44 protein-coding genes and 1 pseudogene are annotated in these 47,457 nt (G+C 66.7%); 30 read left to right on the top strand and 15 right to left on the bottom strand.

Translation table 11 applies throughout. The annotated features are described in order from the left end of the window. Nucleotides 1-56: 56 nt before the first annotated feature. From AO501_RS22115 to AO501_RS22105, 3 genes are read right to left on the bottom strand one after another with little or no spacing between them, the layout of a single operon-like run. Nucleotides 57-1,151: a quinone-dependent dihydroorotate dehydrogenase gene (locus tag AO501_RS22115; protein WP_156452732.1), complete on the bottom strand. Its 1,095-nt coding sequence runs from the start codon at nt 1,149-1,151 to the stop codon at nt 57-59. After that, entirely contained in the window at nt 1,148-1,354 is a 207-nt protein-coding gene (locus AO501_RS22110; RefSeq protein ID WP_055579753.1) for a DUF5703 family protein, read from the bottom strand. The genes AO501_RS22115 and AO501_RS22110 overlap by 4 nt, the downstream gene beginning before the upstream one ends. Before the next feature lie 53 nt (nt 1,355-1,407). Then, entirely contained in the window at nt 1,408-2,442 is a 1,035-nt protein-coding gene (locus AO501_RS22105; RefSeq protein ID WP_055579752.1) for a YncE family protein, read from the bottom strand. A gap of 110 nt (nt 2,443-2,552) precedes the next feature. On the opposite strand from AO501_RS22105, the gene AO501_RS22100 reads away from it, so the two are divergent. The 9 genes from AO501_RS22100 (at nt 2,553) to AO501_RS22060 (ending at nt 10,258) form a co-directional block, all read left to right on the top strand. Then, nucleotides 2,553-2,855, top strand: coding sequence for a hypothetical protein (locus tag AO501_RS22100; RefSeq protein WP_055579751.1), 303 nt, complete (start codon nt 2,553-2,555; stop codon nt 2,853-2,855). 60 nt (nt 2,856-2,915) lie between these two features. Further along, nucleotides 2,916-3,746, top strand: a complete 831-nt coding sequence (locus AO501_RS22095) for an undecaprenyl-diphosphate phosphatase (RefSeq protein ID WP_055579750.1) — start codon at nt 2,916-2,918, stop codon at nt 3,744-3,746. Beyond that, nucleotides 3,743-4,447: a histidine phosphatase family protein gene (locus tag AO501_RS22090; RefSeq protein WP_055579749.1), complete on the top strand. Its 705-nt coding sequence runs from the start codon at nt 3,743-3,745 to the stop codon at nt 4,445-4,447. Before AO501_RS22095 ends, AO501_RS22090 begins: the two co-directional genes overlap by 4 nt. A 132-nt stretch (nt 4,448-4,579) precedes the next feature. Beyond that, the gene (locus AO501_RS22085; protein WP_055579748.1) at nt 4,580-5,167 is read left to right on the top strand and encodes a DUF3090 domain-containing protein; all 588 of its coding nucleotides are present in this window, start codon (nt 4,580-4,582) and stop codon (nt 5,165-5,167) included. Continuing rightward, a complete protein-coding gene (locus AO501_RS22080; RefSeq protein ID WP_055579747.1) occupies nt 5,151-5,966 on the top strand; it encodes an SCO1664 family protein in 816 nt (271 codons plus the stop codon). Before AO501_RS22085 ends, AO501_RS22080 begins: the two co-directional genes overlap by 17 nt. Before the next feature lie 31 nt (nt 5,967-5,997). Then, entirely contained in the window at nt 5,998-6,786 is a 789-nt protein-coding gene (locus AO501_RS22075; protein ID WP_055579746.1) for a 3'(2'),5'-bisphosphate nucleotidase CysQ, read from the top strand. A gap of 125 nt (nt 6,787-6,911) precedes the next feature. Next, entirely contained in the window at nt 6,912-8,147 is a 1,236-nt protein-coding gene (mshC, locus tag AO501_RS22070; protein WP_055579745.1) for a cysteine--1-D-myo-inosityl 2-amino-2-deoxy-alpha-D-glucopyranoside ligase, read from the top strand. A gap of 24 nt (nt 8,148-8,171) precedes the next feature. Further along, a complete protein-coding gene (locus AO501_RS22065; RefSeq protein ID WP_055579744.1) occupies nt 8,172-9,050 on the top strand; it encodes an SDR family oxidoreductase in 879 nt (292 codons plus the stop codon). 8 nt (nt 9,051-9,058) lie between these two features. Beyond that, nucleotides 9,059-10,258 carry an FAD-dependent monooxygenase gene (locus AO501_RS22060; protein WP_055579743.1) on the top strand — a complete coding sequence of 400 codons (1,200 nt, stop codon included), beginning with the start codon at nt 9,059-9,061 and terminating at the stop codon, nt 10,256-10,258. Nucleotides 10,259-10,306: 48 nt separating this feature from the next. On the opposite strand, the gene AO501_RS22055 is transcribed toward AO501_RS22060, so the two are convergent. Next, nucleotides 10,307-11,161 carry a PAC2 family protein gene (locus tag AO501_RS22055; RefSeq protein ID WP_055579759.1) on the bottom strand — a complete coding sequence of 285 codons (855 nt, stop codon included), beginning with the start codon at nt 11,159-11,161 and terminating at the stop codon, nt 10,307-10,309. A 55-nt stretch (nt 11,162-11,216) separates the two neighbouring features. On the opposite strand from AO501_RS22055, the gene AO501_RS37370 reads away from it, so the two are divergent. The 6 genes from AO501_RS37370 (at nt 11,217) to AO501_RS22030 (ending at nt 18,502) form a co-directional block, all read left to right on the top strand. Further along, nucleotides 11,217-11,354 (top strand): hypothetical protein, encoded by a 138-nt coding sequence (locus tag AO501_RS37370; RefSeq protein WP_156452730.1) that lies wholly within the window; start codon nt 11,217-11,219, stop codon nt 11,352-11,354. Between the two features lie 261 nt (nt 11,355-11,615). Next, complete coding sequence (gene metH / locus AO501_RS22050) at nt 11,616-15,377, top strand: methionine synthase (RefSeq protein ID WP_055579742.1); 3,762 nt, start codon at nt 11,616-11,618, stop codon at nt 15,375-15,377. Nucleotides 15,378-15,406: 29 nt separating this feature from the next. Continuing rightward, on the top strand, nt 15,407-15,688 hold the full coding sequence (locus AO501_RS22045; protein WP_055579758.1) for a phosphoribosyl-ATP diphosphatase: 282 nt from the start codon (nt 15,407-15,409) through the stop codon (nt 15,686-15,688). 2 nt (nt 15,689-15,690) lie between these two features. Next, nucleotides 15,691-16,536: an ATP phosphoribosyltransferase gene (gene hisG, locus AO501_RS22040; protein ID WP_055579741.1), complete on the top strand. Its 846-nt coding sequence runs from the start codon at nt 15,691-15,693 to the stop codon at nt 16,534-16,536. Nucleotides 16,537-16,646: 110 nt separating this feature from the next. Next, entirely contained in the window at nt 16,647-17,129 is a 483-nt protein-coding gene (locus AO501_RS22035; protein ID WP_055579740.1) for a hypothetical protein, read from the top strand. Continuing rightward, the gene (locus tag AO501_RS22030; RefSeq protein WP_055579739.1) at nt 17,126-18,502 is read left to right on the top strand and encodes an FAD-containing oxidoreductase; all 1,377 of its coding nucleotides are present in this window, start codon (nt 17,126-17,128) and stop codon (nt 18,500-18,502) included. The genes AO501_RS22035 and AO501_RS22030 overlap by 4 nt, the downstream gene beginning before the upstream one ends. A 78-nt stretch (nt 18,503-18,580) precedes the next feature. On the opposite strand, the gene AO501_RS22025 is transcribed toward AO501_RS22030, so the two are convergent. Next, on the bottom strand, nt 18,581-19,456 hold the full coding sequence (locus AO501_RS22025; protein WP_055579738.1) for a RecB family exonuclease: 876 nt from the start codon (nt 19,454-19,456) through the stop codon (nt 18,581-18,583). Between the two features lie 84 nt (nt 19,457-19,540). Between AO501_RS22025 and trmI the strand changes: the two genes are divergently transcribed. After that, complete coding sequence (gene trmI, locus AO501_RS22020; RefSeq protein ID WP_055579737.1) at nt 19,541-20,383, top strand: tRNA (adenine(58)-N(1))-methyltransferase TrmI; 843 nt, start codon at nt 19,541-19,543, stop codon at nt 20,381-20,383. Here trmI and AO501_RS22015 read toward each other — a convergent pair whose 3' ends face one another. Then, the gene (locus AO501_RS22015; RefSeq protein ID WP_055579736.1) at nt 20,384-20,677 is read right to left on the bottom strand and encodes a DUF503 domain-containing protein; all 294 of its coding nucleotides are present in this window, start codon (nt 20,675-20,677) and stop codon (nt 20,384-20,386) included. A 4-nt stretch (nt 20,678-20,681) separates the two neighbouring features. Further along, nucleotides 20,682-21,305 (bottom strand): hypothetical protein, encoded by a 624-nt coding sequence (locus tag AO501_RS22010; protein WP_055579735.1) that lies wholly within the window; start codon nt 21,303-21,305, stop codon nt 20,682-20,684. A 274-nt stretch (nt 21,306-21,579) separates the two neighbouring features. Between AO501_RS22010 and arc the strand changes: the two genes are divergently transcribed. Together arc and AO501_RS22000 are read left to right on the top strand one after the other, a co-directional pair. Further along, entirely contained in the window at nt 21,580-23,409 is a 1,830-nt protein-coding gene (gene arc / locus AO501_RS22005; RefSeq protein WP_055579734.1) for a proteasome ATPase, read from the top strand. Between the two features lie 247 nt (nt 23,410-23,656). Next, nucleotides 23,657-25,306 carry a PPE family protein gene (locus AO501_RS22000; protein WP_055579733.1) on the top strand — a complete coding sequence of 550 codons (1,650 nt, stop codon included), beginning with the start codon at nt 23,657-23,659 and terminating at the stop codon, nt 25,304-25,306. 31 nt (nt 25,307-25,337) lie between these two features. Here AO501_RS22000 and AO501_RS21995 read toward each other — a convergent pair whose 3' ends face one another. Together AO501_RS21995 and AO501_RS21990 are read right to left on the bottom strand one after the other, a co-directional pair. Beyond that, the gene (locus AO501_RS21995) at nt 25,338-25,982 is read right to left on the bottom strand and encodes a hypothetical protein (RefSeq protein ID WP_055579732.1); all 645 of its coding nucleotides are present in this window, start codon (nt 25,980-25,982) and stop codon (nt 25,338-25,340) included. Between the two features lie 10 nt (nt 25,983-25,992). Further along, on the bottom strand, nt 25,993-27,186 hold the full coding sequence (locus tag AO501_RS21990; RefSeq protein WP_197419919.1) for a hypothetical protein: 1,194 nt from the start codon (nt 27,184-27,186) through the stop codon (nt 25,993-25,995). Nucleotides 27,187-27,280: 94 nt separating this feature from the next. Between AO501_RS21990 and dop the strand changes: the two genes are divergently transcribed. The 4 genes from dop (at nt 27,281) to prcA (ending at nt 30,728) form a co-directional block, all read left to right on the top strand. Beyond that, the gene (gene dop / locus AO501_RS21985; protein WP_055579731.1) at nt 27,281-28,777 is read left to right on the top strand and encodes a pup deamidase/depupylase; all 1,497 of its coding nucleotides are present in this window, start codon (nt 27,281-27,283) and stop codon (nt 28,775-28,777) included. A 93-nt stretch (nt 28,778-28,870) separates the two neighbouring features. Continuing rightward, nucleotides 28,871-29,065 (top strand): ubiquitin-like protein Pup, encoded by a 195-nt coding sequence (locus tag AO501_RS21980; protein ID WP_055579756.1) that lies wholly within the window; start codon nt 28,871-28,873, stop codon nt 29,063-29,065. Further along, a complete protein-coding gene (prcB, locus tag AO501_RS21975) occupies nt 29,062-29,922 on the top strand; it encodes a proteasome subunit beta (protein ID WP_055579730.1) in 861 nt (286 codons plus the stop codon). Before AO501_RS21980 ends, prcB begins: the two co-directional genes overlap by 4 nt. Beyond that, a complete protein-coding gene (gene prcA, locus AO501_RS21970; RefSeq protein ID WP_055579729.1) occupies nt 29,919-30,728 on the top strand; it encodes a proteasome subunit alpha in 810 nt (269 codons plus the stop codon). The genes prcB and prcA overlap by 4 nt, the downstream gene beginning before the upstream one ends. Before the next feature lie 6 nt (nt 30,729-30,734). Here prcA and AO501_RS21965 read toward each other — a convergent pair whose 3' ends face one another. Beyond that, entirely contained in the window at nt 30,735-32,357 is a 1,623-nt protein-coding gene (locus AO501_RS21965; RefSeq protein WP_055579728.1) for a PPE family protein, read from the bottom strand. 84 nt (nt 32,358-32,441) lie between these two features. After that, nucleotides 32,442-33,770 (bottom strand): PP2C family protein-serine/threonine phosphatase, encoded by a 1,329-nt coding sequence (locus tag AO501_RS21960; protein ID WP_055579755.1) that lies wholly within the window; start codon nt 33,768-33,770, stop codon nt 32,442-32,444. 220 nt (nt 33,771-33,990) lie between these two features. Here AO501_RS21960 and pafA point away from each other — a divergent pair, with 220 nt between their 5' ends. The 7 genes from pafA to AO501_RS21925 all read left to right on the top strand — a co-directional run bounded on the left by pafA (nt 33,991) and on the right by AO501_RS21925 (nt 42,221). Next, nucleotides 33,991-35,349: a Pup--protein ligase gene (gene pafA / locus AO501_RS21955; protein WP_120793091.1), complete on the top strand. Its 1,359-nt coding sequence runs from the start codon at nt 33,991-33,993 to the stop codon at nt 35,347-35,349. A gap of 17 nt (nt 35,350-35,366) precedes the next feature. Next, nucleotides 35,367-36,365 (top strand): helix-turn-helix transcriptional regulator, encoded by a 999-nt coding sequence (locus AO501_RS21950; RefSeq protein ID WP_055579726.1) that lies wholly within the window; start codon nt 35,367-35,369, stop codon nt 36,363-36,365. Further along, entirely contained in the window at nt 36,362-37,342 is a 981-nt protein-coding gene (locus tag AO501_RS21945; protein ID WP_055579725.1) for a helix-turn-helix transcriptional regulator, read from the top strand. The genes AO501_RS21950 and AO501_RS21945 overlap by 4 nt, the downstream gene beginning before the upstream one ends. Before the next feature lie 100 nt (nt 37,343-37,442). Beyond that, nucleotides 37,443-37,706, top strand: a complete 264-nt coding sequence (gene tatA / locus AO501_RS21940; protein ID WP_055579724.1) for a Sec-independent protein translocase subunit TatA — start codon at nt 37,443-37,445, stop codon at nt 37,704-37,706. Between the two features lie 26 nt (nt 37,707-37,732). Further along, on the top strand, nt 37,733-38,686 hold the full coding sequence (tatC, locus tag AO501_RS21935) for a twin-arginine translocase subunit TatC (protein ID WP_156452729.1): 954 nt from the start codon (nt 37,733-37,735) through the stop codon (nt 38,684-38,686). Then, entirely contained in the window at nt 38,670-41,417 is a 2,748-nt protein-coding gene (locus AO501_RS21930) for a DEAD/DEAH box helicase (protein WP_055579722.1), read from the top strand. The genes tatC and AO501_RS21930 overlap by 17 nt, the downstream gene beginning before the upstream one ends. A 90-nt stretch (nt 41,418-41,507) precedes the next feature. Continuing rightward, nucleotides 41,508-42,221: a DUF4333 domain-containing protein gene (locus tag AO501_RS21925; protein WP_055579721.1), complete on the top strand. Its 714-nt coding sequence runs from the start codon at nt 41,508-41,510 to the stop codon at nt 42,219-42,221. Between the two features lies 1 nt (nt 42,222). Here the strand turns inward: AO501_RS21925 and AO501_RS21920 are convergent, their stop codons facing one another. Next, the gene (locus tag AO501_RS21920; protein WP_055579720.1) at nt 42,223-43,173 is read right to left on the bottom strand and encodes a 5'-3' exonuclease; all 951 of its coding nucleotides are present in this window, start codon (nt 43,171-43,173) and stop codon (nt 42,223-42,225) included. A 40-nt stretch (nt 43,174-43,213) separates the two neighbouring features. On the opposite strand from AO501_RS21920, the gene AO501_RS21915 reads away from it, so the two are divergent. After that, on the top strand, nt 43,214-44,338 hold the full coding sequence (locus AO501_RS21915) for a M24 family metallopeptidase (RefSeq protein WP_055579719.1): 1,125 nt from the start codon (nt 43,214-43,216) through the stop codon (nt 44,336-44,338). 71 nt (nt 44,339-44,409) lie between these two features. On the opposite strand, the gene AO501_RS40310 is transcribed toward AO501_RS21915, so the two are convergent. The 3 genes and pseudogenes from AO501_RS40310 to AO501_RS38360 all read right to left on the bottom strand — a co-directional run. After that, a complete protein-coding gene (locus AO501_RS40310) occupies nt 44,410-45,540 on the bottom strand; it encodes a DUF5632 domain-containing protein (RefSeq protein WP_269435185.1) in 1,131 nt (376 codons plus the stop codon). Nucleotides 45,541-46,604: 1,064 nt separating this feature from the next. Continuing rightward, nucleotides 46,605-47,201 (bottom strand): hypothetical protein, encoded by a 597-nt coding sequence (locus AO501_RS21905; protein ID WP_156452727.1) that lies wholly within the window; start codon nt 47,199-47,201, stop codon nt 46,605-46,607. Nucleotides 47,202-47,268: 67 nt separating this feature from the next. Beyond that, a pseudogene (locus tag AO501_RS38360) lies at nt 47,269-47,457 on the bottom strand (hypothetical protein); the annotation flags it as partial.

Here is a 47,457-nt window from a genome sequence, read left to right as displayed (position 1 = left end):
CTGCCGCCGGAGCCGCGGGTCCGGCCGGCGGCGGTGGGGGCGCCCCCGCCGGTTAGTCAGCCCGGGGGCGTCTCCCGGTTGCCCACCGCGGACCCGACGGCCTCGCCGAGCGACGCGAACCCGCCTTCGTGCAACCGGCGGGCGATTCCGTCGTGAATCTCCTTGGCCCACAGGCCTCCGCCGTAAATGAAGCCGGTGTAGCCCTGCAGCAGCGAGGCGCCCGCGGTGATGCGCTCCCAGGCGTCGTCTGCGGTCTCGATGCCGCCCACGCTGATCAACACCAGGCGATCGCCGACCCGGTCGTGAAGCCGGCGCAGAATCTGCACGGCGCGACGGGCCACCGGTGGTCCGGAGATTCCGCCGGCGCCCAGCGCGTCGACGCCGGGAGTCCGCAGGCCGTCGCGCGAGACGGTGGTATTGGTCGCCACGATGCCCGCCAGGCCCAGTTCGACGGCCAGGTCGGCGATCTCGTCGACGTCCGAGTCGGTTAGATCCGGGGCGATCTTGACCAGCACCGGTGTGCCGGACGCTTCGGCCAGGACGCCGGACAGGATCGGCCGCAGCGACTCGACTGCCTGCAGGTCGCGCAGTCCGGGAGTGTTCGGCGAACTGACGTTCACCACCAAGTACGACGCCAGCGGCGCCAATAGCCTTGCGCTCCAACGATAATCGTTGACCGCGTCCTCCGGTGGGGTCTTCTTGGTCTTGCCGATGTTGACGCCCAGGGGGATGTCGGGGACGTGTTGTGCGAGCCGTGCCGCCAGGGCGCCCGCGCCGTGATTGTTGAAGCCCATCCGGTTCAGCAACGCCCGGTCCTCGGGCAGCCGGAACAAGCGCGGCGCCGGATTTCCCGGTTGCGCGTAGGCGGTCACGGTGCCGATCTCGGCGTACCCGAAACCCATTGCGCCCCAAACGGACAAGCCGGTTCCGTCTTTGTCGAAGCCGGCGGCCAGCCCCAGTGGTCCGGGGAAGTGGACGCCGAACACCGTGCTGGCCAGCGCCGGGTCGGTCGGTCCCAGCCACCGGCCCATCCGTCGGCGCACCGGCCCCGCCGCCGTGGCGCCGCGCAACCCCGCGAAGACCAGGGTGTGGGCGCGCTCAGCCGGCACCGCGAACAGCAGGCTGCGCAGCAGCCCGTAGGGCGACGTCACGATCCCGGCTGCTCAGACAACCGGTTCTCCATACGAGTCTTCTTGCGGCGCAGCAATACTCGCCTGCTTCCATCGGTATAGAGCCGGACCCTGGTCAACTCCCAGCCGCGGTACTCGGCCTCGATGGACAGCCGGGTGGACGCGCTGAGCCGGGTGACGTCCGGCGGTAGCCGCAACGGCACCCACTCGTACTCGTCGGACATGTCGGCTTCCCAGCCCGCCGGTAGCCGGCTCCACCGTGGCGCGGGCCCCGGGTTCACGGCCTGCCTCCCGCATGCTCGATGGTCTGCACCCCCGCACCCGACCCCGACACCACGTACAAGGTGTCCGACGCCTCGTCGAAGGCCAGGGAGTTCGGTTGCTGCACGGTTGGGTAACGCACCTTTTCCACGGGTATTCCGGTGCTCAGATCGTAACCAATGACGGTGTTGGTTGCCGTTTGGGACACCCAGGCCAGTTCGCGGGACCCCGCCAGGCCGTAGGGCGCCTGCCGTACCGGGAAGGCCTGGCGCAGGATCAGAGGGTCGACCCCGTACACCAGCAGTTGGCCCCCACGGGTGTCGGCGACCAGAACCCGGCCCTGACGGTCGGCGGCCAGGGTGGTGGCGCCTTCGCCGGCCCGCAACGACTGCGCGGCGCGGCCGTCGGCGCCGATAGTGGTCACCGAGGTCTGCCCGCGATCCAGCACCACTGTTGTGTTCCCTTGAGCCGCAAGGGCATCGACGCGCGCAAAGATCTTGTTGCGGTTGGCCACCGTCCCGTCGGGGGCCAGCGAGTACACCGCCCCGTCCGCGCTGCCCAAAACCAGCCTGCCGTCGGCGCGGCGCGCGATGGCGGTGAAGTCCTGACCGCCGGAGACCGTCGTCCCGGCGCACTGGCCGGTGGCCAGGTTGACCGTGACGTAGCCGCCGCGCCCCGCCACGTAGACCGTGCCCTGCCCGTCGCCGGTCACCGCGGTGGCAGGCCCCGGCAAGGTGATCACCCGCGCCGCGCCCTGCGCACCCAGCACGGTGATGCTGGCCGGTCCCGCCGCGTCGACGGCAGGGGACAGGACCACCAGTTGCCGGGAGCCGGCGTCGAACAATGCGCCCTGCGGGCGACCCCCCAGCGGCCGCACCATGCCCGCGGGGTTCTGGGCGGGAGGCGAGACCGCCGGCTGGGCGGGTTCGATTGTGGGCGGTGCGGACTCGAGCGGGTTCGATGAACACCCCGAGACGGGCGCTGCCAGGGCGAGCAAACTCACAACTACGACAAGGCGCTTGTGAAGCGCAGTCAGGCGTGCTGTCAGCAACTCTTTTCTCCCGTATCTTGCAGACGCATATCAAACTCTAAGGAACGTTATCGCGCTCAATTTCGCCATGTTCGCCGTGTAAACCGGTGCAGCGGAGGTATTCTCACCGCATGACCGTCACCGATGACCGGCCTACCGCAGACCAGGAGTTTGCTGTCGAGGACATGACTCCCGGCATTTTCGCCAGCGGTTATGGACACGTCGGAGATGGGCGCACTTTTTCCTTTCACATCGAACACCGGTCACTCGTCGTAGAAATTTACCGGCCGCGCCTGGTGGCGCCGGTTCCCCAGGCCGAAGACGTCGTCGCACGCGCTGTTCGCGGCGTTCGCGACATCGACCTCACCGATGAGCGCAGCCTAGCCGCTGCGGTGCGCGACGCGGTGGCCCGCGCGGTGCCCGTCTCGCGCTAGCGCACGCGCAGCCCGGCAGCCCGAACGGGTACGGTCGTCGTCGTGTCTGCGGTAGCACCGATGTCCTGGGGGCAAGTCGTCGTCTTGTCCGTGGTGCAGGGTCTGACCGAGTTTCTGCCGGTCTCCTCCTCCGGGCACCTGAACATCGTGTCGCGGGTCTTCTTCAGCGCCGACGCCGGCGCGTCGTTCACCGCGGTGAGCCAGCTCGGCACCGAGGCCGCGGTCCTGGTCTACTTCGCCCGCGACATCGTGCGCATTCTGCGCGCCTGGTTCAACGGCCTGTTCGTCAAGTCGCACCGCGACGCCGACTACCGGCTCGGCTGGTACGTCATCATCGGCACCATTCCAATCTGTGTGCTCGGGCTGCTCTTCAAGGAGGTCATCCGTTCCGAGGTGCGCAACCTGTGGGTGGTCGCCACCGCGATGGTGGTGTTCTCGGCGGTGATCGCGCTCGCCGAGTACGTCGGGCGCCGCAACCGCGACATCGAGCAGCTGAACTGGCGCGACGCCGTCGTCGTCGGCAGCGCCCAGTGCCTGGCACTGGTGCCGGGGGTGTCGCGTTCGGGTTCGACGATCAGCGCGGGACTGTTTCTCGGACTGGAACGCGAACTGGCCGCTCGCTTCGGTTTCCTGCTGGCCATCCCGGCGGTGTTCGCCTCGGGGTTTTTCTCCCTGCCGGACGCGTTCAAGCCGGTCACCGAAGGGATGAGCGCCACCGGCCCGCAACTGCTGGTATCCATCCTGATCGCGTTCGTCATCGGCTTGGCGGCGGTGACGTGGTTCCTGCGTTTCCTGGTCCGGCACAACATGTTCTGGTTCGTCGGGTACCGCGTCATCGTCGGCAGCGCGGTACTGATCCTGCTGGCGACGGGGACGGTCGCGGCGACATGACTGTCCTGCTGTTGCGGCACGGCCGGTCCACCTCCAATACCGCGGGCACATTGGCCGGCCGGTCGGAGGGCGTCGACCTCGATGACAAGGGCCGCGAGCAGGCGGCCGGCCTGATCGACCGGATCGGTGACCTGCCCATCCGCGCGGTGGTGTCCTCGCCGCTGTTGCGGTGCCGTCGCACCGTCGAACCCCTGGCGCAGGCGCTGTGTGTCGAGCCCGTAATCGAGGATCAGCTCGCCGAGGTCGACTACGGCGAATGGACCGGCCGCAAGCTCAGCGAGTTGGTCAACGAACCGTTGTGGCGGGTGGTGCAGGCACACCCGAGCGCCGCGGTGTTTCCCGGCGGTGAGGGCCTGGCGCAGGTTCAGGCCCGCGCCGTGGCGGTGGTGCGCGAGCACGATCGGCGACTGAGCGAGGAGTTCGGCGGCGACGTGCTGTGGGTGGCCTGCACCCACGGCGACGTGATCAAGTCGTTGATCGCCGATGCGTACGGCATGCACCTGGACAGCTTCCAGCGAGTCAACGCCGATCCCGCCTCGGTGAGTGTGATCCGTTACACCCCATTGCGACCATTTGTGCTGCACGTCAACCACACCGGTTCGCGTCTGTCGGCCGGCCTGCGTGCCGCACCCGCACCCGCGCCGGCCGAGGCCAAGGAGCAGCCGTCCGGCGACGCAGTGGTCGGCGGGTCAACCGACTGAGCCTTTCGGCGCGAACGTGCACTCCGGCACGCCGACACGCCGAAGATTCCGTACAACCGCGCACCTTCGCGGGGCGGCCAACGGAGTACGAGTAGTACGCCGGGGTCAGCTGCACGGTATTTTGGAAGTGCCATGGCCCGCGCAATCCACGTATTCCGTACACCCGACCGCTTCGTGGCCGGGACCGTCGGGCAGCCCGGAAACCGCACGTTCTACATCCAGGCGGTGCACGACGCCCGGGTCGTCTCGGTGGTCCTGGAGAAGCAGCAGGTCGCGGTCCTGGCCGAACGTATCGGCGCGCTGCTGCTCGAAGTGAACCGCCGATTCGGCACCCCCGTGCCGCCGGAGCCCACCGAGGTCGATGACCTCAGTCCGCTGATCATGCCCGTCGACGCCGAATTCCGGGTCGGGACAATGGGGCTCGGCTGGGATTCGGAGGCCCAGACGGTGGTCGTGGAACTCCTGGCCGTCACCGATGCGGAGTTCGACGCCTCGGTGGTGCTCGACGACACCGACGAGGGCCCCGACGCGGTGCGGGTGTTCCTGACTCCGGAGTCGGCACGACAGTTCGCCACCCGGTCCAACCGCGTCATCTCGGCCGGCCGCCCGCCCTGCCCGTTGTGCGAGGAACCGCTGGATCCCGAAGGGCACATCTGCGCACGCACCAACGGCTATCGGCGCGAGGCGCTCTTCGGGTCCAGCGATGACGTCGAGGAATGACCGACACGAGGCGCTGCGCGACGGCGAGCTGACTGTCCTGGGGCGGATCCGTTCGGCGAGCAACGCCACCTTCCTGTGCGAGGCAGCGCTGGGCTCCCAGAGCGTGCACTGCGTCTACAAACCCGTCTCCGGCGAGCAACCACTGTGGGACTTTCCCGACGGTACGCTGGCCGGCCGTGAACTCGCGGCGTATCTGGTGTCCCGGCAACTTGGCTGGAACATAGTGCCGCACACCATCATTCGCGACGGACCGGCGGGTCCGGGCATGTTGCAGCTGTGGGTGCAGCAACCGGGTGACGCCGCGGACTCCGATCCGCGGCCGGGTCCCGACCTGGTCGATCTGTTCCCGACCGGCAAACCCCAGCCCGGCTACCTGCCGGTGCTGCGCGCCTACGACTACGCCGGCGACGAGGTCGTCCTGATGCACGCCGACGACGGCCGGCTGCGCCGGATGGCGGTGTTCGACATCCTCGTCAACAACGCCGACCGTAAGGGTGGACACATCCTCGACGGTCTCGACGGCAACGTCTATGGCGTCGACCACGGGGTCAGCCTGCACGTCCAGGACAAATTGCGCACCGTGCTGTGGGGGTGGGCGGGCAAGCCCATCGACGACTCCACCATGGAGCCCGTGGCCGAGCTGGCCGCCGCCCTGCGCGGCCCGTTGGCCGCCGAGCTCAGAGGCCTGATCACGAGCGCTGAGATCGCGGCGCTGATCCGTCGTACCCAGGCGTTGCTCGAGGACCCGGTGATGCCCGGACCCAACCGCAGCCGCCCCATTCCCTGGCCGGCGTTCTGAGCCGGCGTCCGCCGTCGGCGATACTGGGGCGGTGAACCCGGCCGCGCGTGACCTGACCGATGCCGCGCTGGCCGCCGACCTCGCCGCCGAGGCGGGGGAGTTGCTGCTCAAAGTGCGCGACGAGGTCGGCTTCGACTACCCGTGGGAACTCGGCGACGCCGGAGACCGCCTGGCGAACGCCCTGATCCTGCGCCGACTGCAGGCCGAGCGGCCCGGAGACGCGGTGCTCAGCGAGGAGGCGCACGACGATCTGGTCCGGCTCAAGTCCGACCGGGTGTGGATCGTCGACCCGCTGGACGGCACCCGCGAGTTCTCCACCCGCGGGCGCGACGACTGGGCGGTACATATCGCGCTGTGGCAGCGTCCCGGCAATGGCCGGCGGCAGATCACCGACGCCGCGGTCTCGCTGCCGGCCCGCGGCAACATCGTCTACCGCAGCGACACCGTCACCGCGAGCGCTGCACCCGTCGGCGTCCCCGGCGTCATCCGGATCGCGGTCAGCGCCACCCGGCCGCCGGCGATCCTCTACCGCATCCGGCAGATCCTCGACATCGAACTGGTGCGCATCGGCTCGGCAGGCGCGAAGGCCATGGCGATCATCGACGGGGTCGCCGACGCCTACCTGCACGCCGGGGGCCAGTGGGAATGGGATTCGGCCGCGCCGGCGGGCGTGGTGCAGGCCGCGGGGATGCACGTGTCGCGTCTGGACGGGTCGCCGATGATGTACAACCAGCTCGACCCGTACCTGCCCGACTTCGTGATGTGCCGCGCCGAACTGGCGCCGATTCTGCTGGACGCCATCCGGGAGTCATGGTGGTGATCGGGGACATCGGGTGTGCGCCCACGGCGGAAAATCCGCTCGATTCCCGCGGCACACGCACCCGCGAAGCAGTGGGCGCACACCCATTGCGCGGGGCGCATCGTCACCGGGCCTAAAGTCGACGCATGCGGTCGTGGTCTTCTCCGCCGGTCCCGGCGTTGCCCGGACGCGGCCCCGAATTGCGGCTCTACGACACCGCCGACCGGCAGATCCGTCCCGTTACCCCCGGCCGCAAGGCCACGATGTACGTCTGCGGCATCACACCGTACGACGCAACGCATCTCGGCCACGCCGCCACTTACCTGACCTTCGACCTCATCCACCGCCTGTGGCTGGATCTCGGCCATGACGTGCAATACGTGCAGAACGTCACCGACGTCGACGATCCGCTGTTCGAACGTGCCGACCGCGACGGAGTCGACTGGCGCGAACTGGCCGACCGGGAGGTCGCGCTGTTCCGCGAGGACATGACGGCGCTGCGGGTGCTGCCGCCGCACGAGTACGTCGGTGCCACCGAGGCGATCCCGGAAATGGTGGAGCTCGTCGAAAAGATGGTCGCCTCCGGGGCGGCCTACGTCGTCGACGGCGAATATCCGGACGTCTACTACCGGGCCGACGCCACCGTGCAGTTCGGCTACGAATCGGGCTACGACCGCGAAACCATGCTGGACCTGTTCGAACAGCGTGGTGGTGATCCGCACCGCCCCGGCAAGACCGACGGACTCGACGCGCTGCTGTGGCGCGTCAACCGGCCCGGGGAGCCCAGCTGGCCGTCCCCGTTCGGAGCCGGTCGCCCGGGCTGGCACGTCGAATGCGCTGCCATCGCGCTCAGCCGGATCGGCAGCGAAGTCGACATCCAGGGCGGCGGCAGCGACCTGATCTTCCCGCACCACGAGTTCACCGCCGCCCATGCCGAATGTGTCAGTGGAGAGCGCAGATTCGCCCGCCACTACGTGCACGCCGGGATGATCGGCTGGGAAGGGCACAAGATGTCCAAGAGCCGGGGCAACCTGGTGCTGGTGTCGCAATTGCGCTCCCAGGGCGTCGACCCGTCGGCGGTGCGGCTGGGTCTGCTCGCCGGGCATTACCGGGCCGACCGGTCCTGGAGCCGGCAGGTGCTCGACGAGGCGCACACCCGCCTGGACCGCTGGCGTACCGCGACCTCGCTGCCCGCCGCACCCGACGCCACCGACGTGCTGGCCCGGGTCCGCCGCTACCTGGCCGACGACCTCGACACACCGAAAGCGATTGCGGCGCTTGATGGTTGGACGACGGACGCGCTGGAATACGGCGGCCACGACGAGATGGCCCCCGGGTTGGTGGCCACCGCCGTCGACGCGCTGCTGGGAATCGGCCTGTAAGCCTGCGGTGGTACCTTTTGCGCCATGACATCGGTGCAGGACAAGGTCGTTTTCATCACCGGCGCCGGGCGCGGTATCGGCGCCGAGGTCGCCCGCAGGCTGCATAACAAGGGTGCCAAGCTCGTCCTGACCGACCTCGGCGAAGCCGAGCTCAAGTCGATCGCAGCCGAACTCGGCGGAGACGGACGCGTGCTGACCGTCGTCGCCGACGTGCGTGACCTGAAAGCCATGCAGGCCGCCGCGGACCAGGCCGTCGAGAAGTTCGGCGGCATCGACGTGGTGGTCGCCAACGCCGGCATCGCCAGCTACGGCTCGGTGCTCACCGTCGATCCCGAGGCGGCCAAGCGGGTCATCGATGTCAACTTGATGGGCGTCTTCTATACCGTGCGCGCCACGCTGCCCTCGATCATCGACCGCCGCGGCTACGTGCTGATCGTCTCGTCGCTGGCCGCCTACGCCGCCGCTCCGGGGATGGTGCCCTACGACATGTCCAAGGCGGGCAACGAACATCTGGCCAACGCGCTGCGGCTGGAGGTGGCCCATCTGGGCGTCAGCGTCGGGTCGGCCCACATGGCCTGGATCGACACCGCCCTGGTGCGCGACACCAAGAGCGACCTGCCGGCCTTCACCGAGCTGCTCTCCAAACTGCCTCCGCCGCTGAACCGGACCACCTCGGTCAACAAGTGCGCGGCGGCGTTCGTCAAGGGCATCGAGGGACGCAAGACGCGGGTGTACTGCCCAGGTTGGGTGGCGGTGATGCGCTGGATCAAGCCGGTCCTGTCGACCAGGCTTGGCGAGTCCGCGGTGCTCGAGACCGCGGCCGAGATCATGCCCAAGATGGACGCCCAGGTTCTCGCGCTCGGCCGCTCCACCAGCGCGTACACCCAGGAGCTGGAGAAGTAGCAGCCGGCGTGAAAGTCGTCGTTTGCGGCGCGGGCATCGCCGGGCTGGCCACCGCGGAACGTATGTCCTCCCTCGGCGCCGAGGTGGTGCTACTGGAACGCGCATCTGGTCCCCGCGCCCACGGCTACCTGATCGACTTCTTCGGTGCCGGCTTTGACGCGGCCGAGGCGATCGGCGTGCTGCCGGCCATCCGGGATGCCGGCTACAACTTCGACGAGGCCGGCCTGGTCGACGACCAGGGCCGCCGCCGCGCCGCCGTGTCATACGTCAAGATCGACCGGGCGCTGCGCGGCCGCCTGGTCAGCGTGATGCGCCCCGACCTGGAAAAGATCCTCGTCGACAACCTGCCCGACGGCGTCGAGTTGCGATACGGAGCAACGGTCACCGGCATCGAGGATCACGGCGACGGCGTGACCGTGACACTGGACGGCGGGGAAACGCTGGATGCCGATCTGCTGATAGGCGCCGACGGAATCCACTCGACCGTGCGTTCTCTGGTGTTCGGCGACGAAGCGGACTACGTCCGCTACCTCGGATTCCACACCGCCGCTTTCGTTTTCGACGCTCCCGCCATCCGCGAGGCGGCCGGCGACGACGTCGCCCTGACTGACACCATGGATCGGCAGATCGGCTTCTTCGCGTTGCGCAACGGGAAGGTGGCCGTTTTCGCCGTGCACCGCGCGCCGGATCGGCAACTGCCCGCGGACACCCGGGCGGCAATACGGGACACCTACGCGGACATGGGCTGGGTGGTGCCCGAGGCATTGCAGCGCTGCCCACCCCCAAAAGAGATCTACTACGACGAGGTCGCCCAGGTCGTCATGCCGCGGTGGCGCAAGAACCGGGTGGTGCTGATCGGTGACGCCTGCTCAGCGGTGTCGCTGTTGGCCGGTCAGGGCGCCTCGCTGGCCGTAGGCGCCGCCTACGTGCTGGCCGAGCAGTTCCGCCGCACGTCATCGGTGGACCGGGCGCTGGATTTCTACGAACAGCTGTGGCGCCCGGAGATCGAGTACACGCAGAAAGCGGCGCGCGACGCGGCCAACCGATACCTGCCGTCGTCGCCTTTTCAGCTGTGGAAACGCCGCACCATGTTGCGGCTGGGATGGCTTCGATCGGTTAACCGGCGGATCACCGCAGCCATGGTCGGCCCGCCGTCACCCGTGGTCGCCATGTTGCGCACCGGCTCGGAGGAGCTTCCTCCACCCTGAACGTCCGCAAAACGCCGCGTATACCGGTCGCCCGGCCGGGTGCCTGGGTCAGAGCCCGAACCCGGGCCGGCGGCGCCGCAGATAACGCTCGAACTCCGCGGCCAACGCGTCGCCGTCGATCTTGCCGAGCGCCTCGTTGACGTCCACCGCGGCGTCGCCGTGCTGCTCGAGGGACTGCACGTACTCGGCCAGCTCCTCGTCGTCGGCGGCCATTTCGGTGATCTCCTGCTCCCACGCCTCGGCCTGGGTCGGCAGATCGCCCAGCGGCACTTCCACATCGAGCACTTCCTCGACGCGCCGCAACAGCGCCACGGTCGCCTTCGGGTTGGGCGGGTGCGAGACGTAGTGCGGCACCGCGGCCCAGAACGTCACGGCGGGGATGCCGGCGGCCACGCAGGCGTACTGGAACACCCCGGCGATGCCCGTCGGGCCCTCATACCGGGTCTCTTCCAGGCCGAACATGCGCGCCGAGTCCGAGGAGTAGGCCGCGCCGGAGACCGGCACCGGCCGGGTGTGCGGCGTGTCGGCCAGCAGCGCCCCGAGTATGACGACGGTGTCGACGTTGAGCTTGTCGATGACCGCCAGCAGCTCGTCGCAGAAGGTACGCCAGCGCATGTTCGGCTCCACGCCGTGCATCAACACCACATCGCGGTCGCTGTCCGGCGGTCGGCAGTGCGAGATACGCATCGCCGGCCACTCCAGCTCCCGGGTGACGCCGTCGACCTGACGGATGACCGGGCGATTGACCTGGTAGTCGTAGTACGCCTCGTCGTCGATCTCGACAATCGGCAGCGCGTCCCAGATCGCGGCCAGGTGGGTCACCGCGTCACTGGCCGCGTCGCCGGCGTCATTCCAGCCCTCGAAAGCCGCGACGACGACGGTGTTGTGCAGCTGGGGCAGCATGTCGTCGTCACCCGGCCCGCGATCCGGCAAAGTCACCCAGTAAGCCTACGGCGTGGTGAAGCGGCGCCAATGCGGGTGTGGCAGTGCCGGAAGCGTCACCATCGTCGACATCGCCGTGGCGGTCGTGCCTGAAGTCCTGCTGGCAACCGTGGTGGCAATCTCGCTGGGCTGCCCGAAACCCGCAGATCCATAGCCCGCCTAAATTTTTTGTGTGACGGCGGCCGGATGTGAAATAGGTCTGGTTGGAATCTCGTTTACCGTGGTAACTACGAGATTGCCGACTAGATTCGCTGGCTGGCGCCCAAGGATGCCGCGTTCGGCGAGCGGGTCGAGTCGATCTGGGCGTCCAGGCGTCGGGTGACGACGTAGACTTTTCTGGTCGAGAGGCGTTGCAACGGATATCCGGTTAACCCGGCATCCGCCACGCTCGGCAGAGTTAAGGACGCCTTCCGCTATGGAAGGAACGTATGTGAGTGCCTCTGACACCGACACCTTCGTGCCGAACATCCGCCCCGACTGCACCGATGAGCTGACGGCCGCGCTAAATCAGCGGATCGTGGTGATCGACGGCGCGATGGGCACGGCGATCCAGCGGGACCGCCCGGACGAGGCCGGCTATCGCGGTGAGCGGTTCAAGGACTGGCCGAGCGATCTGGTCGGAAACAACGACCTGCTCAGCCTGACGCAGCCGCACATCATCGAGGGGATCCACCGCGAGTACCTCGAGGCGGGCGCCGACATTCTGGAGACCAACACGTTCAACGCGAACGCGGTCTCACTCGCCGACTACGACATGCAGGAACTGAGCTACGAGCTCAACTACACCGGCGCCGCGCTGGCCCGCAAGGCCGCCGATGAGTACAGCACTCCGGAGAAGCCCCGCTACGTCGCCGGCGCGCTCGGACCGACGACGCGGACCGCATCGATCTCCCCGGACGTCAACGACCCCGGGGCCCGCAACGTCTCCTACGACCAACTGGTCGCCGCGTACCTCGAAGCCGCCAACGGCCTGGTCGACGGTGGCGCCGACATCATCATCATCGAGACGATCTTCGACTCGCTCAACGCCAAGGCGGCGGTGTTCGCCGTCGAGACCTTGTTCGAGGACCGCGGACGGCGCTGGCCGATCATCATCTCCGGCACCATTACGGACGCGTCCGGACGGACATTGTCCGGTCAGGTCACCGAGGCGTTCTGGAACTCGATCAGGCACGCAAAGCCGCTCGCGGTAGGCCTGAACTGCGCCCTGGGGGCGCCGGAGATGAGGCCCTACATCGCCGAGGTGGCACGAATCGCGGACACCTTCGTCTCCTGCTACCCGAACGCCGGCCTGCCCAACGCCTTCGGTGAGTACGACGAGTCCCCGGAGCGTCAAGCCGGTTACATCGCCGATTTCGCCGAAGCCGGCCTGGTGAACCTGGTCGGTGGTTGCTGCGGCACGACGCCCGCGCACATCGCCGAGATCGCGAAGGTCGTCGAGGGCAAGCCGCAGCGCAAGTTGCCGGAGATCCCGGTGGCCACCCGGCTCTCGGGCCTCGAGCCGCTCAACATCACCGACGACTCCCTGTTCGTGAACATCGGAGAGCGCACCAACATCACCGGTTCGGCCCGGTTCCGCAACCTGATCAAGGCCGAGGACTACGACACCGCCCTGTCGGTCGCCCTGCAGCAGGTCGAGGTCGGTGCACAGGTCATCGACATCAACATGGACGAGGGCATGATCGACGGCGTCGCCGCGATGGACCGGTTCACCAAGCTGATCGCGGCCGAGCCCGACATCAGCCGCGTCCCGGTGATGATCGACTCCTCCAAGTGGGAGGTCATCGAGGCGGGCCTGAAGAACGTGCAAGGCAAGCCGATCGTCAACTCGATCTCCATGAAGGAGGGCGAGGAGAAGTTCATCCGCGAGGCGCGGCTGTGCCGCAAATACGGCGCCGCCGTCGTCGTGATGGCCTTCGACGAGCAGGGGCAGGCGGACAACCTGGAGCGCCGCAAGGAGATCTGCGGGCGCGCCTACCGGATCCTGACCGAAGAAGTCGGTTTCCCACCCGAGGACATCATCTTCGACCCGAACTGCTTCGCGCTGGCGACGGGCATCGAGGAGCATGCGACCTACGGGATCGACTTCATCGAGGCCTGCGCCTGGATCAAGGAGAACCTGCCCGGGGTGCACATCTCCGGCGGTATCTCGAACGTGTCGTTCTCGTTCCGGGGCAACAACCCGGTCCGCGAGGCGATCCATGCGGTGTTCCTGTTCCACGCCATCAAGGCCGGCTTGGACATGGGCATCGTCAACGCGGGTGCGCTGGTGCCCTACGACTCGATCGACCCGGAACTGCGGGAGCGGATCGAGGACGTCGTCCTGAACCGTCGCGAGGACGCGGCCGAGCGTCTGCTGGAGATCGCCGAACGGTTCAACAGCAAGGAGACGACCGATGACGCGGTCGTCCAGGAATGGCGCAACCTCCCGGTCCGCGAGCGGATCACCCACGCCCTGGTCAAGGGCATCGACGCCCACGTTGACGCCGACACCGAGGAACTGCGCGCCGAGATCGCCGGCGCGGGCGGCCGCCCGATCGAGGTGATCGAGGGCCCGCTGATGGACGGCATGAACGTCGTCGGTGACCTCTTCGGCTCCGGCAAGATGTTCCTGCCCCAGGTCGTGAAGTCGGCCCGGGTGATGAAAAAGGCTGTCGCCTACCTGCTGCCGTTCATCGAGGCGGAGAAGGAAGAATCCAACGTCACCACGAAGGACACCAACGGCACGATCGTGATGGCGACGGTGAAGGGCGACGTCCACGACATCGGCAAGAACATCGTCGGGGTCGTCCTGCAGTGCAACAACTACGAAGTGATCGACCTCGGGGTGATGGTGCCCGCGAGCAAGATCCTGGACGCGGCGAAGGAGCACAACGCCGACATCATCGGGCTGTCCGGCCTGATCACCCCGTCCCTGGACGAGATGGTCAACTTCGCCGTCGAAATGGAACGCGAGGGCCTGGAGATCCCGCTGCTGATCGGTGGCGCGACCACCTCGCGGGCCCACACGGCGGTCAAGGTGGCGCCGCGTCGTAGCGGTCCGGTGGTCTGGGTCAAAGACGCTTCCCGCTCGGTGCCGGTCGCCGCCGCGCTGCTCGACGACAAGCAGCGTCCAGCCCTACTGGAGGCCACCGAGAAGGACTACGCATCGCTTCGCGAGCGGCACGCCCAGAAGAACGAGCGGCCGATGTTGCCGGTCGGGAAGGCCCGCGCGAATCGGACGCCGATCGAATGGGACGGCTACACGCCGCCGGTGCCCGCTCAGGGGCTCGGCGTTCGGGAGTTTCACGACTACGACCTGGCCGAGTTGCGCGAGTACATCGACTGGCAGCCGTTCTTCAACGCCTGGGAGATGAAGGGCCGGTTCCCCGACATCCTCAACAACCCGGCCACCGGCGAGGCTGCCCGCAAGCTGTACGACGACGCCCAGGAGATGCTCGACACCCTGATCAAGGAGAAGTGGCTGACCGCCAACGGGGTGATCGGGTTCTTCCCCGCGAACGCGGTCGGTGACGACATCGAGGTCTACACCGACGACACCCGCACCGAGGTGCTGACCACGTTGCACAACCTGCGCCAGCAGGGTGAGCACCGCGAGGGCATCCCGAACCGGTCGCTGGGCGACTTCATCGCACCGAAAGACACCGGCCTGGCCGACTACGTCGGCGCCTTCGCCGTCACCTCGGGCCTCGGCAGCCAGGAGAAGATCGCGGAGTTCAAGGCAGCCATCGACGACTACAACGCGATTCTGCTGGAGTCGATCGCCGACCGGCTGGCAGAGGCGTTCGCCGAACGGATGCACCAACGGGTCCGCAAGGAGTTCTGGGGATTCCAGCCGGACGAGGAGTTGGACAACGAGGCGCTGATCGGTGAGAAGTACCGGGGGATCCGCCCTGCCCCCGGCTACCCGGCCTGCCCGGAGCACACCGAGAAGGCGACGCTGTGGAAGTTGATGGACGTCCAGGAGCGGACCGGTATCGAGCTGACGGAGTCGATGGCGATGTGGCCCGGTGCCGCCGTCAGCGGCTGGTACTTCTCGCACCCGCAGTCGCAGTACTTCGTGGTCGGCAGGATCGCGCAGGACCAGGTCGCCGATTACGCGAAGCGCAAGGGCTGGACCATGCAGGAAGCCGAGCGCTGGCTCGCCCCCAACCTCGGCTACAACCCGGAGGACTGAGCCCTACCCGCGGCCGGTTGCGCCGACGTCTGAAACAATCGCTGGTCGTGAAGACCTTCGAGGAGCTGTTCGCCCAACTCGGTGAACGTGCCCGGACCCGGCCGGCCGGCAGCGCCACCGTCGCCGCGTTGGACGCGGGCGTGCACACACTGGGCAAGAAGATCCTGGAGGAGGCCGGCGAGGTGTGGCTGGCCGCCGAGCACGAACCCGACGAGGCGTTGGCCGAGGAGATCAGCCAGTTGCTGTACTGGACGCAGGTGCTGATGATCTCCCGCGGGCTGTCACTCGACGACATCTACCGGAAGCTGTGAGCATGTTGCGCATCGCGGTGCCCAACAAGGGCGCGCTGAGCGAACCGGCCAGCGAGATCCTCTCCGAGGCCGGCTACCGCCGTCGCACCGATCCCAAAGACCTCACCGTCATCGACCCGCTCAACAACGTCGAGTTCTTCTTCCTCCGGCCCAAAGACATCGCCATCTATGTCGGGTCCGGGGAACTCGACTTCGGGATCACCGGACGGGATCTGGCGCTGGATTCCGATGCGCCGGTTCGCGAGCGGCTGGCGTTGGGCTTCGGGTCCTCCAAATTCCGTTACGCCGGACCGGCCGGGCGGGACTGGACTGTCGGCGACCTGGCGGGCAAACGGATCGCCACCGCCTATCCCAATTTGGTACGAAAAGACCTGGCCGCTAAAGGGATTGACGCCACAGTGATCAGGCTCGACGGCGCGGTGGAGATTTCGGTGCAACTCGGGGTCGCCGACGCCATCGCCGATGTCGTGGGATCGGGCCGCACGCTGAGCCTGCACGATCTGGTTGCCTTCGGGGAGCCGCTGTGTGATTCGGAGGCGGTGTTGATCGAACGCGCGCAGGACCACACCAGCGCGGCCCGCGACCAATTGGTGGCCCGGGTGCAGGGCGTCGTTTTCGGCCAGCAGTACCTGATGCTCGACTACGACTGCCCGCGTTCGGCGCTGGACCAGGCCACGTCGATCACGCCGGGACTCGAGTCGCCGACGATCGCGCCGCTGGCCGACCCGGACTGGGTTGCCGTGCGCGCGCTGGTGCCGCGCCGCGGCGTCAACGGCATCATGGACGAACTCGCCGCCATCGGAGCCAAAGCGATCCTGGCATCCGACATCAGGTTCTGCCGTTTCTGACCCTGTGCCTCAGCCGTAGCTGTGTTAGCGTCCCGCTGGGACAGCTGTGATGGGTAAGGGCTTTCCCGTTATCGTCGCCAGGCTGTACGTCTGTCCCAGGAGGGATCGCTGTGACGCAGGTTCTCGTTCTTCTTCTCGCTCTGTTGATCGGTGTCGTCGCCGGGTTGCGGTCGCTGACCGCTCCGGCCGCGGTCTCCTGGGCGGTCTTCCTCAGCTGGCTCAATCTGCACGGCACCTGGGCGTCCTGGGTGGGAAACCTGGTGACGGTGGTGATCCTGAGCCTGCTTGCGGTCGCGGAACTGGTGAACGACAAGCTGCCCAAGACGCCGCCGCGCACCGCCCCGCCGGTCTTCGCCGTCCGCCTCATCATGGGTGGGTTCGCCGCGGCGGTCATCGGCACCGCCTGGGGACACAAGTGGGCTGCGCTGGGCGCCGGAATCGTCGGCGCGGTGCTCGGCACGATAGGAGGATTCCAGGCTCGCCGCGCGCTGGTCGCCAAGAACGGCGGCCATGACCTGCCGATCGCGCTGCTGGAGGACGCCGTCGCGGTGCTGGGCGCGTTCGCCATCGTCGCTGCGGCAGCCGCACTGTGACAGAAACCCGGCGATTCGACGCAATCGTCGTCGGGGCCGGTCAGGCTGGACCGCCGCTCGCAGGCCGGCTCAGCGCTGCAGGGCAGCGGGTCGCGGTCATCGAGCGCCAGCACGTCGGCGGCACCTGCGTCAACTACGGCTGCATCCCGACCAAGACGCTGGTCGCCAGTGCGCACGCCGCACACCTGGCACGTCGGGGCGCCGAGTACGGCGTCGGGACCGGGCCGGTCACCGTCGACATGGCGAAAGTCAAGGCCCGCAAAGACGACATCATGCTCAAGGACCGCCACGGCGTCGAAAAATGGTTGGACGGCATGGACGGCACCACCTTCTTTCGCGGGCACGCCCGCTTCGAGGACCCGCACACCATCAGGGTCGGTGACGAGCTGCTCCGGGCCGACCGGATCTTCCTCAACGTCGGCGGCCGGGCGGTCATACCGAGCATTCCCGGCCTCGACGAGGTCGACTACCTGACCAACGTGACGATCATGGATCTCGACACGGTGCCCGAGCATCTCGTCGTGGTGGGCGGAAGCTACATCGCGCTGGAGTTCGCCCAGATGTACCGCAGGTTCGGTGCGCGCGTCACCGTCGTCGAGCGGGGGCCCCGCCTCGCCTCACGGGAGGACGAGGACGTCTCGGCCACCATCCGGGAGATCCTGGAGGGTGAAGGTATCGACGTCGTCACCGGTGCTGACGATGTGCGGATTGCCAAGACCGATAAGGGTTTTGAGCTCACACCGGCTTCCGGGGTGGAGCCCGTCGCGGGCAGCCACCTGCTGCTGGCGGTGGGGCGACAGCCGAACACCGACGACCTGGGCCTGGCGGCGGCCGGCGTGGAAACTGACGCCCGGGGCTACATCGTGGTCGACGATCAGCTCAAGACCAACGTCGACCACATCTGGGCACTCGGTGACTGCAACGGCAAAGGCGCCTTCACCCACACCTCCTACAACGATTTCGAGATCGTCGCGGCCAATCTGCTCGATGACGATCCGCGCCGGGTCAGTGACCGCATCACCACCTATGCGCTCTACATCGACCCGCCGCTGGGGCGGGCGGGCATGACCGTCGAGCAGGCCCGTGCCGCCGGCCACAAGGTGCTGGTAGGCAAGCGGCCGATGACACGTGTCGGGCGAGCGGTCGAAAAGGGTGAAACGCAAGGGTTTATGAAGGTCGTCGTCGACGCCGACACCGACGAGATCCTGGGTGCCGCCATTTTCGGCGTAGGTGGCGACGAGGCCGTGCACTGCGTACTGGACGTGATGTCGGCGAAGGCGCCCTACACGACGCTGTCGCGCACCATGCACATCCATCCCACGGTCAGTGAGCTGATTCCCACGGTGCTGCAGGAGATGTCACCGCTCGACTGATTCTCCATCGTTTGATGGACATCGCCTCACGCAAACGAAGTGCTTTGCCCGGCAATCAAATCGGGAACGGCTGTCGGCTCACGCCGCCGGCTCGGTCGACCGCCGGGTCGGCTGAGGCGTGAACTGCGGCCAACCCGGGTAGGGCGGGGGCGTTCCGCCGAAGGCCGGGCAGTGCGCCTGGTGTGGGCACCAGTCACACAATCGCGACGGGCTGGGCCGGAAGTCACCGGTCTGTCCGGCGGTTTGAATCGCACGCCAGATCGCCATCAGCGTCTTCTCGAAGCGCAGCAGTTCGTCGTGGTCGGGAGCGTAATCAAGCACCTGGCCGTCGGCCAGATAGATCAGGCGCAGCCGGGCGGGCAGCACGCCCCGGGAACGAAGTAGGGCCACCGCGTAGAACTTCATCTGGAACATCGCCTTGAACTCGGCCCTGGAATCGAACCCAGCCCGTGCGGCCGGCGGCGCTTTGCCGGTCTTATAGTCCACCACGCGCAGTTCGCCGGTGACCGCGACATCGATCCGGTCGATGTAGCCGCGAAGCAGCGTTCCGTCGGCGAGTTCCACCTCCACCCGCTGTTCACAACATTGCGGCTCGAACCGCGTCGGGTCTTCCAACCGGTAGTAGCCCGACAGCAGGGCACGAGCCTCGCTCAGCAGCTCGGCGCGCAGCTCAGGGGGCAGGTCGGCCGCCAGCTCCGGCTGGCCGGAGACCACCCGCTCCCATGCGCCGTCGAGCAGCGCATAGGCGGTGTCCGGGCCGCGTTGCGGCGCGGGCAGCCCGTACAGCTGCTCGAGGGCGGCGTGGACGACCGAGCCGCGCACCTGTGCCGTCGACGGCGCTTCCGGCAACCGGTCGATCGCCCGGAACCGGTACAGCAGCGGGCACTGCTTGAAGTCGGCGGCCCGCGACGGCGACAGCGCCGGCCTGGCGCGTGTCTCCGGTTGGTCCGTCATATTCGCAGCCTAGGACTGGGCTACGACAAATCTCGGTCAACCCCGACCACTGGCTTCGGTGCGTCGGCTGGCACGCTGTACGCCGTGTCAGCAACCGGTCCGTTCACCGTCGGAGAGCGCGTCCAGCTCACCGACGCCAAGGGGCGTCACTACACGATCACCCTGACGGCGGGCGCCGAGTTCCACACCCACCGCGGCCGGATCGCACACGACGTCCTGATCGGCCTAGAGCAGGGCAGTGTCGTCAAATCCAGCAACGGCGCCCACTTTCTCGTGCTGCGGCCGCTGCTGGTCGACTACGTCATGTCGATGCCGCGCGGACCGCAGGTGATCTACCCCAAGGACGCCGCCCAGATCATTCACGAGGGAGACATCTTCCCCGGCGCCCGGGTGCTCGAGGCCGGCGCCGGATCCGGTGCGCTGACCCTCTCCCTGCTGCGGGCGGTCGGGCCAAAGGGCGAGGTGGTCTCGTACGAAGCACGCGCGGACCATGCCGAACACGCGCGGCGCAACGTCTCGAATTTTTACGGTCAGGCGCCGGAGAACTGGCAGCTGATCATCAGCGACGTCGCCGATTCAGAATTTCCCGACGCCTCTTTCGACCGGGCGGTGCTGGACATGTTGGCGCCGTGGGAGGTGCTGGACGCGGTGTCGCGGTTGGTGGTCGCCGGCGGCGTGTTGTTGATCTACGTCGCCACCGTCACGCAGCTCTCGAAAGTGGTCGAAGCGGTGCGGGCCCAGCAGTGCTGGACCGAGCCGCGGTCCTGGGAGACGATGCAGCGCGGGTGGAACGTCGTCGGTCTGGCCGTGCGGCCTCAGCACACGATGCGCGGCCACACCGCATTTCTGGTGGCCACCCGCCGGTTGGCCCCGGGTGCGGTCGCGCCGGCGCCGCTGGGCCGCAAGCGCGAGGGACGGGACGGCTAGTCAGTCATCGCTTCGGTTCAGCCCCCGCCGCACCGACAGCAACTCAAACTCCGGATGCGCCGCGACCAACCTCTCTGCCGCGTCGAGGACGTCCACCGCGTGGGCCCGGTCCCGCGACACCATGGCGACGCCGATGCCGGCGCGCCGGTGCAGCTCGTGCGCATCGGTCTCTGCCGCCGAGACGCTGAACTTGCGCTGCAACTCGGCGACGACCGGCCGGATCACCGACCGCTTCTGTTTGAGGGAGTGCACGTCGCCCAAGAGCACGTCGAATTCGAGCCAACCGATCCACATGCGCTCAGGGCGTCGGCGACGGCGTCAGTGTTGGCCCGGCCGCCGGGCTGGGGGACGCAGGAGAACTCGGTGACGGGACGGGCGGTGGGGCCGGAGCCGACGACGAGGCCGTCGAACTGCGGGAGTTCTGCAGAGCCAGCAGCATCTCCGCGGTCTTGCGGGACAGCTGCCAATTTCCCTGGCTGGGGACGAACTCCATCGGGAAGGTGAATTCCCGGCGGTCGGGATTCGCGGTCGTGACGACGACGGTGGCCATGACGCACGACGGATCGGTGGCCGACCATGCGACGTTGTTCGCGGTAAATGTCATGGGCAGGTAGCCGCCGTCGCGCGCGGCATTGGTGAACCTGTCCAGCGCCGCGGCCGCCTCCGGGGTCGAACCTTGCACGAGGTTTAGTTTGTTGCTCCCCGGGACGGCCGGGTCGGCGAGGCGGACCAGCACATCGGTAAGGGCTTCGGGCGCCGGCAGGGGAGCGCTCGGTGGAGCCGCAACGGTGATCGAGGACGGTGGTGGCCCCGGCGTCTGGGACGAGTCCAGCTGCCGCGCCGTGTTGTGCGAGCAGGCGGTCGCCAGCACCACCACCGCCGTGACGGCGGTGCGCAGCGTTACGCAGAAGTTGCCGGACATCCGGGACAGGCTCAATCGCAGGCTGTGGAGCCGACTGCGGTGCAATTCACATCGGGGCCCACCACGGGGTCCAACGTGGCGGTCAGAACGGCTGTGGCTAGGGATTTCGTGGTCACAGAAGTCCTTTCGCTCGGCCCGAATAGAAGCCGAGATTACCAGCGTGACCCAACTTGTAACTTTCAAACGGCATTTGACTGCGCACATCGATCGTGGTTGACCGGTAGCGTTGGGGGTATCCGCCACACCTATTCCTGGTGCGGGAAAGGAGCGCAACATGGGTGACTCAGAGCGTTCTGAAGCATTCAAGACCCCTCGCGATATCCCCCTGTCCAGCGACGACGCTGCCGAACTCGAACAGCTGCGGCGTGAGGCCGCGGCCCTGCGCGAGCAACTCGATAACGCGGTCGGCCACCAGAGCCCCGCGCGTTCGGCGCGCGACGTGCACCAGCTCGAAGCCCGAATCGACTCGCTCGCGGCTCGCAATTCCAAGTTGATGGAAACTCTGAAAGAGGCCCGCCAGCAGCTACTGGCGCTGCGGGAGGAAGTCGATCGGCTCGGACAGCCGCCGAGCGGCTACGGGGTGCTGTTGGGGACTCACGACGACGAAACCGTCGACGTGTTCACCTCGGGCCGCAAGATGCGGCTGACGTGCTCACCCAACATCGACACCTCCCTCTTGAGGAAGGGCCAGACGGTCCGGCTCAACGAGGCGCTGACGGTGGTCGAGGCCGGGACGTACGAGTCGGTTGGCGAGATCTCCACGCTGCGTGAGTTGCTGGCCGACGGTCACCGTGCGTTGGTAGTCGGCCACGCCGACGAGGAGCGCATTGTGTGGCTGGCCGAGCCGCTGGTCGCCGAAGATCTCCCCGAAGGCCACCCCGACGCGCTCAACGACGACACCCGGCCGCGCCGGCTGCGTCCGGGCGACTCACTGCTGGTCGACACCAAGGCCGGCTACGCCTTCGAGCGCATTCCCAAGGCCGAGGTCGAGGACCTGGTGCTGGAGGAGGTGCCCGACGTCAGCTACGAGGACATCGGTGGTCTAACCCGCCAGATCGAGCAGATCCGCGATGCCGTCGAGTTGCCGTTCCTGCACAAGGAGCTCTACCGCGAGTACGCGTTGCGTCCGCCCAAAGGTGTGCTGCTCTACGGCCCGCCCGGGTGCGGCAAGACGCTGATCGCCAAGGCCGTCGCCAACTCCCTGGCCAAGAAGATGGCCGACCTGCGCGGCGACGACGCCCGCGAGGCGAAGTCGTACTTCCTCAACATCAAGGGCCCTGAGCTGCTCAACAAGTTCGTCGGCGAGACCGAGCGGCACATCCGGCTGATTTTCCAGCGGGCCCGCGAGAAGGCCTCCGAGGGCACCCCGGTCATCGTGTTCTTCGACGAGATGGACTCGATCTTCCGCACCCGCGGCACCGGCGTCTCCTCCGACGTCGAGACGACCGTCGTTCCGCAGCTGCTCTCGGAGATCGACGGGGTGGAGGGGCTCGAGAACGTCATCGTGATCGGCGCCTCCAACCGTGAGGACATGATCGACCCCGCCATCCTGCGGCCCGGCCGTCTGGACGTGAAGATCAAGATCGAGCGACCGGACGCCGAAGCCGCACAGGACATCTTCTCGAAGTACCTGGTCGAGACGCTGCCGGTGCACGCTGATGACCTGGCCGAGTTCAACGGTGACCGCGGTGCCTGCATCAGGGCGATGATCGAGAAGGTCGTCGAGCGCATGTACGCCGAGATCGACGACAACCGGTTCCTGGAGGTCACCTACGCCAACGGTGACAAGGAAGTCATGTACTTCAAGGACTTCAACTCCGGGGCGATGATTCAGAACGTGGTCGACCGCGCGAAAAAGAACGCGATCAAGTCGGTGTTGGAAACGGGCCAGCCCGGTCTGCGCATCCAGCATCTGCTCGACTCGATTGTCGACGAGTTCGCCGAGAACGAGGACCTGCCCAACACCACCAACCCCGACGACTGGGCGCGGATCTCGGGCAAGAAGGGCGAGCGGATCGTCTACATCCGCACCCTGGTCACCGGCAAGTCGTCGAGTGCGTCGCGGGCCATCGACACCGAGTCGAACCTGGGGCAGTACCTGTAATTGGCGGTCGCTGTCGGCTGGCCGCGACGAGCACGAAGAACGTTTAACGGCGATCGCATCGGACTGCGATTCCGCGATTTTCGAGCTGGCGAGAATAGCTGACGATGAACTCGGCGATTTTTAACGCGAACGATAATTTCGGGCGTACATGTGCTTGGCCAAAACGATGCGTCAGTACTGCCATGGTCGTAATATCAGGTGCGCTTCGGCGAGGAATTAGCCAGGGAAGACCGACGGGAGAACGACGATGGCCAATTTCGCGATCTTGCCACCGGAGATCAATTCTCTGCGAATGTATGTCGGTGCGGGTTCGGCGCCGATGCTAGAGGCCGCGGCCGCCTGGAACGGGTTGGCGGCGGAATTGGGTTCGGCCGCGTCGTCGTTTTCATCGGTTACCTCGGGACTGGTAAGTCAGGCGTGGCAAGGCCCGGCGGCGGCGGCAATGGCGGCTGCGGCGGCACCGTATGCGGGATTCTTGAGCGCCGCCTCCGGCCAAGCTCAGGGGGCCGCCGCGCAGGCCGAGACGGTCGCCAGCGTGTTTGAGACGGCACGCGCTGCAATGGTTCACCCACTGGAGGTGGCGGCCAACCGCAGCGCGTTTGTACAGCTGGTCCGATCGAATTGGCTGGGTCTCAGCACACCGGCGATCATGGCAGTCGAGGGCCTATACGAAGAAATGTGGGCTGCCGACGTGACGGCGATGACGGGCTATCACGCCGGGGCGTCGATGGCAGCCGCTCAACTCTTCCCGATACCGGCCAGTCTGCAGCAATTCCTCAACACCCTGCCCAACTTGGGCCTGGGCAACATCGGTAACGCCAACCTAGGCGGCGGCAACACCGGAAGCGGCAACGTCGGTGACGGCAACACCGGCAGCTCCAACCTGGGCGGCGGCAACCTCGGCAACAACAACATCGGCAGCGGAAACTACGGCAGCGACAACTTCGGCTCCGGAAACCGTGGCAACGCGAACGTCGGTTTCGGCAATTTCGGTCTCGGCTCGGATCCCGGCCGCAACGTGGGCCTGGGCAACCGTGGCAATAACAACGTCGGCTTCGGCAACGCCGGCAATTTCAATCAGGGCGGCGGTAACGCCGGCAACGGCAACACTGGTGCGGGCAACACCGGCAACAACAACTTCGGCTTCGGAAACACCGGTAACGGAAACATCGGAATCGGACTCACCGGCGACAATCAGGTGGGCATCAACCTCGCCGGCTTGCTGAACTCGGGCAGCGGCAACATCGGCTTCGGAAACTCGGGCACCAACAATATCGGCTTCTTCAACTCCGGCAGCGGCAACATCGGTATTTTCAATACCGGCGCATTCGTCGGTGAGCCCGCCCCCAACAATATTGGCTTCGGAAATTCCTCCGTTGACAACTTCGGCATCGGGAATTCGGGAGGTGCAAACTTCGGCTTCGGAAACGCAGGAGAGCTGAACACCGGTTTCGGTAATGCGGGCGTGCTGAACACGGGTGCGGGGAATGCCGCCAGCTACAACACGGGCTTCTGGAACTCCGGCTTCACAAATACGGGGATTGGAAACTCCGGCATCGTCAACACGGGCATGTGGAACTCGGGCGACGTGAACACGGGTTTTGGTGCGATCACCGACACCGGCCTGACCCGCTCGGGCTTCAATAACGTCGGAACCTCGGTATCGGGCTTCTTCAACACGGCCAGCGGCGGCAGCGGCACGAACGGCATCATCTCGGGCATTGGCAACACGGCCAGCGGCGGAACAGTTCTTAACGGACAGATGTCGGGCTTCTTCAACAATGCTTTCCCGGGGAGCATCAGCCCGTTGTTCAGCGGGTCGCTTTCCGGTTTGGCCAATATGGGCACCGGATTAGCAGGCTTCTTCAGCCTCGGTCGGCTGTGGCAATCCGCCTAGGTCGCGCATCCAGCTAACTCGGCGACGCGGCTCAGGCCGAGATCAGCGAGTAGCTATTGGTCAGGTCGTCCTGCAGCACCTCGGCGGCCTGCGTGGTGGTGTCCACGCGCAGTGTCTCGGGAAGCACCCGCGAGTGGTAGGTCCATCCCGCCGGCAGGTTGAGCCGGTCGCCCAGCTTGGGGAGGTCGGCCCGCGACAGCGTGGGGTCGACGACCTGACTCCAGGTCTGCATGACCCACTGCCGCCCGTGCGGGTCCTGAAGTTCGTAGATCTCCTGGCCGGCGTCGAACACGAACACCGTGTTGCGGCTGACCTGATTGACGCTGTAGGGCGTCGGATTCATAGAGGCCAGCAGCACCGTGGCCTGCAGAATCATGTCGATGCCGCCGAAGTTCTTGATGATCTGCGGGCCCTGCTGAGTCTTTTCGATGCTGTTCATCAGCCAGTAGCGCGGGCCGTTGAGCAATGCCGTGGCGGCACCGTGCTCGGTCGCGATGGCGTGGGCATCCAGCGCCGACCACAGCTCGGCAGGGCAGTCGTTGAGCGGAAAACTGTTGTAGACGGTGGCTTGGGGGCCTGCCTCGCCAGGCGTTACGAGAAGCACTTCGCCGTAACGTTTTCCGGAAAGGTCGCCCGAATCTTGGTGGGCTGCTGAGGGAGATTGAGGGGCTGACACCAGGGTGAACCTAATCACCCAGGTCAGCGGCGTCAACACTGGTCACCGGCGGGTTTGCCACCCTGTTGCGGTAGCGGTTGCGGGCGGTCAGCGTCGCGTGCAGATCGTCGATCAGCGGGTCGACGAAATTCGAGCGGTAATCGTCGTCGCCGGCCGCACGGGCACTGATGTACATGAATGTCAGCGCGCCCAGGAACAGGCACAGGTGGATCAGCGAACCGGGCACCGGCACCGTCAGGCCCAGCATGGTCGCGTCGTAGTCGGTGGTGTGCGCCCACTCTTTGAGCAGGGCGGGCGTCAGCACGATCAGGCCGAGCAGCACATAGATGCCAGCGGTAAGCACCGCGACCACAGCGATCTGTGCCAGCTGCGACGCAGCAAGTACGAAGATCACATTGACGCGCTCGGCCCGGGTCAGCGGGGGGCGGCCGGGCGGGTCAGCCATTGACTCGAAGGGCGTACCGGCAAGGCGCTCAGCGTCTTTGGGTGCCACCGCCGACGACCGAAGCATCGGTCTCACCCGCTCCGCGGTCGCGGAGACGACGAACGCGGCGGCGATGCCGACGAGGAAGAGCACCGCCAAGGCCAGACGGTCGCCGCTGATCGTCGCCGACATCAACCAGACGTTTCCGTTGAAGAACACCAGCGTCGTCAACAACACCACGGGCAGGGCGCGGACCGCGAGGCTGCCGATTGAGGCAAGGTGCGACAGCGTCATCCGTGTCGTCCAGCCGACTACGGAACCGACGCCGCAGCCGGTCAACACCATGAAGACGACCGCGGTGATCACCGTGTCCGGAAGATGGGCCGCGCCGGATTCGATGACGACGACGATGCCCACGACGGTGACTGCCGCCGTCGCCGCCAGCGCACGGTACCGGCGATCGGCGATGCGGGACACCGACCACCCGGCAGCGGCCATCGCCACGGGTGCCAGTCCGATGAGCCCGAGTAGCGCCCACTCATGGGCTGACGGAGTCCCCTCGATGACGATCTCCTGCTTGCCGTCGGTGAGGAAAAACATTGGCAGGCTCCAGCAGTGCAGGCCCGCATAGGCCGCCAGGACGGGCGCCGACCGCGACCACAGCCGCCGCCACCTGCCTCGCGTCGTCAGGACCGAGGGCAGACCGCGCTGCAGAAACCAACTCTCAGCGTCGTCGGTGACCGTCGCCCGGCGTGTCCGCGAGCGCAGTGAAGGGCTCATGGCGGCTCAGATTAACCGGGTATGGCCGGGTCGATTTCGGTGCGAGGCACCCACTGCTGATCGGGGGCCGTAGCGGGACCGTAGTCTTTAACTCATGCAACGGATTATCGGGACGGAGGTCGAGTACGGCATCTCCTCGCCGTCGGACCCGACGGCCAACCCGATCCTCACTTCGACACAAGCAGTGCTCGCGTACGCGGCCGCCGCGGGCATCCAGCGCGCCAAGCGGACCCGCTGGGACTACGAGGTCGAGTCGCCGCTGCGCGACGCCCGCGGCTTCGATCTGAGCCGCTCGGCCGGGCCGCCCCCGGTCGTCGACGCCGACGAGGTCGGCGCGGCGAACATGATCCTCACCAACGGCGCGCGACTGTACGTCGACCACGCGCACCCGGAGTATTCCGCGCCCGAGTGCACGGACCCGATGGATGCGGTGATCTGGGACAAAGCCGGCGAGCGCGTGATGGAGGCCGCTGCCCGGCACGTGGCCAGCGTCCCCGGCGCGGCGAAGCTGCAGCTCTACAAGAACAACGTCGACGGCAAGGGCGCGTCCTACGGGTCGCACGAGAACTACCTGATGTCGCGGCAGACGCCGTTCTCGTCCATCATCGCCGGGCTCACCCCTTTCCTGGTATCCCGGCAGGTGGTGACCGGCTCCGGGCGGGTAGGCATCGGCGCATCGGGGGACGAGGCCGGCTTCCAGCTCTCACAGCGCTCGGACTACATCGAGGTCGAGGTCGGCCTGGAGACCACTCTCAAGCGCGGCATCATCAACACCCGTGACGAACCGCACGCCGACGCCGACAGGTACCGCCGGCTGCATGTCATCATCGGCGACGCCAACCTGGCCGAGACGTCGACCTACCTCAAGCTGGGCACCACGGCGCTGGTTCTCGACCTGATCGAAGAAGGCATCGATCTGGCCGACCTGGCGCTGGCGCGCCCGGTGCATGCGGTGCACGCGATCAGCCGCGACCCGTCGCTGCGTCAGACCGTGGCGCTGGCCGACGGCCGGGAACTGACCGGGCTTGCGCTGCAACGGATCTACCTCGATCGGGTGGCCAAGCTGGTCGACAGCCGGGACCCGGACCCGCGCGCGTCACACGTGGTGGAGACCTGGGCCGAGGTGCTCGACCTGCTCGAACGTGACCCGATGGAGTGCGCCGAGTTGCTGGACTGGCCGGCCAAGCTGCGGCTGCTCGAAGGTTTCCGGCAGCGGGAGAACCTGAACTGGTCTGCCCCCCGCCTGCACCTGGTGGACCTGCAGTACTCCGACGTCCGGCTGGACAAGGGCCTGTACAACCGGCTGGTCGCGCGCGGCTCGATGAAGCGGCTGGTTACCGAGCCTCAGGTGCTGGCCGCGGTCGACAATCCGCCGACCGACACCCGGGCGTACTTCCGGGGCGAATGTCTGCGCCGGTTCGGGGCCGACATTGCAGCGGCGAGCTGGGACTCGGTGATTTTCGATCTCGGTGGCGACTCGCTGGTGCGGATCCCGACGCTCGAGCCGCTGCGGGGCAGCAAGGCGCACGTCGGCGCGCTGCTCGATTCGGTGGACAGCGCGGTCGAACTGGTCGAACAACTGACCAGCTGAGCCGGGAAACGTCGGTGCTGACCGGTAGGGTAGAGAAAAGCCATCGGGCGAATGGACACACGCCCGCGGCGCACGACGAAGCAGGAGGCGGCGATGGCGCAGGAGCAGACTAAACGCGGTGGCGGTGGCGGCGACGACGACGACATCACCGGTGCGACGGCAGCAGGCCAGGAGCGTCGAGAGAAGCTGACCGAGGAGACCGACGATCTGCTCGACGAGATTGACGATGTCCTGGAAGAGAACGCCGAGGACTTTGTGCGCGCTTACGTCCAAAAGGGCGGCCAGTGACCTGGTCGTTTCCCGATCGCCTGTCCCTCAATTCAGCTCAACCCGGATCCGTAGACCTGTCGTCGTTCGCTGACTTCTTGCGTCGCCAGGCCCCTGATCTGCTGCCCGCGAGCCTCAGCAGCGCAACCGTGGGTGACCAGTTGCCGCATGGCACCACAATTGTGGCGCTGAAGTATCCCGGTGGTGTCCTGATCGCCGGCGACCGCCGCTCGACGCAGGGCAACATGATCGCCGGCCGTGATGTCCGCAAGGTCTACATCACCGACGACTACACCGCCACGGGCATCGCCGGCACCGCGGCGATCGCAGTCGAATTCGCCCGGCTCTACGCCGTCGAACTCGAACACTACGAAAAGCTCGAAGGCGTACCCCTGACCTTCGCCGGCAAGGTGAACCGCCTGGCCATCATGGTCCGCGGCAATCTGCCGGCCGCGATGCAGGGCCTGGTGGCGCTGCCGTTGCTGGTCGGGTACGACATCCACGCCGCCGATGCCGAATCAGCCGGGCGCATCGTCTCCTTCGACGCCGCAGGCGGCTGGAACATCGAGGAAGAGGGATATCAGTCGGTGGGGTCGGGGTCGATTTTCGCGAAGTCGTCGATCAAGAAGCTGTATTCCCAAGTGTCCGACGCGGATTCGGCACTCCGTGTGGCGGTGGAGGCGCTCTATGACGCCGCCGACGACGACTCCGCCACCGGCGGACCGGACCTGGTTCGCGGTATCTACCCGACCGCGGTCACCATCGACGCCGACGGGGCGATGGAGATCCCGGAGCGGCGCATTGCCGAGCTGGCCCGGGGCGTCATCGAAACTCGTTCGCGCGCAGACACTTTCGGCCCTGACGGCGGTGAGAAGTGAGCTTCCCGTATTTCATCTCGCCTGAGCAGGCGATGCGCGAGCGCAGCGAGCTCGCGCGGAAAGGCATCGCCCGCGGCCGCAGCGTCGTCGTCCTGGCCTACTCCGGCGGCGTGCTGTTCGTGGCGGAGAACCCGTCGCGGTCGCTGCAGAAGATCAGCGAACTCTACGACCGGGTGGGGTTCGCGGCGGCCGGCAAATTCAACGAGTTCGACAACTTGCGTCGCGGTGGAATCCAATTCGCCGACACCCGCGGCTACGCCTATGACCGCCGCGATGTCACGGGGCGCCAGCTGGCCAACGTTTACGCGCAGACGCTGGGCAGCATCTTCACCGAACAGGCCAAACCGTACGAGGTCGAGTTGTGCGTGGCCGAGGTGGCGCACTACGGCGAGACGAAAGCCCCTGAGCTCTACCGGATCACCTACGACGGGTCGATCGCCGACGAGCCGCATTACGTGGTGATGGGTGGTACGACCGAACCGATCATCAACGCGCTCAAGGAGTCCTACACCGAGAACGCCGACCTGGGCGATGCGTTGAAGGTGGCGGTCAACGCGTTGCGGGCCAACAGCAGCGACAACGCAACCAACGGCCAGCCCTCTCTGGACGTGGCCAGTCTGGAAGTCGCGATCCTGGACGCCAACCGTCCGCGGCGGGCATTCCGCCGGATCAACCGGGCGACCCTGGAATCGCTGCTGCAGGACGGGGAGTCCGGCAAGGCGGCCGCCGAGGAGTCCTCAGAGGGTGCGGAGCAGCCGGAAACCCCGGAGAAACAAGCCGAGCCGAACGGCGACTCGTCGGCTTAGCCTCCGTTACCGCCAGCTGCTCGGCAGCATCGGCGTAGTCGGGCCATCACCGAATTCGCTGTGGCTCAGCCTCGCCAAGCCGGCAGCCTCGGTCGCTGTATCCCGGCTGACTGTGCCGGCCAATCCGAACCGCTCAGCACCGTGATGTGACGCCGTCGAGACGACGCTGCCGGGCGGTTCGTCCCAGTCCGGGTCGACGTCGACGCCCATATCCATATACTCGTCGCCGGGTTGACGCTGGGTGGTGCGCGCGCGTTGCCGCGCCCGTGCCCGACGGCGTTCTGCGGCCCGGGCCTCATCCGCGGCCGGAGCTTGCTCCGGCTCGGACGCCTTTTTCCTGGCACTTGCGCCGGCGCTCGCCGCCATACCGGAACCGAATCCGAGACCAGGAGGTGCGACCGCATAGGGAGGCGCGAAGCCGGCTCCCGGCGCGGGCGGAGTGGGGGCCGCCGTGCCGACGGGTGCGGGACTGTTTGTCGGGGCAGGAGTGGGCGCCGGTGCACTCGTCGGTGCGGCACCCACAGCGGGTGGCGGGGCACTCATCCCGGCCGCGGGCCAGGCGCTGGGCGCAGCAGGCCCAGGCAGCGTGACTAGAGCGGAAGCCGATGGAGGTGCCGCGGTCAACCCGGCCAACCCGGCCAACCCCCCGGCCGACGCGGCCGGCACCAGCATTGCGCCGCCCGCCGCGGCCAGCAGTAGCGGGGATTGGCTGATTGCGGTGCCCAACTGCGCTATGTGAGTGGGCCAGTCGAAGATGGCGAGCGCCACCATGTACTGCAGCGCCTGCGCCGGGTTCTGCGACATCTGCATGGAGTCCCCGATCAGTTCGAGGCCTCGAGCGAGGTACCACATCGGTTGTGTGGCGTCGGCGTAGTACTCGTAATCGAGTCCGTTCAGCATTCCGGCGGCGGGGTCCCAGTACACGCCGAAGTACTCCAGAATGTCCGCGATGAACGAGGTGACGACGTTGGAGACCAACGGATTGCGAATCAGCGGGTTGATGCCGAAGCTGTTCAGGACCGGTTCGAGCGCGTTGAGCGCAACCCGCACCGGATCGAGCGATGCTGCGGGTTGAGCTTGCGCCGCCCCGGCAGAACGCAGGATTTGCGGGGCAGGGACCGCAAGTGGGGTCGACGCGACCGACGCGGCCGAATCGGCTTCGTAGACGGTCATCGTGGTCGCGGCCTGGATCCACATCCGGACGTAGTCGGCTTCATTGAGCGCGATCGGGATCGCGTTGATCCCGAAGAAGTTGGTCGTGACCAAGGCGGCATGCATCAAGTGGTTGGCGGCCAGTTCCGGCAGGGTCGGCATGGCGGCCAAGGCGGCCGAGTACGCCACCGCGACCATCTCGTGCTGCGCGGCGCGCGCGACGCTGTCCGCGCTGGCCTGCAGTAACCACGCCGCAAAAGGCGCGTGGGCCTCCGTCCATGCTGCGGCGCCGGAACCCTCCCACCAGCCCGGCCGCGTGGCCATCAGTTCACCGACCTCGTCAGCCGCGGCGGCGTATTCGGTGCTCAGGGACCGCCACGCCGCCGCGGCCGCCAATATAGGCCCTGGCCCCGGCCCCTGGCTCAACAGCGCGGAGTGCACCTCGGGTGGGAGGGCCATCCAGACAGCCGCCGTCATTCAGCCAGGCCTCCGAAGACTCGGTAAAAGTTTCGGACAGCCTAACTTTTAGATTCGTCCTGGCGATACCAGGGTGTGCGGTTTCTAGTGGGCGCTGATAGCCAGCAGGGCGATGTCGTCCTGCGGACCCAGCTTGGGGATCAGGGTGGCCAGTTCGTCGATGAGGCTTGAAGCATCCGGTCCGGCGTGCTCGGCGGCGAAGGCAGCGAGGCTGCCCTCATTGAACGGCTTCGCGCCGCGGCGGGCCTCGACGATGCCGTCGGTATAGAACAGCAGCGTCTGGCCCGGGTGCAGGATGACGTCACAGGTGTGGAACTTCGCGTCCGCTCGCAGCCCGACCAGGGTTCCCTCGTCGGAGCGCACCTCGGCCGCCGTGCCGCTCGTAGGGTCGAGCAACAGTGCCGGCGGGTGACCGCCGGTGGCGATGGTGATCGAGAAGCCCCGGTCGTCTGGGCGCCGCTGCAAGGTCCCGAACAGGACCGTACAGAAGCGCCGTGGATCCAGCTCACGCAGCAGCACCGCGTTGAGTTCCACCAGCCCGTCAATCGGGTCGCTGTAATGCAGAGCGGCAGACCGCAACGTATACCGGATCAGCGATGTCACCACCGCGGCGTCCACCCCGTGGCCTTCGACATCGCCGATGAAGAAGGCCCACCGGTCGTCGCCGAGGGCGAACACATCGTAGAAATCTCCGCCGACCCGGCGCGGGGACGCCGGGTGATAGTGGGCGGCCAGGGAAGCGCCCTCGACGGTCGGCAGCATCGGCGGCAGCAAGGTTTGCTGCAGCACCGCAGCGTATTCCTCCGTCAGGTCGCGGTCATACTCCGCGGTGTTGCGGTCGCGGATAGCGACATCGCGATCCTGCCGGGCGTCATCGCGCTCGCGCTGTGCAACGTCCCGCGCCTCCTGGGCCCGGTACCGCTGGAACCGGGCGTCGTCGCGGGCGTCTTCGGCGGCACTGCGCAGACCGCGTTCCATCCCGAGTGCGTCCAGCGACGCCAGCCGCAAGTCGAGTTGCTCCATCACGATCGCCGCCAGGTCCTGCAATACCGACAGCTTTTCGTCCGAGACCGTGCGGACATCGGTATCCATCACGGCGACCGTGCCGAGGCTGAATCCGTCGAAGGTCACGATGGGAGCGCACGCGTAAAACCTGACTCGGTGAGCGCGAACAAACCGGTTTTCGGCGGTGCGGGGATCAGAGGCCGCGTCGTGCACAACGTAAGGCACGCTGTTCGTCACAGCTGACGCGCACAACCCCTCCTCCCGCGGTATGTGCCCGACGGCCGGTGGGCCGTGCGTGGCGATGAGGAAGATGTCGTCCTCGGCGACGATTGACACCGCCGCCATTGGCATGCCGAGGGACCGGGCCGCTAATCCGGGTATCCGCGCCACCAGCCGATCTGGCGGCATGTCGAGCACGCGATAGCGCTGGAGCGCTTCTAAGCGCAGGTTCTCTGAAATGGTTCGTCACATTCCACACCGGAGGATCATCTGACGCCCCGATTGCCCGAGGGGGCATGCCAATCATATCCAATGCCCACCCCGGCAGCTGCCGGTCTCAGCGACCAGTCACCACCCACGGGCGTGGCTTGCGCACCGCTGCAATTCGACAACAAGTACCCTCGATTACGTGCAGCGACGAATTATGGGCATCGAGACTGAGTTCGGTGTCACCTGCACCTTTCACGGGCATCGCCGACTGTCTCCGGACGAGGTGGCCCGCTACCTTTTCCGGCGGGTGGTGTCGTGGGGTCGCAGCTCAAATGTTTTCCTGCGGAATGGCGCACGCTTGTATCTCGACGTGGGCAGCCACCCCGAGTACGCGACCGCCGAATGCGACAGCCTGGTCCAGCTGGTCACCCATGACCGCGCCGGGGAGTGGGTCCTCGAAGACCTGCTGATCGACGCCGAGCAGCGCCTCGCCGATGAGGGCATCGGCGGCGACATCTACCTGTTCAAGAACAACACCGACTCGGCGGGCAACTCCTACGGCTGCCACGAGAACTATCTGATCGTGCGGGCCGGCGAGTTCTCCCGCATCTCCGATGTGCTGTTGCCGTTCCTGGTCACCCGTCAGCTCATCTGCGGGGCGGGCAAGGTGTTGCAGACTCCCAAGGCCGCCACGTTCTGTTTGTCGCAACGCGCCGAACATATTTGGGAAGGCGTCTCGAGCGCTACCACCCGCAGCCGGCCGATCATCAACACCCGCGACGAGCCGCACGCCGACGCCGAGAAGTACCGACGGTTGCACGTCATCGTCGGCGACTCCAACATGTGCGAAACCACCACCATGCTCAAGGTGGGCACCGCGGCGCTGGTGCTCGAGATGATCGAAGCCGGGGTCGCATTCCGCGACTTCTCCCTGGACAACCCGATCCGCGCCATCCGCGAGGTCAGCCACGACACCACCGGTCGCAGACCGGTCCGCCTGGCCGGCGGTCGTCAGGCCAGCGCCCTGGACATCCAGCGCGAGTACTACAGCCGCGCCGTCGAGCATCTGCAGACCCGCGAACCCAACGCGCAGATCGAGCAGGTGGTCGACCTGTGGGGTCGCCAGCTCGACGCCGTCGAGAGCCAGGATTTCGCGAAGGTGGACACCGAGATCGACTGGGTGATCAAGCGCAAGCTGTTCCAGCGTTATCAGGACCGATACAACATGGAGCTCTCGGACGCCAAGATCGCTCAGTTGGACCTCGCGTACCACGACATCAAGCGGGGCCGCGGCGTGTTCGACCTGCTGCAGCGCAAGGGCCTGGCGGCCCGGGTGACCACCGACGAGGAAATCGCCGACGCCGTCGACCGTCCGCCGCAGACCACCCGTGCCAGGTTGCGTGGCGAGTTCATCAGCGCCGCGCAGGCTGCCGGGCGTGACTTCACCGTCGACTGGGTGCACCTCAAGCTCAACGACCAGGCGCAACGCACCGTGCTGTGCAAGGACCCGTTCCGGGCCGTCGACGAGCGGGTCAAGCGACTGATCGCGAGCATGTAGCCCTTAACCTGAACCAGATGCCAATCAACAAAGTCGAGCGACTGGTCAACCTGGTCATCGCCCTGCTGTCCACCCGGGGCTACATCACCGCCGACAAGATCAGGTCAAGCGTCGCGGGATACGCCGACAGCCCGTCGGCGGAGGCGTTTTCGCGGATGTTCGAACGCGACAAGAACGAGTTGCGTGACCTGGGCATCCCGCTGGAAGTCGGCAAGGTCTCCAACCTGAATCCCGCCGAGGGTTACCGCATCAACCGCGACGCCTACGCTTTACCGCCCGTCGACCTCACTCGGGAGGAGGCGGCCGCGGTCGCGGTAGCCACCCAACTGTGGAAGTCGCCCGAGTTGATCACGGCCACCCAGGGGGCGCTGCTCAAACTGCGTGCGGCCGGCGTGGATGTCGACCCCGTCGATACCGGGGCGTCGGTGTCGATCGCGTCGCCGACCGGCGTGCCGGGGTTGCGCGAATCCGAGGAGGTCCTCGGAATCCTGTTGTCCGCCATCAATTCTCGGCAGGCCGTACAGTTCCCGCATCGGCCGTCGCGCTCGGCGCCCTACGCCACGCGCACCGTCGAACCGTGGGGCGTCATCACCGACAAGGGACGCTGGTACCTGGTTGGCCATGACCGCGACCGCGACGCCACCCGGACCTTCCGGCTCTCCCGCATCGGCGCCGACGTAACACCAATCGGCGACCCCGGCGCGGTCACCGTCCCTGACGACGTCGACCTGCATCAGGTCGTCGCCGACGCGGTCGCCGAGGGGCCGACCGGAGCGCTGGCCACGGTGTGGGTTGCCGAGGGTCGTGCCACAGCACTACGCCGCGCGGGACGATCCATCGGGCCCCGGCAGTTGGCCGGCCGCGACGGTGAGGTGCTCGAACTGGACATCGGATTCAACGACCGGCTGGCCCGCGAGATCGCGGCCTACGGAGCCGACGCGATCGTGCTGGAGCCGGCGTCGTTGCGTGAGGACGTGCTGACCAGGCTGCGGGGAGCGGCAGGGGAGCGCTCGTGACACCCGTCTCCGACCGACTGGTCCGGCTGCTCAACATGGTTCCGTACCTGCAGGCCAACCCCCGGATCACCAAGGCCGAGGCGGCCGCTGAACTCGGCGTCTCCGAAGACCAGCTGCAAAAAGACCTCGAACAGCTCTGGATGTGCGGCCTGCCCGGCTACGACCCCGGCGATCTCATCGACTTCGAGTTCTCCGGTGACACGGTCAAGGTCACGTTCTCCGCCGGCATCGACCGGCCGCTCAAGCTGACGTCTCCGGAGGCCACCGGACTGCTCGTTGCGCTGCGGGCGTTGGCGGACATTCCCGGCGTGGTCGACCCGGAAGCGGCGCGCAGTGCGATCGCCAAGATCGCGGCGGCGGCCGGTGCCGCCGGGCACGACGACGCCGCGTCTGCCGTCGACGAACCGGCCCCGCTGGAGAGCCGAGCGATCGCGACCGTGCGGGCCGCCGTGCGCGGCAAGCGAGCCCTGACCATTGACTACTACGCCGCCTCGCACGATTCGCTCACCAGCCGCGTCGTCGACCCCATCCGCGTCCTGCTGGTCGGTGACCACAGCTACCTGGAGGCCTGGTCACGCGAGGCGGAGGGGGTCCGTCTTTTCCGCTTCGACCGGATCGTCGACGCCGCCGAACTGGGCGAGCCGGCCGCGCCCCCGGAACCGGTGCTGCAGTCGCCACCCGATACGTCGTTGTTCGACGGCGACCCCGCGCTGCCGGCGGCGACGTTGCGACTGGCCCCGTCGGCGTCGTGGATGTTCGAGTACTACCCGCTGCGGGATGCCGGGGAGCTGCCCGATGGATCGTGCGATGTCACCATGACCTACGCCTCCGAGGACTGGATGACCCGGCTGATTCTCGGTCTCGGTTCGGCCGTGCAGGTCCTGGCGCCGGAGTCGCTCGCGCAGCGGGTGCGCGCGGCCGCGGTAGCGGGCGTCGAGGCCTATCAAGCTGTGCAAAACAGCTCTGAACAGGCCTGACGGCGCGGGCCGAGCGGCGCGCGGCGCTGCAACCGTTCGCACGTCCCGGACAGGCCCTCGTGCTGCGGTAGCATCGGGTGAACGTCTGGAGGTAATCAAAGTGGGCAGTCTTCAACCGTGGCACTGGCTGATCCTCGCTGTCGTGGTGATCGTTCTGTTCGGTGCCAAGCGGCTTCCCGATGCGGCGCGCTCGCTGGGCAAGTCGCTGCGCATCTTCAAGTCCGAGGTCCGTGAGCTGCAGAGCGAGAACAAAACCGACTCCTCGATCGAGACCCCTGCTGCGGCCCCCACCCCGGTGCAGTCTCAGCGTGTCGAGCCGCCAGCCCCTGCCGAGCAGGGCCACACCGAGGCGCGGCCGGCGTAGTCCGTCCCCACTTCTGACCGAATGTCGTGAAAGGTCCCAGGGTTTCAGCGCGCGCTTTTGGTCCTCTCAAACGCCTCAACCCGCGCAATCGGCGCAGCCGGGTCAACCCTGACGGGACGATGTCGCTGGTCGACCATCTGACCGAACTGCGCACCCGGTTGTTGATTTCGATGGCCGCGATCGTGGTCACGACGGCGTTCGGCTTCATCTGGTACTCGCACCCGGTCTTCGGAATGGAGAGCCTGGGCGAGTGGCTGCGGCACCCCTACTGCGCGCTGCCGCAGTCGGCGCGGGCGAGTATCAGCGCGGACGGCCAGTGCCGGCTGCTGGCCACCGCGCCGTTCGACCAGTTCATGCTGCGGCTCAAGGTCGGGATGACGGCCGGGGTCGTCTTGGCGTGCCCGGTGTGGTTCTACGAATTGTGGGCGTTCATCACCCCCGGCCTCTACAAGAAGGAGCGCCGCTTCGCGGTGGCGTTCGTGATCCCGGCGGTTTTGCTGTTCGTCGCGGGCGCCGTCCTCGCCTACCTGGTGCTGGCCAAGGCTCTGGGCTTCTTGCTGACCGTCGGCAGCGACGTGCAGGTGACCGCGCTGTCGGGCGACCGGTACTTCGGCTTCCTGATCAATCTGCTGGTGGTGTTCGGAGTCAGCTTCGAATTTCCCTTGTTGATCGTGATGCTCAACGTCGCCGGCATGCTGACCTACGAGCGGCTCAAGGCCTGGCGCCGCGGGCTGATCTTCGCGATGTTCCTGTTCGCCGCGGTGTTCACGCCGGGGTCCGACCCGTTCTCGATGACCGCGCTCGGTCTGGCCCTGACCGTGCTGCTGGAATTCGCCATCCAGATCGCCCGGATACACGACAAGCGGAAGGCCAAGCGGGAAGCCGCCGCAATCCCCGATGACGAGGCATCGGTCATCGAACCACCTTCGCCGATACCGGCGCCGTCGGTGATCGGCGGAACGCATGACGACGTCACCTGAGATCGGCCTGCCCGAGCTGGCCCGGTTCGCGGCCGAGCTGGCGTTCCCCCTTGACGACTTCCAGCGGCGGGCCTGCGCCGCCCTGGAAGGCGGTCACGGGGTGCTGGTCTGCGCCCCGACCGGTGCGGGTAAGACGGTCGTCGGTGAATTCGCCGTGCACCTGGCGCTGGCGGGTGGCGGCAAATGTTTCTACACCACGCCGCTGAAGGCGTTGAGCAACCAGAAGCACACCGATCTGACGGTGCGTTACGGCAAGTACAAGATCGGGCTGCTGACCGGTGACCTGTCCGTCAATGCCGACGCCCCGGTGGTGGTCATGACCACCGAGGTGCTGCGTAACATGCTCTACGCGGATTCGGCTGCACTGCAAGGTCTTTCGCACGTGGTGATGGATGAGGTGCATTTCCTGGCCGACCGGATGCGCGGTCCGGTGTGGGAGGAAGTCATCCTGCACCTGCCCGAAGAGGTGCGTCTGGTCAGCCTGTCGGCGACGGTGAGCAACGCCGAGGAGTTCGGCGGCTGGATACAGACGGTGCGCGGCGACACCACGGTGGTTGTCGACGAGCACCGACCGGTGCCGTTGTGGCAACACGTCCTGGTCGGCAAGCGGATGTTCGACCTGTTCGACTATCGCTCCGACGGCGCCGCCAAGGACAAGCCGCACGTCAACCCCGAACTCCTGCGCCACATCGCAAACCGCCGTGAGGCCGACCGGATGTCGGACTGGCAGCCGCGCCGGCGCAATCCCGGACGCCCCGCCCGGCCGCGCTTCTACCGGCCGCCGGCGCGTCCGGACGTCATCGCAGCCCTGGACTCGGCCGGGTTGCTGCCTGCCATCACCTTCGTCTTCTCCCGGGCCGGCTGCGACGCCGCGGTGCAGCAGTGCCTGCGCTCGCCGCTGAAGCTGACCACCGAGCAGGAACGCGCGCAGATCGCCGAGGTCATCGAGCACCGCTGCGGAGATCTGGCCGATGCCGACCTGGCCGTGCTCGGCTACTACGAGTGGCGCGAGGGGTTGTTGCGCGGCATCGCCGCCCACCACGCCGGCATGCTGCCGGCCTTCCGGCACACCGTGGAGGAGCTCTTCACGGCCGGGTTGATCCGGGCGGTCTTCGCGACCGAAACGCTGGCGCTGGGCATCAACATGCCCGCCCGCACGGTCGTGCTGGAGAAGCTGGTCAAGTTCAATGGTGAGCAGCATGTGCCGCTGACCCCGGGGGAGTACACCCAGCTGACCGGGCGTGCCGGGCGCCGGGGAATCGACATCGAGGGCCACGCGGTCGTGCTGTGGCACCCGGACGTCGAGCCGTCGGAGGTCGCCGGCCTGGCATCGACCCGCACGTTCCCGCTCCGCAGCTCGTTCGCGCCGTCCTACAACATGACGATTAACCTGGTGCACCAGCTGGGCCCGGAACAGGCGCACCGGCTGCTCGAGCAGTCGTTCGCCCAGTATCAGGCGGACCGTTCCGTCGTCGGTCTGGTGCGCGGCATCGACCGCGGCAAAACGATGCTCGACGAGATCGCGGCCGAGTTGGGCGGGCATGAGGCTCCGGTCCTCGAATATGCCCGGTTGCGGGCACAGATCAGCGAGGTGGAACGGTCCCAGGCCCGCGCGTCCAGACTGCACCGACGGCAGGCGGCCAGTGATGCCCTGGCTGCCCTCAAGCGCGGTGACATCATCAACATCAACCACGGGCGGCGGGGTGGGCTGGCGGTGGTCCTGGAATCCGCACGCGACCGCGACGACCCGCGACCCCTGGTGCTGACCGAACATCGCTGGGCCGGCCGCATCTCGTCGGCCGACTATTCGGGTGCAACGCCCCCGGTCGGGTCGATGACGCTGCCCAAGCGGGTCGAACACCGCCAGCCGCGGGTGCGCCGTGACCTGGCCTCCGCGCTGCGCTCAGCGGTGGAGGGCCTGACGATTCCGGCAGGCCGGCGTCCGAAGGACGATTCCCATTACGACCCGGAGCTGACGTCGTTGCGCGAGCAGCTGCGCCGGCACCCTTCCCATAATTCCCCCGGTCTGGAGGAGCAGGTCCGCCAGGCCGAACGCTACCTGCGCATCGAACGCGACAACGCGCAGCTGCAGCGAAAGGTGGCCGCTGCCACCAACTCCCTGGCTCGCACCTTCGACCGGATCGTCGGACTGCTAACCGAACGCGAGTTCATCCAGGGGCCGCCGACGGACCCGCACGTCACCGATGACGGCCGGTTGCTGGCCCGGATCTACAGCGAGAGCGACCTTTTGGTGGCAGAGTGCCTGCGCACCGGCGCGTGGGCGGGGCTGAAACCCGCCGAGTTGGCCGCGGTGGTGTCGGCCGTGCTCTACGAGGCCCGCGGCGGTGACGGTCCGGGGGCGCCCTTCGGCACTGATGTGCCGACGCCGCGGCTGCGGCAGGCGCTCGGGCAGACCGCGCGGTTATCCGCGGCGTTACGCGCCGACGAGCAGACCCATCGGATCGGTCAAACCCGCGAACCCGACGACGGCTTCGTCCAGGTGATCTACCGCTGGGCGCGTAGCGGCGACCTGGCCGCGACGCTGGCGGCCGCCGATGCGTACGGGTCGGGATCTCCGCTGTCAGCAGGAGATTTCGTGCGCTGGTGCCGCCAGGTGCTCGACCTGCTGGACCAGGTGCGCAACGCGGCGCCCGACCCTGACGTGCGGTCGACGGCCAAGCGCGCTATCAATGACATTCGGCGCGGCGTCGTCGCAGTTGACGCCGGGTAGGCTAGGCCGGAGCTACGGTTACATCCGGAACGCGTACAGGGGCCACCAGGGGCCGATGGTGGCGAGGATAAATCAGACTGAGGAGCAACGATGAGTGGACCGCAGGGGCCAAACCAGTCATGGCAGCCGCCAGGGGGTTCCTCGGACCCGACCGTGGCGGGCTCGCCATGGCAGCAGCAGCCGGGGGGTCAGGACGCGACCTGGCATGCCCAGTCGTACCCCGCCGCCGAGTATCCCGGATACCAGCAGCCGGCTGATCCCGCATACCCGCAGCAGTCGCCGGGGTATGGCTCAGACCTCGGTTCGCAGGCGACCCAGTACGGCGCCACCCCGCAGTACGGTCAGCCGCAGCAGTACGGTCAGCCACAGCAGTACGGTCAGCCGCAGCAGTACGGTCAGCCACAGCAGTACGGACAGCCGGGCCAGTACCCGCAGCAGCCTTACGCTCAGGCGCCGCAGGGCAAGAAGCGTTCCAAAGCCTTCCTTGGCGCCGTGATCGGCGGCATCGCGCTGCTTTTCGTGATCGTCATCCTGGTGCTCGGTTTCGTCGTGCCCGGGTTCTTCGTCACCACCAAGCTCAACGTCAACAAGGCCAATACCGATGTGCAGTCGATTCTGACCGACGAGACCAACGGCTACGGCGCCAAGAACGTCAAGGATGTCAAGTGCAACGGCGGTTCGGATCCGGTCGTCAAGAAGGGCGGCACGTTCGACTGCACCGTGAGCATCGACGGCGCCAACAAGCACGTGACGGTGACCTTCCAGGACGACAAGGGCACGTACGAGGTCGGCAGGCCTCAGTAAGTCACAGGGCGTCGAGCGCTTTCTGCAGGCGAGAGATCGAGGATCCGACGCCGTACCGGTTGGCAAGGTCGGCGGTGCGCTTCGGGTCGGCCGCGTGCAGCGGCAGCTCGTCGGTAGGTGTGGAGATGGTGACCGGCGCGTCCGTGGCCACGCGCACCACCTTTTCAGCCGCCTCGATGTAGTCGGTCGCGGATTTCAACTTGGTGCGTAACCCCTTGGCCATCTTGGACTTTGGGTCTTCGGCCGCCGCCACGATCTGCTTTAGGGAGCCATGCTGGGCGAGCAGCGTGGCCGCGGTCTTCTCGCCGACGCCCGGCACGCCCGGCAGGCCGTCGGACGGATCACCGCGCAGCAACGCGAGTTCGGCGTAGGCCGGTCCGGCTCTGTCGACCGGGACCCCGTACTGTTCGGCGACCTGGGCGGGTCCGAACAAGGTGGCCTTGGACAGGCCGCGGCCCAGGTAGAGCACCTTCACGGGGACGGGTTCGTCGGCGACCACCTGCAGCAGATCGCGGTCTCCGCTGACCACCACCACCGGGTCGTTGCGTTCCTGGGCGGCCAGGGTTCCCAGCACGTCGTCCGCCTCGAAGCCCGGGGCGCCGGCCGTGGGGATTCCGAAGGCGTCCAGCAACTCCATGATCATGTCGACCTGTGGGGTGAGGTCGTCGGGAACTTCTTCCACGTCAGGTTCGCCGGCCGGTTCTTCTTCGGCGACGCGGTGCGCTTTGTAGGAGGGGATGAGGTCCACCCGGAACTGTGGGCGCCAGTCCAGGTCCAGGCACACGGCCAGCCTGCTCGGCTTGTGCTGGGTGATCACCACTGCCATGGAATCGATGAATCCGCGCACGGCGTTCACCGGTCTGCCGTCGGGAGCCTTGATGGATGAGGGCACGCCGAAGTACGAGCGAAACCACATGCTGGCGCCGTCCAGCAACAACAGGGGTGCGGGCATGCTGACAATCCTGCCAGGCCGTCCGGTTAGCCTGGCTGCCATGGACGCTGACCGATTCGAGGCCGAGGTGTACGCCCGACGGCTGGGTGCCGCAGCTTCGCTGGCGGCGCGGGCCGGCTTGGCCGGGCTGGTGATCACGCCGGGCTATGACCTGCGCTATCTGCTCGGGTCACGCGCGGAGACGTTCGAGCGGTTGACTGCCTTGGTGGTCCCTGCCGCCGGCGAGCCGACGGTGGTGCTGCCGCGGCTCGAGCTGGCGTCATTGAAGGATTCGGCGGCCTTCGAACTGGGTTTGAGCGTGCGGGACTGGGTCGACGGGGAAAACCCGTATGCGTTGGTTTCCGGTGCTCTGGGCGGGGCTGGCGCGGTTGCGGTGGCCGACGGGATGCCGGCCTTGCACCTGTTGCCGTTGGCTGCCGAGTTGGGTGTATTGCCCGTGCTCGCCACCGAAGTGTTGCGGGAGTTGCGGATGGTCAAGGAGACGGCCGAGATTGACGCGCTGCGGGCGGCCGGTGCCGCGATTGACCGCGTGCACGCGCGGGTGCCCTCGTTCTTGGTGCCGGGCCGGACCGAGGCCGAGGTCGCCGCTGATATCTCGGAAGCGATTGTCGCAGAAGGGCATTCGGAGGTGGCGTTTGTTATCGTCGGGTCAGGCCCGCACGGCGCCGATCCGCATCACGGTTATTCGGACCGTGTGCTGGCGCAGGGCGACATCGTCGTCGTCGACATCGGCGGTGTGTATGCGCCCGGTTATCACTCGGATTCGACCCGCACCTACAGCATTGGTGAGCCGGATTCTGCTGTTGCTCAACAATATTCGGTTCTGCAGCGGGCTCAGCGCGCCGCGTTCGAAATGGTCCGCCCAGGTGTGACGGCGTCGCAGGTCGATGCTGCGGCCCGCGACGTATTGGACGAGGCCGGCTTGGCGGAGTATTTCGTGCACCGCACCGGGCATGGCATCGGATTGGGTGTGCATGAGGAGCCCTACATCGTTGCCGGCAACGAACTGCCGCTGGCCGCGGGTATGGCGTTTTCCATCGAGCCGGGCATTTACTTTCCGGGGCGGTGGGGTGCTCGCATCGAGGACATCGTGGTGGTGACGCCGGACGGAGCGGTGTCGGTCAACAACCAGCCGCATGAGCTCGTCGTGGTGCCGGTCTCGTAGGCCTCAGCCGTCACACCTGCACCGGAATTCCGGGGCATGACTCCGGCTGAAAAGCGATATCGCATGCGATATCACGGACTTGTGACCTGTGCCTGAAGGAACCACGCGAGATGGTAATTGGCGGTCGCCCTGTCGCCGCCCACCAGGGCATCGATAGCAGCGAGTAGTTGCCAGTTGCCCACTTGGTGGGTGTCGACGTGGTCGGGATAACTGTCCAGGACGCACTTGCTTGTCGTTGCCAGATGCTCTCGCAGAAGGTCGATCTCGGAGTCCAGCACGCCGGTGCCGGCGGAGGTCGCTTTAGCGAGGGTGTGTGCCAATCGTGGTAAGCCGTCGCGCCACTGGGTGGCTTGGCTGAGTTCCCAGCCGAGGTCGGTGACGTCTGGGACGGACCGGGGTCGCGATGAGGTGGGGTTCGGTTCAAGGTCGTCGGGCAGGAGATGGACCGGGGTGTAGCTGGCGGTGACGGTGGCGTCGCCGAGTAGGGCTTCCAAGTTGCCGCGGCGCCGTGCCGGCGGTAGCAGGGTTACCGCCGACGGCAGGTCGATGCCGGGAGGGATCCATCCGCTGGCCAGATCGGTCACCAGCAGGGTCGTCTTATCGGCGCGGTCTCCGGCAGCCCAGGCCAGGCGAGGTTGTTGACGGGCGACGGCGTTGATCAAGCGCTGCAATCGTTTTCGCGCAGTGGCATCGGCCGAAGCAGTTCCGATCGCGGCTCCGGTTGCGGTGGCGGCGACGGCCTGGGTTCCTTGCGCTGAAGGGGGCAGCGGGGTACTTGTGGGGACGGATTGACGCACGACAGCCGGCTGGTTGGCGGAGGATTGGCCCGCAGAAGGCGTCACCGGCGCGGAAGATGGCGTGGCCGACGGGGGGAGCGGTGCGCTCGGTGGAGGCGGCGGGTTGATCGTTGTCGCGACGGGAGGCCGTAAATCGGAACCGTAGGTCGGCAACGGACCTACGGCCTGCGGCGTTACGGTCGGCGAAATTGGTTGTGGTGCAGCGACTATCGGAGTAGATGGCGCTTCAGCGGGCGGCGCGTGGTGTACCGGCGGCGGGGAATCGACTACTGGAACGTGCACCTGTGGATTCGCGACCGCGGACGGGATTGTCTGCGCGGCATGGGAAATCTGCGGTTCGGTCGATGTGATCGGGACAGACGGCGTTGCGTGCGCGGCTGCCGAGAATGGCGCGCCCGACTCCATGCCTTTGTTGAAGCTTTGGGCTAGTTCGGTGGGGGAGATGGTTGGGGTGGGGGGAGGTTCAGGCAATCGCGCCCAGAGGGCACTTGTCGTGGCGGCAGTTGGGTTGGACACAGATGGCGGCGGAGTCTGCGGCAATACACCTGCGCCCGAGTGGGACGCTAACGCAGGTGTTTGCGCTGGTGGAGGGGGCGCAGGGATTGTAGTGGTTCCGGCAGATCGGGGTGGGGCCAGAGGCGATTGAGATGGCGGGTGGTACTGCGCTGGGATGCCCAGTGCACTGCCGGGGTTGCTTCGATTTGCCTGCGGGGCCGGGGAGCAATCTGGCGGCGAGAAATTTCTGCCTGTGCCTAGGAATGAACCTGGTGTTTCGGCGGCGCCTTCTACCGCTCCTAGAGAGAGTTTTGAGCCTGGCACTGGCTTGGTGACTATCCCGGCCGCGGTACCTGGTTTAGACAACATCGCGCTTACCTGGTCCCGAAGAATGCTCCCGTCACGGGATTGTCGAAACATTTCACTAAGCTCTAAGCCTTGCGAAGATGTGAATTGACGTGCCGATTCACCTGTTTCGTCTGTGTCTAGGACCAGTTGAATTGCTTCTAGTATGTTTGCGGAGTATTTGGCTGAAAGCATGTTGGCGAGCGCACGAAATCGTTGTATGGCGGCCGTTATCTGAGTTGTCTTTATAGCCTCAGGCTCTCTTGAAGCTTCGATTCCCTGGATCTCACAATTGGCTTCCTCAACCAAAGCCGTCAGGTCGTGTCGCAGATTCAAAACACTGTTATAAGCGTCTGCGTACGATTTCTGCTTACGCCGATTTCTGTCGGCCACCCTCTTGGCATGTTGCTCACCCTGATGACAAAGGGTACGCAGATCTTCTACGGTGTGTCCCTGCTGCTCGGCTAGCGGTCCGATTTGGGCATTGCGCAACGCTTCCGAAAAGCGCAGAAAATTAGCCGCGATGTTGCTTCGGTTTGTTTGGGCGTCCGTGAGTGCGGCCAGATCAGCATCATCCGGCCATTGATCACCGATCAGAAGCCATGACCATTTACCCGGAGGAAAGCCGGTCACTTGCAGATTCCCTGGATCGCCAGAGTAGCGGCGTCTCCTTCTCGGAGTGACGAGTCGACCTCGGGACTGCCGCGCCCATTGAGATAATCAATAGCAAGACCTTGGAAAACATCAATCAACTTTTGGACTTGCGCAGCAAGGTCGGATGGGGTCGCTGGTTGCCTAGACAATGTTGTCTGAAGGAACAAGCTTCCGGCTGTCAGCGCCTGCTGGCCGGCTAGCGCCACGACGAGCTGCTGGTTAGGGTCAGTGCCTTGATCTCTTGCGAAATTATTCCGGACCGCTTGGTGCACGTTGTCGAAAGCAGCGCACACCTTCGACTTCGCGTCCGCGACCTCCTGACTTGAGTACGTCGGCGCCCGCGGAGGCTCACTCTTCGGCAGCGGCCGGAACCAGGCACCGATAGCGATGCCGATCGCCACGAAAGCAATCACAAGCGACACGATCGCGAGCCCGCGCGAGGGACGGCTACCTGCAGACGACGGGGCTGCCGCCCACGCTGGTGGCGCAGGCTGCGGGGGAGGCACATTCGACACGCGTGGATCGTAACGTTCCTGCGAAAATTCGCCAGTCAGGATTTGCTGATCGAACAAGCATCAGGGCCTATAAACTGCAGATAAATCCCAAGAAACCATCGATAGATATTTGCTGACGGCCCCGTCAGCGCCCCTCGTCATCGCGCTTGACGTCCGGCAGTGAAATCCGCCGCGTAGCAACCGGCTTGCCGTCAACATGCTTGGTCACCGCCGGCGCGGGCGGCGGAACAGTGATGCGTCCCTGCACCGGCGCCCCGTTTTTCACTGTCGGCCCCACGATGCGCTTGGTGTCAGGCTTGGCCTCACCGCTCGC

Source organism: Mycobacterium gordonae (assembly GCF_001417955.2).
Taxonomy (GTDB): domain Bacteria; phylum Actinomycetota; class Actinomycetes; order Mycobacteriales; family Mycobacteriaceae; genus Mycobacterium; species Mycobacterium gordonae_B.
Note: the sequence above shows the minus strand (reverse complement) of the source record. Positions and strands in the feature narration are given on the sequence as shown.

Coding starts and splice junctions, on each gene's coding strand:
- AO501_RS21965 (WP_055579728.1), bottom strand. CDS start 32,357: ATGACGGCGGCTGTCTGGATGGCCCTCCCACCCGAGGTGCACTCCGCG.
- AO501_RS22100 (WP_055579751.1), top strand. CDS start 2,553: ATGACCGTCACCGATGACCGGCCTACCGCAGACCAGGAGTTTGCTGTC.
- AO501_RS22095 (WP_055579750.1), top strand. CDS start 2,916: ATGTCCTGGGGGCAAGTCGTCGTCTTGTCCGTGGTGCAGGGTCTGACC.
- AO501_RS22090 (WP_055579749.1), top strand. CDS start 3,743: ATGACTGTCCTGCTGTTGCGGCACGGCCGGTCCACCTCCAATACCGCG.
- AO501_RS22080 (WP_055579747.1), top strand. CDS start 5,151: ATGACGTCGAGGAATGACCGACACGAGGCGCTGCGCGACGGCGAGCTG.
- AO501_RS22110 (WP_055579753.1), bottom strand. CDS start 1,354: ATGTCCGACGAGTACGAGTGGGTGCCGTTGCGGCTACCGCCGGACGTC.
- AO501_RS21990 (WP_197419919.1), bottom strand. CDS start 27,186: ATGAGCCCTTCACTGCGCTCGCGGACACGCCGGGCGACGGTCACCGAC.
- AO501_RS22000 (WP_055579733.1), top strand. CDS start 23,657: ATGGCCAATTTCGCGATCTTGCCACCGGAGATCAATTCTCTGCGAATG.
- AO501_RS22010 (WP_055579735.1), bottom strand. CDS start 21,305: ATGTCCGGCAACTTCTGCGTAACGCTGCGCACCGCCGTCACGGCGGTG.
- AO501_RS21920 (WP_055579720.1), bottom strand. CDS start 43,173: ATGCCCGCACCCCTGTTGTTGCTGGACGGCGCCAGCATGTGGTTTCGC.
- mshC (WP_055579745.1), top strand. CDS start 6,912: ATGCGGTCGTGGTCTTCTCCGCCGGTCCCGGCGTTGCCCGGACGCGGC.
- dop (WP_055579731.1), top strand. CDS start 27,281: ATGCAACGGATTATCGGGACGGAGGTCGAGTACGGCATCTCCTCGCCG.
- AO501_RS40310 (WP_269435185.1), bottom strand. CDS start 45,540: ATGGAGTCGGGCGCGCCATTCTCGGCAGCCGCGCACGCAACGCCGTCT.
- AO501_RS22055 (WP_055579759.1), bottom strand. CDS start 11,161: ATGCTGCCCCAGCTGCACAACACCGTCGTCGTCGCGGCTTTCGAGGGC.
- AO501_RS21960 (WP_055579755.1), bottom strand. CDS start 33,770: ATGCCGCCAGATCGGCTGGTGGCGCGGATACCCGGATTAGCGGCCCGG.
- metH (WP_055579742.1), top strand. CDS start 11,616: ATGGAAGGAACGTATGTGAGTGCCTCTGACACCGACACCTTCGTGCCG.
- AO501_RS21930 (WP_055579722.1), top strand. CDS start 38,670: ATGACGACGTCACCTGAGATCGGCCTGCCCGAGCTGGCCCGGTTCGCG.
- AO501_RS22025 (WP_055579738.1), bottom strand. CDS start 19,456: ATGACGGACCAACCGGAGACACGCGCCAGGCCGGCGCTGTCGCCGTCG.
- AO501_RS21950 (WP_055579726.1), top strand. CDS start 35,367: ATGCCAATCAACAAAGTCGAGCGACTGGTCAACCTGGTCATCGCCCTG.
- AO501_RS22065 (WP_055579744.1), top strand. CDS start 8,172: ATGACATCGGTGCAGGACAAGGTCGTTTTCATCACCGGCGCCGGGCGC.
- AO501_RS22085 (WP_055579748.1), top strand. CDS start 4,580: ATGGCCCGCGCAATCCACGTATTCCGTACACCCGACCGCTTCGTGGCC.
- AO501_RS21915 (WP_055579719.1), top strand. CDS start 43,214: ATGGACGCTGACCGATTCGAGGCCGAGGTGTACGCCCGACGGCTGGGT.
- AO501_RS21925 (WP_055579721.1), top strand. CDS start 41,508: ATGAGTGGACCGCAGGGGCCAAACCAGTCATGGCAGCCGCCAGGGGGT.
- arc (WP_055579734.1), top strand. CDS start 21,580: ATGGGTGACTCAGAGCGTTCTGAAGCATTCAAGACCCCTCGCGATATC.
- hisG (WP_055579741.1), top strand. CDS start 15,691: ATGTTGCGCATCGCGGTGCCCAACAAGGGCGCGCTGAGCGAACCGGCC.
- AO501_RS22015 (WP_055579736.1), bottom strand. CDS start 20,677: ATGTGGATCGGTTGGCTCGAATTCGACGTGCTCTTGGGCGACGTGCAC.
- AO501_RS21980 (WP_055579756.1), top strand. CDS start 28,871: ATGGCGCAGGAGCAGACTAAACGCGGTGGCGGTGGCGGCGACGACGAC.